The organism is Limnohabitans sp. (genome assembly GCF_044361985.1).
In the GTDB taxonomy this organism is placed as follows: Bacteria; Pseudomonadota; Gammaproteobacteria; order Burkholderiales; family Burkholderiaceae_C; genus Limnohabitans_A.
The window spans coordinates 1-56166 of record NZ_JBIKHV010000008.1 but is presented as its reverse complement, the minus strand read 5'-3'; the positions used below and the strand labels follow the sequence as shown (position 1 = coordinate 56166).

Sequence of the window (56166 nt, the reverse complement as noted above, 5' to 3'; positions counted from 1 at the left end):
GCCCATGACCGGCATCCCCTACAAGAGCATAGGCTCGGCCTTGCAAGACTTTTATGGGGGTCAATTGCAGGTGCTGTTTTTGGAATACCTGCCCGCCATGGCCCACATCGACAACCCCAAGGCCACCGCCATTGGGGTGACGGGTGCCAGCCGGTTCAAGCCCTGGGCCAATATTCCGGCCATTGGTGAAACCTACCCCGGCTATGAACTTGGCTTCTTCCTCGGCTTGGCGGCCCCTGCAAATACCCCTCCCGATGTCGTGCGCAGGCTCGATGGCGCGATCAGTGCGGCCTTGAAGGATGAGGCCTTTTTGGCGCGCCTGGCGCAATTGGGCCTGGAACCTTCCAAGGTATCCAAGGCCGATTACCCTCGCTTTATTCAAAGTGAAATCACGCGCTGGGCCCAGGTCATCAAGGACGCGGGCATCAAGCCTGAGTAATGGCCACCCTCTTTAAAGACCACGAACTGGATTCACCATGCGTTTAGGCTACTTCACCATGCCCTTGCATCCCTTTGAAAGGGACACCACCGAAACTTTGCACGAAGATCGGCAAACCATCATCCTGGCCGACAAGCTCGGCTTTTACGATGCGTTTGTGGGTGAGCATTTGACTGACAAGGCCGAAAACGTGACCAACAGCCTGCTGTTTCTGGCCACCTTGATCCCTGAAACTAAAACCATCAAGCTGGGCAGCGGCACTTCCAATCTGTCGCACTCTCATCCCACGCTTTTGGCCTCGCAAGCGGCCATGTTTGACCACCTGGCCAAGGGGCGTTTCATCTTCGGCATCAGCCCGGGTGCACTGGCCTCGGATGCCGAAGCGCTGGGCATCCTGGACCAAGACCGCAACAAGATGTTTGCAGAAGCCATTGATGTGATTCTGGCCATCTGGGAGCGTGAGCCGCCATACAACATTGACTTTCCGGACAACCGGTTCAAGGTCACCACGCAGGTCACCGCCTTGGCAGAGATCGGGCGTGGCGTGTTGATGAAGCCTTTTCAGAAACCCTTGCCCGAAATCGTGGGCACTGTGGTGGCACCTTTTTCCAAGGGTGTCATCGCCATGGGCAAGCGCAACTTTCACCCCATGTCGGCCAACTTCCTGATGGACCACTGGTTGAACAGCCATTGGGACAATTACTGCGAAGGCAAGACATCGGTCAACCAGCAGGCCAACCCTGCCGACTGGCGGGTTGCCCGCACCATTTTTGTCAGTGACGATGCCGCCACAGCCAACCGCTATGGCCGCGCGGATGCCAACAGCCCCTACCGGTATTACTACCGTCAGATGCTGACCAAGATGATGCTCTCCAAGCGGCATGTCATCTTCAAAAAGCACATGGAAGAAGACGACAGCCACGTCACACTCGACCGCTTGCTGGACGAATTGGTCATCACGGGCACCGCCAGTGAAGTGGCCGACAAGATCCTGGCCTTGCGCGAAAAGGCGGGCCCCTTTGGAGAAATTGTCTACGCCGGCATGGACCTGGTCGATCCCCAACTGGGACGCCGCTCGATGGAGCTGATGGCCAATGAGGTGATGCCCCGCGTGAACCAGGCTTTGGGCCTGGGTTCGGCGATCAATGTGGACGCTCCTTTGGAAACAGTTGCCGCATGAGTCCGCAAGCATTCAGGCAGTTGATGCGCATGCACCCGGCGGCCGCCAACATTGTCGCCACCGGCAAGGCTCCCAACCGCACGGGCATGACGGTTTCGGCCTTCATGTCTTTGGGCGTTGAGCCGCCCACTGTGGTGTGCGCCATCAACCGAAGCGCGCTCAGCTATGCGCACATGTCTGACAACCAAGTGTTCAGCGTGAACACCTTGGCAACGCATCACGTCCAGCTGGCCCTGCTGTTTGCAGGCCAGGGCGCGTTGTTTGGTGACGAGCGTTTTGACCGAGAGCTGTGGGATGAATTTGATTCGGGTTCGCCGTGCCTGCGCGATGCGGTGATGAGTCTGGAGTGCCGGTTGATTCGGCAAGTCGAGGAAAGCTCGCACAGCCTCATGATTGGTGAAGTCATCTCGGGGCGCTGCAACGAACGGGCTGCGCCTTTGCTCTACCGCGATGGCCAATGGGTGACCACCTGTGAAGATTTATCGCCTGCATCCGCAGCACGCAGCACCGCACAGAACGGGGCGGCAGTGCAGGCCTGAGGTGCGGCTCGGGCGTTCAGCTCGGGCGTTCAGGCCGACAGGAGGGGCAGGCCGATCAAGCCTGAAAGCTCCTCCAGCCCCAAGCCCTCGACCGTGTCAATGACCACCAGGCCACGCGGTGTGCAGGCCAGTGTGGCCAGGTCGGTGTAGACCTTTTTCACGCAGCCAATGCCTGTCAGCGGGTAGGTGCAGGCTGCGACCAATTTGCTTTGGCCTTGTTTGGTCAGCAAGTCCATCATCACCCAGGTTTGCTTGGCACCGATGGCCAGGTCCATGGCCCCGCCCACAGCCGGAATCGCGTCGGGCTCACCGGTGTGCCAATTGGCCAGATCACCCGTTGCGCTGACCTGAAACGCACCCAGCACGCAAATGTCCAGATGCCCGCCGCGCATCATGGCAAAGCTGTCGGCGTGGTGAAAAAATGCGCCGCCCGGCAGCAAGGTCACAGGCTGTTTGCCAGCGTTGATCAGGTCGTAATCTTCTTGTCCTTTGGTGGGGGCAGGGCCCATGCCCAGAATGCCGTTTTCACTGTGCAGCAGCACCTCGCGGCTGGCAGGAATGTGGTTGGCTACCAAAGTGGGCTGGCCAATCCCCAGGTTGACCGTGGCGCCTTCCGGAATGTCTTGGGCCACGCGGGCGGCCAACTCGTCTTTGCTGCGTCGGGTGTAGCTCATGCCTTGATGCCTCCGGCCTGCGTGGCCACACGGTCGATCTTGACCACCGCCTGAACAAAAATACCGGGTGTGACTACGCTCTCCGGGTCGAGTTCGCCCAGGGCCACTTGTTCATGCACGGTGGCCACTGTTTTGCGTGCAGCCATGGCCATGATGGGGCCGAAGTTGCGTGCTGCCTTGCGGTAGGTCAGGTTGCCCCAACGGTCACCACGTTCGGCCTTGATCAGCGCCAGATGGGCATGGATGGGGGTTTCGTAAACGTACATGCGGCCATTGATTTCGCGGGTTTCCTTGGCTGTGCCATCGGGATTTTTGGCCAGCTCGGTGCCGTAGCCTGTGGGCGTGAAAAAGCCGCCAATGCCCGCACCTGCCGCGCGAATGCGCTCGGCCAGATTGCCTTGCGGCACCAGCTCCAGTTCGATCTGCCCCGAGCGGTACAAAGCATCGAACACATGGGAGTCGGTTTGTCTTGGAAAGCTGCAGATGATTTTCCGCACCCGACCCGCCTTGAGCAAGGCTGCCAGACCCCGCTCGGCGTTGCCCGCGTTGTTGTTGACCAGCGTCAGGTCTCGGGCGCCTTGCAAGATCAGGCCCTCGATCAGCTCATCCGGAATGCCTGCAGTGCCGAAACCACCGATCATGACGGTGGCACCATCGGGGGTGTCGGCCAAGGCCTCGCTGACCGAAGCCACAAACTTGTTGATCATGTTCCAGGTGCCTAAATTGAATGGGTCAGCATAGCTTGAGGGTCAATCGGTGCCAAGAGAAAAAACCCGGACCACAGGCACATGGGAGACTGCACCAACCCCTCTAAGCATCAGGCGCTTCGGCTTTGAATTGACAGCCTCAGTACCCAGAGGCCAGCGCATTCATTGCGGTTCATTGTCGCCACTGGAAGGTGGGGGCTGATCTCACATGAATGAAGAAAATGGTGCGTTGCAGTTGGGGGCAGCCTTTTTTTCAAATCGATTCATTTCTGCGCTGGCTTCTCAAATGATCGGCCATGCTCAAAGGGTATAACCGTGTAAGCGATAAATTTTTCTAACAGGCGTCCTTCAGGAAATACACATGACACACAAATTGGCCATCGTCGGACTCGGCATCATGGGGCGACGCATGCTCGAAAATGCTTTGCAACACCCCGCTTTTGATGTCTGCGGTGTGTGGGACCCTTCAGCCGTTTCGGTGGCTAAAACGCTTGAAATCATGCCCGATGCACCTGTATCAGCCCATGCCGAGGCAGCGATGTCTGGTGCGGATGTGGTGTACCTGGCTTGCCCGCCTGGACCGCGTAAAACCTATGCTTTGCAAGCTGCGTCTGCCGGGCAAGGGGTGTTCATGGAAAAGCCTTTGGGCACTGACAACGCGCAAAGCCGCGATTTGGTCGCGCAGCTGCGCAAATCCCGCTTGCCGGGTGTTGTGAACTTCACGCAGGCTGCATCAAGAGGATTCGAAGAGCTGCAGCGGGCCATGGATGCCGGTGAAACGGGTGAATTGCTAGGCGTTGACATTGTCGTGAATTACCCCGCCTGGCCACGCTCCTGGCAAAAGGACGCCGATTGGCTGCGCATGCGCGAAGAAGGTGGCTACACCCGCGAAGTGATCTCGCATTTTTTGTTTCTGGCAGGGCGCTTCTTGGGACCACTGAGCTTGCAGTACGCTTCTGTTCGTTACCCTCAAGACCCTGCATTGTGCGAACTTGATATTTTGGGCCGGCTGTCAACGGCAGATGGGCGGCCAGTGACGGTCATGGGTACGACCGGTGGCCAGCAACCTGACCGTCAGGAAGTGACTGTGCGCGGCAGCCTAAGAAGCCACCAATTCAGGGAGTTTTACCAACTCTGGCGTTCAGATGGCGGTCCATGGGAGCAGGCCTTGGACTGGACCACAGAAGACCCTCGAACCAGCGCGTTGCAGCGACAGCTCAGCGAGGTGTCCCAATGGCTTCAAGGCAAGCCACACAAGTTGGCGACGGCAGAGGAGGCGCTTGCGGTGCAGGAGCTGGTCGAAGCCATTTTGGAGAGGCATTCCTAAGTCGGCAAGGGTGCATGCCTGGCTTAGCGTAGATAACCTGGAAGGGACCTCCATGGCGTATACATTGATGGGCAATTGAAGTTCGGCGGTCAGGATAGTTGATATCAAGCATTCTTTGCTGAGGTTCAACTTTGCTCGGCTACGCGTTCAAGTTTCCTGCTTAGGAGCCACGACAGCAAGAGAAAAACAAGCAGCATCACCATGCCAACCCCAGAGAAAGCATCGTTCATGAGCTTCTCCGAGATTTGGCCAAACGCATGGCCAGCAGCAAGAACTGCACCGGACCAAAGTCCAGCCGCGACGAAATTGAATGCCAGGAATGTCGGCCATGGTAGTCGTGACATTCCGTAGGCAAAACCTGCTACGCCACGAATGCCGTGCGGATAGCGATGAAACAGAATTAGCCACAAATAGTAGCGATCCACCAAACGGACCACGATCTGGCTGGTGCGGTGAAGCCTTGGAAATCGCAAAAGCCATTGGATTCCGAAGCGACGTCCGATCCAGAAGCGGATCGCATCACCCAGAAAACTGCCTGCCCAGACGACCGCAATCAGTGTGCCAATATCAAGAGCACCTGAGCTGGCGGCATAGCCTGCAAAAAGCGTGAACAGCATGTTGTGCGAGGCAGCAAATGCGAAGATCAGGCCGTAGGCCTCATGACCGTGCAGGCGCAACAACTCAAGGAACGAAGCAAGGTCAGTTGGGAAGATCAATTTTGAATGACACGTTACAAAAAATTGATCATAGCGCAGCAGTCTATTCCGTCACTTTTACCCATGAAGTCCGTATCGTTCGTGGCCTTGACCCCTTAACTCAGTACCGCCGGTATGTTTGATTGACCGCTCGTCTTCCCCTAATCAGCCCGGCTGGCAAATAGCCCAACGCGCTGTGCAGTGGGTCCCCCTGATGGCCACCAGCCAGCACCGCGACCTTGAAGCGGCTCGTAGTTTCATTTTTTAATGTGTAGAGCTACCTGAAAACAGGGGGCCGTTAGGCTTGATGGCGCGCATTCCATCATCGTATTTGAGATTGATCAATCCTGTTCAGCACTGCAGGGCTAGGATGAATTACGGGTTGGCGTTTTTCTGCGCTCACCCGCAATCATTTTTCAAATAAACACAGGAGTGCTGAAATGAAAAAAATCGTGCCTTGGCTATTTTTAGCGCCCATCAGCTTGACGCTTTACAGCGGTGCTGTTTGGGCACAACAAAAAACGGATTTGGGTAAAAGGGAGTTTGAAGCCAATTGCGCCAGCTGCCACGGCGTCAGCGGCAAGGGTGGAGGCGTGTTGCTTGAGTTCTTAAAGCGCAGCCCACCCGATCTCACTCAGCTGGCCAAAAACAACAAAGGCGTGTTTCCCATAGCGCGACTTTACGATGTCATTGAGGGGGGCAATGTGCCGGTTCACGGTGCTCGAGACATGCCGGTTTGGGGCCGTGAATACCGCATCAAGGATGCCGAATACTACGGTGAAGTTAACTACGACTCGACTGCTCTGGTTCGCGCCCGGATCCTGACCTTACTTGAGTACATCAACCGCCTGCAAGTCCCTTGAGTTGATTCGACCAAGATGAACAGAGTTGGCTCTGCTGGTTTGATAGAAGGCATCGGCTCAACACTGCCCGCTGATCAGCACTGCGGTTGATCCATCCTTGTTGATTCAGTAACACACACAACCAAGTGAAGTTTTGTGGAGTTGTTAAATGGCATGTAGAAACGAAAAATGCGCCCTGAGGCGCATTTTTTCTTGATGGTTGGCGGAAGCGGTGTCTACATTACCGCTTGCATTCATGAGCCTTTTCGAGGAATTTTTCTAGAGTTCCCCCATAAGAGCCCCCATAAGACCTTTGGCACTTTTTGTAAGTTAAACACGTCGAACACTACGAGCGCCATTCACCCAAGAAATTGCTGTCAGTTCCGCGGAGCTGCGCAAGCAGTGAGCATGGGCATATGCGCCCATGTCAAGAGTGCCTGAGTCTCTTCTACCGTCGCGCCTAGCCAGTGCTGATGCAACTCGGGTCCAATGATCACTGGGGTACGTTTTTCATCGCCGGGCTTGTGGTTCAACAATCACCGTCTGCACAGTCCGATTGGTGTATTCCACCGGCTGAAGCTGAGGCGAACTACTGGCGGCAACTAGCCGGAAAGACCGAGACCGAGGTCTCAACTTAAACCAACTGGCCTCCACGAAATCCAGGGCGATTCACTACTTGCTGCGCGGCGTGCCCGTGGTGCGGGCCAATCAGGTCTGGAGCAAGGACATCACCTTCGTGCTTAGGGCGCGGGGCTTTGCCTACCTCGTGGTTGTGATTGACTTGTACTCCCGGCGGGTGCTCAGCTGGCGAATCAGCAACAGCGTCGAAGCCGCGTTTTGCGTGGACTGCCTGAAGGACGCCTTGCGTGAGCACGGCAAGCCTGATGTGTTCAACAGCGACCATCGTGTTTGGCGCCGAAGCGGGCATGGCCCTAGACTGCACCTTCAATAAGGTGATGGCCTGGTGCGACAACGAGTAAGGCTACTCGAACAAGTGCCTGGAGATGGCGCCGGTGGTGAGGCGCTGATTAGACCGCCGCAGTCACCACCACCTCAATTTTCCAGGCCGTGTTGGCCAGCGCCGCCTGTACGGTGGCACGCGGTGGTGTTTGACTGGGCACAACCCAGGCATCCCACACCGCGTTCATCCCGGCAAAGTCATGCAGGTCTGCAATGAAGATCTGTGCCATCAAGATGCGGCCTTTGTGCGAACCAGCCTGTGCCAGCAAGATGTCGATGCCTTCAAGCACCTGGCGGGTCTGCCCTGCGATGTCTTGCGAGGAGTCATGCGCCACCTGGCCGGCCAGGTAGACGGTGCCGTTGTACACGGCGATTTCTGACATGCGAGTTCCGACTTCAAAGCGGTGAATCATGGCGTTAATTTTCAGAAAATAAACCAGGGGCTACGGCACGCTAATCGTTCGATGAGTGAGTCGTCTTTTGTTGATACTGCAAGCAACATCGCGGCCAACAGCGAGACCGAAAGATCGGTCTACCGGGCCCGCATCTATTGCGACATTGTGGGCAAGGCAACACTTGCGCAGTGTCCAAAGTGCTCAGGCATCGGGCCTTTGGATCATGGGCAAGCGCAGGTGTTATCGCTTATTGGGGTTCGAAGTTGATCGACCGGGCAATCGCCTGGTAACGGGCGATCTCATCGCGGTAGACACGGTCCAGGTCTGCCACCGAGGTCGGGTTGACGATCAGGTTGCCGGTGGCCTCGAAAGCCGAGCGGATTTCCGGGTTCTGCAAAGCCTCATAAACCGCCTTGTTGATACGGTTGGCAATCACATCGGGCGTGCTGCGCGGCACCACGATGCTGGCCCAGGAGTCGAATTCGAAGCCTGCCAACTTGGGGTGAGCGGCCATCGCCGCGATCTGTGGGAACTTGGGCAAGGGCGTGCGGTTGGTCAGTCCAAGAACCTTGACCTTCCCGTCCGCAATCATCGAGGGAATGCTGCCAGCGAAGATGGTGAAAGCCAGGTCGACTTGGCCACCCATGAGGTCGGTCATCATGGGGGAGGCACCTTTGTAGGGCACATGCACAAACTTGGCCCCGGTCTGCTGTCCAAATTTCTCAGCCACCAGATGAAACAAGCTGCCGTTGCCGCCATTGCCCACCGACAAGTCCTTGGCGCCCGGCCGGGTGGTCAAGGCCACCAGTTCATCGAGTGTGTTGGCTGGCAGGTCTTTGCGTGCCAACAGCACCAGTGGAGCCTTGACGATCTGACCCACGACCTTGAGGTCTTCGGGCTTGTACTTGACAGCCGCCAGCGTGAGTGGTGCCACGATCAGCTCTAACGGGCTGGCCAGTGAAAAGGTGTAGCCGTCAGCAGCAGCCCCCACGTTCTTCTGAATCCCAATGGCACCGCCCGCACCACCAATGTTGTCAATCACAAGCGGCTGGCCCAGCGCCTTAGCCATCTCGGGCTGCAATTTGCGTGCTACAAAATCTGAAGGGCCGCCAGCCGGCCAGGGCACGATCATGGTGATGGGTTTGACTGGCCAGGCCTGCGCACTGGCCTGCAAGGTGGTCACGCCGAGCACCAAGCCTGCGAGCAATGACCGAAGCAGTGAGGAAATGTTCATGAAGGTCTCCTGGGTTGTTGTGAATGAAAAGGGTGAAACAAATTGGCAGGCGTCAGTGCGCCAGCAAATAATCCAGCGCCGAGAATTTCGCGGCCCGCTCGATCACTTCGCCCGCTGCCAGCATGCGGTCTTCGCGGAATTTGGTGCTGACGATCTGCACACCGACCGGCAAACCGCTCACCACGCCCGTGGGCACCGACAGGCCAGGCAAGCCGAGCGTGGCGGTGCCGAGCATCGGAGCTTGAGCCAGAAAGATCTGTGCGATGCGCTCGGGTGAGCGTTGGTCCTCGTCGATCTTGAACTGCCGCTCCCAGGAGTTGGGCATGAGCAGCACCGGGTAACGCTCGAAAAACACCGCCCAGTCGCGGGCAATGTTGAAGCGCCGGGTCATGGCCTCCAGATATTGGTCCCGATCCCAAACGGGCGAGACCGCCATGTAATGACCCAGGGCCTTGCGCAGCGCATCGTCACCGTTCTCGCGCATGAAGGCATCACCTGCACGGCGCATGTCGTTCATGACCATGTGCATCTGCATGGCCGACACCTCGGCGAAATGCGGGGGTTCCACTTCTTCCACGGTGTAGCCTGCCACTTCGAGCCAACGTGCCGCCTGGTCCACTGCCGCAGAGGCGGTAGGGTCAACCGCCGAATGTGTCCAGCTGCGAAACACCGCCACGCGGGTGGGTTGCTTGGCATCGGCAAATTCAAGAGGCGCGGGCACCCATTGTGGGTCCAGTGGTGTGCCTTGCGACATCACTTGCAGGGCCAGCCGGGCATCGACCACAGTGCGGGTGAGCGGGCCTTGCACCGACATCTGCTGGTTGCTGATGATGCGGTTGGGTGCGCTGGCCTTGTACGACGGTACGCGGCCCACGGTGGTGCGCAGGCCGACCACGCCACAGGCCCAGGCCGGGTAGCGGATCGAGCCGCCGTAGTCGTTGCCGTGCGCGATCGCGCCCATGCCCAAGGCGGTGGCAGCCGCCGCGCCACCGCTTGAACCGCCGGGGGTCACGCCCACATCAAACGGGTTGAGCGTGCGGCCATGGAATGCGTTGTCGGTGAACCAGCGCAAGGAAAATGCGGGCGCGTTGTTGCGTCCCACGATGATCGCGCCTGCCTCGCGCATGGACTGCACCAGGGGTGAGTCGCTGCTGGCGATGTTGTCCTTGAATGCGGCCACAGCGTCGGTGGTGGCTTCGCCTTGCACATCGATGTTGACCTTGATGGTGACCGGCACGCCGTGCAGCGGCCCGAGCGCATCGCCTCGGGCTTGCGCGGCATCGGCGGCGTCAGCGGCTTGCAGGGCTTTGTCGGGCTTGACGCTGGCCAGGGCGTTGACCTTCGGGTTGGCCACGGCGATGCGGCCCAACACGCTTTCGGTGGCGGCGCGTGCTGTGGTTTCGCGGCGGGCGATGCGCCCAGCCAGTTCGGTGGCGCTGAGTTGCCAGAGTTCGGTGGTCATGGTGTTCAGTCTTTCAGGTAGCGTTGGGTCAGCAAGGCCCAGAAGGCTGCGCCCACGGGCAAGATGTCGTCGTTGAAGTCGTAGCCCGGGTTGTGCACCATGCAGGCGTGGGCGACCGCGCTATCACCCATGCCTTCGCCTGCACCGTTGCCGATCATGAAATAACTGCCCAGGCAGTGCTCCAGCATGAAAGCAAAGTCTTCGCTGCCCGTGAGCGGTCGGCCATGACGGGTCACGCGTTCGGCCCCCAGCAGCTCAGTGCCGACCTGGCGTGCCAGCTCGGTCTCTGCGGGCGTGTTCACCAGCACAGGGTAGTCGCGCTTGTAGTCGATGTGTGCTTGCACGCCCAGGCTTTGGGCCTGCGCTGTGACCAGGTGGGTGATGCGCGTTTGCAGCAGGTCGCGCACCTCGCGGTCGAGCGAGCGCACGCTCAATTCGAGCCGAGCGCTGGCGGGGATCACGTTGTTGGCTTTGCCCGCCACCAGCGAACCCACGGTGATCACGGCAGTGTGCTGCGGGTCCACATTGCGTGAGACGATGGTTTGCAGCGTCATGATGATGGCCGCCGCTGCCACGATGGGGTCTTGTGCGAGGTGCGGCATGGCGCCATGCCCGCCCACCCCGGTCAGGGTGATGGTCACGTCGTCGCTGGACGCCATGGCTGGGCCATCGATGAACACCAGCTGCCCTGCAGGAACGCCAGGCATGTTGTGCGCAGCAAAAATGGCATCGCAGGGAAAGCGCTCAAACAGGCCCTCTTCAATCATGATCTTCGCGCCGCCGGGGTTCTCTTCGGCGGGCTGAAAAATCAGGTTCAGCGTGCCCGAAAATTCGACCTCTTGCGCGATGTACTGGGCCGCTGCCATCAGCATGGCGGTGTGCCCGTCGTGGCCGCAGGCGTGCATCACGCCCGCGTGCACGCTGCAGTGCGCCAAGTCATTGGCTTCGTGGATGGGCAAGGCGTCCATGTCTGCCCGCAGGCCCAGGCGCTTGCTGCCCTTGCCGCGCTGCAGCTGGGCCACCAGCCCGGTGGTGGCCAGGCCCCGCGTGACGCGGTAACCCCAGCTTTCCAACTGCTCGGCCAGCACCTGCGAGGTTCGGAACTCTTTCAGGCCCAGCTCGGGGTGGCGATGCAAATCACGGCGCAGCGCCACAAAGGGCGCGGCCCGCGTTTGCAAGGCATGCAGCACACTCATTGGGCTTCGAGCTTGATGGACTTGGCAATGCCTTGGTAGAGCTTGACTTCCTCGGCATAGACCTGATCGGTCTGGTCCAGACGCAAAGCTTCACCCACTTCCTGGCCCATGGCGGTCATGGTGTTGCGGAAATCGGCGTCAAACATGACCTTGGTCAGCGCCCGGTGCAAGGCCTCGACGACGGGCTCGGGTGTGCCTTTTTTCACGTAGTAGCCACTGCCAATCGTGTAGTGAAAGCCTTTGAGCTCTTTGGCCTGGTCCACCGAGGGCACCTCTGGAATCAGGCGCTGCGGCTGGGGCGACAGGGCGGCGATGAATTTGGTTTTGCCTTCTTTGGCCATGTGCACATGGGGCGCACCATAGGGCGTGATGAACAGGTCAATCTGACCACCGAGCAAGTCTTGCAGGATGGGGCCGCCGCCTTTGTAGGGCACATGCAGCATTTCAGCGCCGAGCTTTTTGGCCATTTCCTCTCCCAGCAAATGGTAGAAACTGCCGATGCCCACGCTGGCGTAGTTGACCGGTTTGCCAGCTTTGGAGCGTTTGATGATCTCGGCCACCATCTCTTGCGGATTGTTGGCCGGAAAATTCTTGCTGGCCACAATGGCCATGGGGGCCATGGCCATGCGCTGGATCAGGCGAAAGTCGTCGGGCTTGTGCTTGACGGCCTTCATGGCCAAGGGAGCGAGGATGAGTTCGTTGGGCGAGCCCTGGAAGAGGTAGTAGCCGTCTGCGGGCGCATTGAGCACCTTTTGCGCCGCGATGGCCCCGCCTGCGCCGCCCAGGTTTTCGATGATGACGGGTTGCTTGAGCTCGGCTGCCAAGGGCACGTTGATCTTGCGCGCGATGATGTCTGACAGGCCACCTGCCGGGTAGGGCACCATCAAGTTGAGGGGCTTGTTGGGAAAGCTTTGCGCTTGCACAGGGGCCTGAACGGCCATGGCCGCGCCCAGCAACAGGCCCAGGGTGTTGATCAGTTTCATGGCGTTCTCCATCGTCAAAAATATGGCCTCATGCTAGTCCCGCCAAGAGACAACTGAAAGACTGTCAATTTTCTTCATGACAACCTGAGGTTGTCATTGCTTTAAACTGCACCCCATGAAACTGCACCAACTCCAGGCTTTGGTGGCCGCAGTCGAGCACGGCAGCATCCGCGCCGCCGCCCGAGAACTGCACCTGACCCAGGCGGCCCTGACCAAGTCCTTGCGCCAACTGGAAGAGGAGGCGGGTGTGGCCCTGCTGGTGCGCAAATCGCGAGGGGTTGGGCTGACCGAGGCAGGTTTGCGCTTGCACGCCCGGGCCCTGCTGGTGATGCGCCAGTTGGCGCTGGCGCAAGACGAGTTGCAGCAAGCGCAGGGCGACGAGGCAGGCACGGTGCGGGTGGCAATCACGCCGTACCTGATGCTCACCGTGCTGGGTGAGGCGTTTTTGTGGTTTCGCAAGCGCTACCCGCACATCGAGTTGCGCCTGATCGAAGGCCTGGTGGCCCGTGTTTTGCCGGGCTTGCGCGATGGCACCGTGGACTTTGCCATCGTGGCTGACAGCGGCGATGTCACCCCCCAGGAGTTCCAGTGCACCCGGCTTCAAAAAGACCAGCAAAAACTGGTGGTGCGGGCAGGCCACCCGGTGCTGCGCCAGCCCACAGCGGCCAAGCTGGCCGCGCTGGAGTGGGTCATGCCAGGCCCATTTTCACAAGGGTTGGACGAGGGCTTGCTGGCCATGTTCGCGCAGGCGGGCGTGTCACCACCTCAGCAGATCACGCGCTGCGACGCGATGGCCGCCATGGCCTTGATTCGGCAAACCGATGCCATGAGCGTGATGCCCGCTCCCTTGCTGGCCCAGCCCGAGGGGCATGGTTTGGTGGAGTTGTCGCTGCGCAGCATGCGCCCGCCCGACATCGAGCTGGTCTTGTTGTCCCCACCCGAGGTGCCGCTCACCCCTGCGGCGGCTTATCTGGCGCGGTGCTTGACTGATGCGATCGCGTCGCGAAGCCCAAGCTGAATGCGACTTCAACCATGCAGGCCTCGCGCCAAGACTTCAGGCCGTAGCCACAAGGCGTGGCTGCCTGTGTAGGGGAACGGCTTGGAGGGGACTGTCGAGCAAGGTGCCAAACAGGTTTTTCGGGTTGGCCATTTGCGGGATCAGGTTCAGGCGCTCGCCCAAGCCCCATGCCAGCGCTTCGGTGTGCATGAAACGCAGGGCTGAAAAGTCCTCCAGTGCGAAGCCCACCGAGTCAAACACGGTGATTTGAGCGTCGCTGTCGCGGCCTGTACGGCTGCCATGCAGCACTTCCCACAACTCTGTCACGGCAAAGTCGGCAGACATTTGCTGGATGTCGCCTTCGATGCGGGTTTGGGGAGTGAACTCGACAAATACCTTGGCCGCTTGCAGCACATCGGCGTCCAGCTCTGTCTTGCCCGGGCAGTCGCCGCCCACGGCGTTGATGTGCATGCCCGGTGCCAGCATGTCGGCCGTGACGATGGTGGCGCAGGCCTTATCAGCGGTGACGGTGGTCACGATGTCGGCGCCTTGCACGGCTTGGGCTGTGCTGGCGCAGACCTGCAGCGTCAGGCCGCTGCCACTCAGGTTGGCCACCAGCTTGGCGGTGGCTTGTGGGTCGATGTCGAACAAACGCAGGGTGTCGATGCCCAGCAGGTGTTGAAAGGCGATGGCCTGGAACTCGCTTTGCGCGCCGTTGCCAATTAGCGCCATCACGCGGCTGCCTGGCCGGGCCAAGGTCTGGGCCGCCAGCGCCGAGGTGGTGGCGGTGCGCAGGGCAGTGGTCAGCGTCAATTCGCTCAGCAGCGTGGGGGCGCCTGTGGCCACATCGGCCAGCACGCCAAAGGCCATCACGGTGGACAGGCCGATGACGGTGTTTTGGGGGTGCCCATTGACGTATTTGAAGCTGTAGGTGGTGCCGTCTGAAATTGGCATCAACTCGATCACGCCGTGGGGCGAGTGGTGGGCCACGCGGGCCGTTTTGTCAAAGTCCGGCCAGCGCAAAAAGTCGGCACGGATGTGCTCAGCGATGCCAGAGATACAGTTTTTCAGGCCTTTGCGGCGCACCAGGGCCACGGCAGCGGGGGCGCTCAGGTACAGGGGCATGGTCGAAAAAGAGGCCTTGGAGGGGGTGTTTTGGGGGTGTTTCATGGTCGTGCTGCTCAGGTCTTTTGCCCTTGGTGGGTCGATGCGAGAAGTTTCAAGGCCCAGCGTGGCAATGTAAATCGCCAAAAATATGCTGTAAAAGTCATATATTTGGCAAAATGATCGATCCGAGTGACAATATGCAGCATGGATGACATTGACCAACGCCTCATCAGCCTCTTGCGGCAAAACGCTCGCATGAACATTGCCGGCCTAGCGCACAAGCTGGGGGTGTCGCGCGGCACCGTGAACAACCGCTTGCGCAAACTCGAGGACAGCCAGGTCATCGTGGGCTACACCATCAAGCTGCGGCCCGAGGCTGAGCCCGAGCGCATCAAGGCCTGGATGGGCGTGCTGATCGAGGGCAACACCACGCGCCAAGTGATTGCCAGCTTGTTGGGCGAGCCCAGTGTGGTGGCGCTGCACGACACCAATGGCCGCTGGGATTTGTTGGCCGAAATCGAGGCTTCGTCGATGAAAGAGTTGTCCGATGTGCTGGAGCGTATCCGGCTCATCAGCGGTATCCGCAGTACCGAGACCAACATCCATCTGGCCACTTATCGCTGAGCGTCCATGCACACCCTTGGACAACTGCGCAGCGGCGCTTTGACAGGCACGCACCCACACCAGTCACTGGATAATCAAACACCACGCCAGCAGGTGGTGGAAACGGCGGGTAATAAACCCCGTTCACAACGCACGAACAATGAATCCAACCGACTCAGGTGAAGATAATTCTCATCTGTGGCCAGTTATGGGGTAGCAATAAAACGAAGGATCCACTGCGGTCTAACGTCAAATGCCTCCAGGGATGTACACCCCCTATCCCCCTGGAGGTGGTTAGGTGGTTAAGGTGGTTAATTTCCAGCCCCTGCAAAACATGGCATTGCCCGAAGTGTTTTTAGTGCACACCGTTGCACATCGTCGCAACAGACAGCAATGCTGCAAAAGTTTGTTGTCTCACGCTGTATCACTAACGATGTTGACCGTGACGACAGCTTTTTTATCTCACAAGATATCTACAGCGCGCAGGTCGTGTCATTGCGTCTCAACATTAGCATCGGGATACCCCAAAATTGTCCTCAAGGGAAAACACTGATTTCAATCACTGCGGCACGGCTCAAGATCAACTGTCATTTGAATCCTTCAGATGCAGGGAGTAGCCCATGTACCAACGCATCCTTCTCGCCTACGATGGCTCCCCCACGGGGCAGAAAGCCCTGCTTAGTTTTCAAGACCTCAGCCAATGGCGGCAAGCAAAGCTGACATTGTTAACTGTCGTGCCCACGTTAGAAATGGCGACGGGGGCGGTGGAAATGGGCTATATGAGTCAACCCTTTTCAGCCACGCACGAAGACGAGACTCACCAGCTGTTGGATACCGGTGTCCAGGTCCTCTCAGACTTGGGGTTTCATGCAGATGGCGTACTGCTGAAAGGTGAAACCATCCGCGAGATCACCCGCTACGCACAAGAGCAACAAGCTGATCTGATCGTCGTTGGCCACAAGCATGAGAAGAGCCTGCTACGCAGGTGGTGGAGTGGCTCCACAGCGAAATCCCTGGTCGAGGAATCGCCTTGCAACGTGCTCATCGTAATTACACCTTCTTGATTTGGTCGCACATTCCATTGATGTCATCCAGAGACCAGCTTGGTTCTATGATTGGCTAGCTGCTGGCTTGTAGCGTTAATCCAGCTAAAGACTGTCAGCATTTTTCTCGCACCATTTTCTGAAGCTTTTACCGATTTAATTTGACTTCAGATCAGCCCGTTCCTTTACGAAATGAAACGGGTCAGGTGGGTCCTGTGCCCAGGGTCGAATCGTTTCGCAAACAAGAAAATATTTTTGTTGCAATCCATCACATTCGGCCTCAATACGACTTACCGCATCACGTTGGATCGGCGTCAACCCCCGGCTGTACCACGCGGAGATTTTTTTAGTTCCAAAAAAGTGGACTAAAAGGTGGACTGATTCAGACTTAAAAAAACCCTAAGTAAATCAATTACTTAGGGTTCTTAACTGGCGGAAGCGGTGTCCTCCATAATTATCGTAAATTGAACCTCTTTGAAATCTTAAACCGTTGATTTCATTGGATTATTTGATTTCTAGTTTGCAGAGCCGTACAGGTTCATCTACACTGGTCCACCTCAAAAAGGTGGACTGAAAGGTGGACTCCCATGTATGGCGGATTAAATGAACTCCGGTGCAAAGCGCTCCTCAAAACGCCCGGTAAATACGGTGACGGCAATAACTTGTGGTTCGTTGTCGGACCCAACCACCGCGCCAAATGGGTGCTGCGTTACACGGTGCACAGCAAGCGCCGTGAGATGGGCTTGGGCCCCTACCCACAGGTCTCCCTCAAAGAGGCCCGCCTGCAAGCCATGACACGCTTGAGTGAGGTCCAGCAAGGTGCTGACCCCATCAATGAGCGTGAGGTCAAACTCACGATCAACAAGATGCCCACCTTTGGCGAATGTGCCAAGCGCTACATCGACAACCGACGCGAGGGTTGGCGCAACGCCAAACACGCGCAGCAGTGGGCCAACACGATCGATCAGTACTGCAAGCCCATCCTCAACAAGCCCGTGGACCAGGTGAGCCAGGATGATGTGCTGGCAATTTTGTTGCCTATCTGGGCAGAGAAAAATGAAACAGCTTCCCGACTGCGCGGCCGCGTCGAAAAAGTCCTGGGCTATGCCACAGCCGCCAAACACCGCACCCAAGCCAACCCCGCCGTCTTCGCCGGTTCCTTGGAGTACCTGCTGCCCAAGGTCAAACGCACGGTCAGGCACCACCCCTCACTGCCTTGGCGACAACTGCCAGCCTTTTGGGCTGAGCTTCGCGTTCAAAACGGTGTGGCCAAAGCGGCCCTGGCGTTTTTGATCTTCACAGCAGCGCGCAGCGGTGAGGTGCGGGGCATGACCTGGGGCGAAGTGAACTTTGATGAAGCCACCTGGACGGTGCCAGGAGAGCGGATGAAGCTGGGTAAAACCCACATCGTGCCGTTGAGCACCACCGCCTTGGCGGTTTTAAAGACCTTGCAACAAGGAGAGCCCCAGGACTATGTATTCACCACTTGGGGCCGCTCGCCCCTGTCAGACATGACCTTGGCGGCGGTGATCAAACGCATGAATGAGCGGGCTGTGCCTGAGGCCCGATACCTTGATGCCGATGGCCGCGCAATCAGTCCACATGGATTTCGTTCGAGCTTTCGCGTGTGGGCCGCTGAGGAGCCCAACCATCCCAAGGATGTGGCCGAGTTCGCCCTGGCGCATAAGCTGCCCGACCCGGTGGAGGCCGCCTACCAACGCAGCACCTTGTTCGAGGCCCGCAAAAGCCTGATGCAAAGCTGGGATGACTGGGTCACAAAGGGCGAGTAAAAGCTGCCGGTTATGTCTAAGCAATACCCGCCCTAGGATCTATGGGGCGGTTATCCATGACCCATTGGTCATCCCTCCACTCCCTTGCCGCCCCTGGGTTGTGTGTGCTATTTAACGACGTAATTTGTACAGACTTGGCACAAGTTCTTTGGATCGGTTACCATTTACATTCCTGATAACGAATCAGAGTCGCGGCATGCCTCTTGGCAGGCCGCGGCGTCATCAAAACAAACTCCCCTGCTGCTACAGCCCCTGATCGAATGATCCGGGGCTTTTTTGTTTTTGGACCCCCCATGAATACATTTTCATTGGCCGCCATGTTCGGCCAGGCTTGGCTGTGGCCGCTGGTTTTACAGGCCGTGGCTCTTAAGGCCTTGAGCGGCCCCGTGAATGAAATCGTGCGCTGTCCCATCTGTCGGATAACCTCGCGCAGCCCTTGCGGCCGCGGCCCACCAAAACATTCAGCACCACCGATGCGCCGGTTTGGAACACGCTTTCCAACGGGCCCACCCCGGGGCCCACCACAGGGTTAAAACACCTGCCACAGCACACCTCAAGACATTGGCCGCCCAGTCGGTGTGCAGCCGCTGTAACCACCGGGCAAGCCCCAACGTTTTGCAGCACCTCCCCGCATTCCTCACCTGCAGGAATGACTAGGGAATCCCCCCTTAGTTTCTTCATCAATTCAACCCAACAGCTGACTGTCTGGGTAGCAACTGCTATGCGCAGAAAGATTCACCATGTCCATGTTACGAATGCCAGCCGTCAAGGCTGAAACGGGTCACCGTAGCCACGCCAGCATCTACAACGCCATCCGAGAAGGGCTCTTTACCAAGCCTGTGCGCATCGGAGCCCGCGCTGTGGGTTGGCCATCCAGCGAGGTGCAAGCGATCGTGTCGGCTCGGATCGCCGGTAAATCGCCCATCCAAATCCGAGCCCTGGTGAGCCATCTCGAGTCAGCCCGCCAAAGGCTGTTATGAGTCACCCCAAGCCTTCAACCCAGGCTCCGGCCATCCACGAAACCCCCTCCTCCAATATTTCTGAAAGTCTTTTTATGAACACCCCTATCAACAGCCCCGCCCACACCACCCCCGCTGACGCATCCACCCACGAGGAAGCCAAGCAGATCCTTGCCGAGCAAGCCGAAGACGCCCTCATGGCCAAGCTGCGCATTTCGCAAAGCTATGCCGATGCGATCGTCGGCGTGAAGAAACCCTTGCTCACAGTGGCCGTGCGCAAGCCCAACAAGAACGAGTTCTTTCGGGTCCACCCCAGCCATTTCTTGGACTGCTGCCTGATCGAAGACAAGACTGAGCGCGAGAATTTCTTCGTGCTGCCCGAGGTCGTGCCGATTGTCTCGTCGTTTGTTGAAGGGGTGCGGCTGCACTTTTGTGTCACGCGCCAGGATGTGGTGTTTCTTTGGCCCGTCAAGCTGCCCCGCGAGGACCGGCGCGGAGATGCTTGGCGCAAGTCCGCGGCCGATTGCGCCTCCCTAGCCCAAGACCGCTGGGTGCGGATAACGGCGGACATGAACTTGGGGGCCTACCAGCCCTATGTGGCCATGGCCGATCTGGGTGATCCCAAGTGGCCCGAGGAATCTTGGAGCAAGGTGTTTCAGTTGGCCACGCGCGATCGCATGATCGAGAGCGAGCAACACCCGCTGATTCGCCGTTTGCTGGGCCAAGAATGAGTGCGGTGCACTTGACCACTACCTTGCCCGCTGCCTTGCCAGCGGTCTTGGACCGCTTCCCGCAAGTCTGGTGCGTGGACTTCGAGTTCATGGCCAGGCCCGGGGAGCGGCCCGAGCCCGTGTGCTGCGTGGCGCTGGAGCTGCGCAGCGGCCGGGAGATTCGGCTGTGGGGGCCGGCGCTCAACACGCCACTGAGCACGCCGCTGCCCATCTCGCCGGATGACCTGTACGTGGCCTATTACGCCTCGGCCGAGATGGGTTGCCACCTGGCCCTGAACTGGCCGATGCCCGCGAACGTGCTGGACCTCTTTGCCGAGTTCCGCACCTTTGGCAACGGCCGCGATGAGCAGCTGGGGCTCAAGGGCGCCTCGTTGCTGGCCGCTCTGGCCCACTTCGGTTTGTCCCATCTGGACCCGGACGTGAAGTCGCACTGGCGCGAACGCATCATCGCGGGTCCCCCCTACGACGCCAGCGACCAAGTGGGCATCCTGGACTATTGCGCAAGCGACGTGTATGCCTTGCAAGGCCTGCTGCCCAAGCTGGTGGCCCAGCTCGCTGTCCGAGCGCACTGGCTGGAGCACGCCTTGCTGCGCGGGCGCTACATGCGCGCCGTGGCCCGGATGGAACACACCGGCATCCCGGTGGACAAACCATTGTTCGAGCGGCTGTCGGCCCATTGGGACCAGATCAAGCTGGCACTGATCGACGGCATCCGCCAGGAATACCCGTTCTACGAGGGCACCACGCTCAAGCACGCCAAGTTCGCCGCTTGGCTGCAGCACAAGGGCATCCCCTGGCCGCGCACGGAATCAGGCCACCTGATGCTGACGGAGGACGTGTTCAGAAAGCAGGCCCTGGCCCATCCCATCCTTGGGCCGGTGCGCGAAGTGCAAAACAACTTGGCCAAGCTGCGCATTACCGACATGGCCATTGGCGCCGACGGTCGCAACCGCACCTTGCTCTCGCCGTTTCGCGCCCGCACTGGACGCAACCAACCGGCGGCCTCCAAGTTCATCTTCGCGCCCTCGGTGTGGCTGCGCCGCATGATCCAGCCCGCCCCGGGCCGCGCCTTGGCCTACATCGACTTTGGCAGCCAAGAGATCGGCATTGCCGCAGCGCTGTCGGGGGATGCGGCCATGCTCCAGGCCTACCAATCGGGCGATCCGTACCTGGGCTTTGCCATCGCGGCGGGCTTGGCACCACCGCATGCCACCAAGGCCAGTCACAAACCCATCCGCGATGCCTGCAAGAGCCTGGTCTTGGGCACCTTGTTTGGCATGCAAGCGCGCACCTTGGCAGAAAACATGGGCACCAGCTTGGCCCATGCGCGCTCTTTACTGAACGCGCACCACCGCACCTATGCCGTGTTCTGGGCCTGGATTCGGCGCGTAGGTGACCACGCCATGCTGCTCAACCACATCGACACCTGCTTTGGTTGGCGCTTGCATGTGACGGGCAACACCCGGCCCACCGCGCTGTTGAACCATCCGATGCAATCGCATGGCGCTGAGATGCTGCGCCTGGCTTGTTGTTACCTGACCGAAGCTGGCATTGAAGTTTGTGCCCCGGTGCATGACGCGGTGCTGATTGAAGCGGCCGAGGACGAGATCGAGGCGAAGGTGGTGCAAGCGCGTGCCCTGATGGGGCGCGCCTCAAGGGTCGTATTGGGTGGTTTTGAGGTGCGCACCGACGCCGACATCATTCGCCACCCCGAGCGCTATGACGACCCGCGGGTTGGCGACATGTGGGATCGGGTGTTGGAACTGCTGGAAGGGCTCGAAAGCCGCTCGCCGAACCCTGCCGAAACGTGTCGGACAAATAACGACGAACCCATCGCAAATGCGTGACAAAAAAGGTCGAAGTCCTCCACAAACAGGTAGGCCCGTATCTATTCCCTTTTCCCTTTATTCCCTTATTCCCTGTCTATTAACCAAGTAAGAAAGAAAGGAGTTCAGTCATGACACCCTTGCAGACACATCACCCAGCAGAAGTTCAATCGGAGATGGCGTTCGATACCACCACCTTGCAACAACTCAAAGCCCAACGGGGGATACGCCAGGACAAGTTGTACGTCTTTCGATTGGACAGCGCACAAGTACAACGGGCCCGTGAGCTGAACTTGCCTGACAGTGCCTTGATCGCTTTAGCCGCAATTGAAGCGGCGGCATATGGGGTGCGGCGCAACGACTGGATCACCTTGCCCCCACGCACAATCGATGCCTTTGCGCGGGGCTTTCGGTGGTGGCATCGCGCCACCAGCAAACTGGAAAAAGTGGGCCTGATTGAATGCCAACGACACACTGGCAAGTTGCCGCGCTATCGGCTCAAAAAAGCAGGGGCAGGAGCGCCTCAAAAGGCTCGCCGCACCATCCCCATCAAGAGCGCAAATGAACGCAAGCAAGGCCCGATCTAAGGCCTTGGTGAGCCTTTCTTTTTACGCAGACTTGCTGCAAAGAATCATCGATTTGCCAATGAGATGGCGTGCGACAAAGTCGGAGGCCGAAAGGGGGGGTAGGGGGTGTACATCCCTGGAGGCATTTGGCATCAGACCGACGTTTTACCTTCATTTTATTGCTAACCCATGATCCTTTATTTGGTTATATTTCATAACTAAAATTATTCGTGTTCGTGTTCGTGTTCGTGTTCGTGTTCGTGTTCGCGCGATGCGCGTATTGCAGCTTGTTGGTAAATGTCCTGAAGGTGAGCCAAGAACCGCCCCTGAGGCATAAGTGAGCAAGGCGGCTTTAGGCTGGCTACCGTCGCTCGCGGCAAGTCGACTGACCGGCAGCATCCGACCCCATGCAGACATTGGCACGAGCGCTTTTAATGCTGGCTTCTGGCAGAGTACAGCCGTTCAAGACAGCCTCCAGGCCTTGAGCGGCCAGTTGACAGCACCCTTTGAATGTCGGCACTCTTCAAAAACTGGTGAGAAGTTGTCACTTCCATATTTACGCACCTCACAGACTACAAACTCACTTAACAGATTTGTAGCCCGTCCGCATTCCTGGAGTCATGGCGCCGAATCGGGGCCATTCAAGAAGCACCCCTTGGGATCGGAGTAATTGCTGAAACTCTTGCAAATGTGCGCTCTGGACACGTACCGCTCGGGCTGGGATGGCTTTGCCAAGTGCAAACGCAGCCAACGATCCAGCAGCTTCTCCAATGCTCCACTCGGTAGCGTGCTCGCGATAGGCCCCGTTGGTGATGCGCGTCGTTCCGATGTTCTTGCATGCGGGCAACAGGTTGTCCACACGCTGCGGTAGCAGCGCCCCCAGGGGAATCTGAAATGGATATGAATCGATGTCGACCGTGTTCCTGCCTCGCGTGCTGGGATGCAGGTCGATGCGATAAGCCCCAATACCCACGCTGTCGTGAAAGTACTCAGCAGTATTCTGTCCAGGTCTTGCCGACACGCCGATGTGCTGCTCCAGCACGGTGAATTCTGCAAGGATGCGTCGCCCCTCACGCCAATAAACCTGTTGGGCCAGGCCATCTTGAGTGCCAAGCACATCACCGCGCAAACGCAGGCCGGGATAGCCCTGTCCGCCATCATGCCGAGGTGCTTCGGTTTGCATCCAGTAAAAAAAACCCAGACTGAATTGGCGAGCTTCGTGCAAGGCCTGCTTTTCTTCTTCTGGCAAGACACCAATGAAGGGGCGTTCCCAATAATCCATTTGTGGCCAGTTGGCCAAAGTGATATCGCTGGCATAAACACCGGGCTGAAAATTCCCCCGCCAGGCAATGCGCCGGGCGTGCCACAAGTCGTACAGGCCAGACGCATCGGTTGGCCCCACAAACAAGGGACGCACACGCGGCTGGTGAGTCACAAAATCCGACACAGTCCAGCTGTATTGCGCATTCGGCCAGCAGTCGAGTTGCAGGGTACGGTTGCCGTCATAGCCTTCGGGCTTATCTATGACATGGTGCTCACCCGGGTGGTACGCCATTGCGAAGCACCAGGTCGCGGCCTGCTGATCCCATGGGTCTGCATTGACAAGGGCGTGTGGCTCCTGTGTCTGCGATTGAGCTTCTGCGCCAAACACATGTTCAACTTTGGCCAGATCCAGCAGCGAACCGGTTTCCGTGGCATCAATGAAAAGGGATGCCTCCAGAACGAGGTTGTCGCCGGTGGAGAGATCTTGCATATGCACCGCTGTGATCCGGTCTCCCTTTGTTTCAGCGCGCATCAGACGATGGCGGCGAAGTAGGCGCAATTGACCCGTGAACGCCCATGGCGCAAGCAATTCATTGATCACGCGCGCAGCAACCCAGGGTTCATGACACAAAGTGCTGACATTACCTGAGCCGGGGTTGAGGCAGAACGCACGTGCTGCCGTAGGTGTCAGGGGCAGGTTTTGGCGGTAGTAATCGCGAATGGCACGGCGCAGGTGTGCATAACTTTGCGATGCGACCAGAGATTCGATCCAAGGGTATTCGTCGGGGGGGACGGCCTGAGCAGTCAGTTGACCACCGAGCCATTCAAGTTCTTCGGTTAGAACCACGGACTGACCCAGCCGCAATGCTGCCAGCGCAGCCGAAACACCACCAAGGCCGCCGCCAACAATCACCAACTGCGCTTTGGGCGTGCGTGATGTGGTCATGCTCAATCAACTTTAATGCCCATGCGGCGAATGGCTTCGCCATACCGTTGAGTGTCGGTTTCAATTAACTTTTGGAAGTCCTCGGAGGTACCGCCCCCTGTCTCAAGACCCAAACTGGCGAGTTTTTCACGCATGTCGGGTAACCCCAACAGCGTGTTGATTTCCCGATTCAATCGGCTGACGGTTGCAGTTGGCGTGCCTGCAGGAGCCATGAGACCAAACCAGCCAATGACCTCGAAATTACGGATGCCTTGTTCGATGGCGGTGGGGACCTCCGGCAAAGCAGGGCTGCGTATGCGTGAGGTGACGGCCAGTGCTTTGAGCTTGCCGGACTGGATGTGCGGTAATGCGCTGGTGGGAATTTCAAAGCCCACCTGAACTTCGCCTGACAGCAATGCGGTCAAAGCGGGGCCAGATCCTTTGTAGGGCACTTGGACCATATCCACGGAGGCGTCTTTCTTAAGGAATTCTGCGGCCAATGCGGTTGTGGTCGCTCCTCCTCCTCCTGCTGCATAGTTGAGTGTGCCGGGTGCTTTACGAGCGGCGCCCAGCATTTCGCCGAGTGATTTCCAAGGCTGAGCACTGGGGGCAACGATCACGATGGGTGTAGCTGCGATCTTGGCAACTGCGGAAAAGGACTTGACCGGGTCATAACGCAGGGTGCTGTAAAGCGCGCCGCTACCAGCATGACCCGATGTCACAAACAACAAGGTGTGACCGTCCGCAGGCGCGGTTGCCACAGCAGCACTGGCGATGGTCGCACCAGCACCGGGCTTGTTCTCGATCACGACCGGTTGCCCTAAGGCAGCAGACAATTTTTGTCCAACCGCACGGGCCAGAATGTCTGCTGACCCCCCGGGTGCGAAACCAACGACAAGCGTCACTTGTTTGCTTGGCCAAACGGCCGACTGCGCACTCACTATCGAGGTAAAGGCACTGAGAAATGCGGCGACGACTATGCGCCGTGAGGTGGGCTTCTTTGTGCTGAACATGGGAGGTCTCCTGTTAATAGGACCTGCCGAGGTCCGATGGACACCATCCTAGGCATGCCTTTTAATGCAATCAAATACCAAAATGTGTCTTGTGAATAACATTAAGTTATTGACTGGATAATATTAAACATGAACTTGCGACAAATTGAAGTGTTCCGCGCAGTGATGAATACGGGGACGACCACCGAGGCTGCACGATTGCTGCATGTGTCGCAGCCTGGCATTAGTAGACTGGTGCGGCACCTTGAAGTGCAACTGGATGTGGCACTGTTTGAACGCCGCAGTGGAAGGTTGGTGCCCACGGCAGAGGCACGCGAGCTGCATATAGAAATTGAGAAGGTTTACCGCGGCGTTTTGCATGTGCGAGATGTCGCAGCTCATCTGCGTTACGGCACCCACTCAACCCTGCGTGTGCTCTCCAGTGCCAACACGGCTTTGGAGCTGGTGCCGCGCAGCATGGCCATGCTGATCAACCAATACCCGACCGCTCGCGTGCTGTTCGAGTCACTTCCGACGCGCGAATTCGTCAAACTGTTGGTTTCGGAAGAGGCCGATGTGGCCATTTCCAGCGCCCCTTTGGATCATCCGTCACTGGAGGTCGAGGAAATCGGACGCTGGCTACTTTTGTGTGCACTCCCTACCGATAATGCATTGGTGACCCAGAAAAAACCCAAATTGGCAAAAGCGCTGGCGGGGCGGCTTGTGGCCTACAGCGCAGAAGCGCCACAAAGTGCAGTGATCAATCACTGGCTTCAGTCTCACAATGTGACACGCAACGTGGCAGCCGAAGTGCGTTCTGGGTTGGCAGCTTGCGCGGTGGCTGCCACGGGCGTGGCAGTGGCATTTGTGGATGACCTTTCTGCACGCGCACACAAGGCGGATGGCCTTGTATTTGCGAGCATTGAAGATGCACCTAGTTTTCCTATTTATCTGGTTAAAAACCGCCATCGTCCATTGCCTCGCCTCGGAGAGGCTTTCAGCGAGATTGTTCGAGAGCAACTCAAGCAACTTCAGTCAACCGCTGTTCCGAAAGCAGGATTTTCATTGCTGCAATGATGTGCCTCTTCAAGTTTTAATGCGCCTCCAAGACTCGAGAGCAGTCACAATTTGGTCTAGCTCGATAGTCCACTCTTGGCCGGTTGATGTCACTCAGCACGTCTGACCAGGTGCCCGCTTCCGCTGCAAACCGGCCCTTTTGGGGGGGGTATTTGGTGTCGGCGATAAACTGCTTCCGTGTGCACCAATTTCACGCCAACTAAAAGTGCTAAGTGGGTCAAAGAGGCGCTGGGCGTAGACTTACCAGTGAGTTTTCCTGCTGAGTCTTACTCGGTCTTCTCGGCACCTTTAGTGGTGAAAAGTCATCAGTCAGATCGCGTTGCCTTTGGTCTAGTGCGGTTTTGGCTGGTTCCTTCGTGGGCCAACGATGTTAAAACTCACTCAGTCCCATCAAATACCGAGGGAGCCTTGTGTTTACGATATGCAACAGCCTAACTTTTAAGCAGCACCCCCAGGTGGTCAATATTGGATCTGCGCCAACACTTTGAAGACAGGCTCCGCTTGTGAGCCGCGAATTGTAAATTAAGCCAGTTCGACCGCAGCCTTCAGTTGGCTTGGAGTCTTTATCACGCCGAGAGCCTAAAGTCCCACCTTGGCCTTGAACTCCGGCGAATGAACTCCGCGTTTTTTGCTTCAGTCATGAGTAACCCGTTTCTTTGGGCAGTGTCCCAATTAAAAACCTGTTCCAAATTCGGGGGCCACTTCAGTGCTCACAACTAAGTAAGGTGGCTTCTCAAAATCATTGTTTCATGTGCCGTGTAACCGGTTAAATCTCATGCCGATGGGTATTCACATATGAATCAAAGCGTTCATAGGTATGATTGAGCTTGGATTCAATTGAACATATGCGATGGGGTTGATGTGGCGAAAAATTTGCTTGAGGTTGAAACACTATCGGCTGACGTTGAGCGGCGCAGTTATGCCGCGCCGGCCTTGGAAAAAGGGCTGGACATTCTCGAGATGCTATGCCGTCATGAGAGGCCGATGACTCAAAAGGAGTTGGCTAAAAGTTTGGATCGCAGTGTGGGTGAAATTTACCGAATGGTGGCGTGCCTGGTCGACCGTAATTACGTCGCGCAAGTTGATGACAGTTCCTACACCATCACGACCAAGTTGTTTGAATTGGCTCACATAAGCCCGCCCACTCATCGTTTGCTGTTTGAAGCTTTACCAGTCATGCAAAGATTGGCCAAGGAACTGGATCAGTCTTGTCACCTCACGGTTTATTCGCAAGGGAAACAAGTTGTGCTTGCCAAGGTGGATGCTCCCAGCGGAATGGGTTTCAGCGTGCGAGCAGGTTCTGAGTTGGATGTGCTCATTTCTGCTTCAGGACGGGTCTTGTTGGCGTTTCAAAACGCTGAAACGACCAGGCTCTGGCTTGAGGAGTCTATTCAACGTAGGCCGGAACAATCAGATCAGCAGATCACGACAATTCTTGAGGCCATTAAAAAGATTGGTTTTGAATCTGTTCCAAGCGTACAGGTTCGCGGGCTTTATGCGGTCAGTTTTCCCATATTGGACACGCAGGGCAGAGCCCTGGCCGCGTTGACGGTTCCGTATGCTGAGCGAATTGATCAAAACCAGCGGAAGTCCATACCGGAGGTCACAGCAGCTCTTGGGTCTGCGGCAAAGGCTATTTCGGGCAAGGTCGGTGGCTCTATCAGAGGTGCAGCTTTAAGTTGATTAAAAATGCATGCTCTTGTACTTTTCAATCGACACGCGCGCCAGATTGTTTGACGATGCGAGCCCATTTTGTGAGCTCTGTCTTGGTGAAGGCCGCAAAATCTTCTGCTGAATTTCCAACAGGTTCAGCACCCAATGCTAAAAATCGTTCACGAACATCGGGCAGCCGAGTGATTTGCCCTATCTCTGATGACAGTCTTTGCACGATCTGAGTTGGTGTCGATTTAGGTGCCCAAACCCCATACCAAGTGCTGAAGTTGAATCCCTGGAGGCCACTTTCAGCGATGGTTGGAATGGCTGGCAGGCTTGAAGACCTGCGCTGTGTTGTGACAGCAATCGCTTTCAGCGCCCCTGACTTGATGAATGGTTGACTTGAGGGCAACGAGTCAAACATCATCTGAACTTGTCCACCGAGCAAGTCAGTGAGAGCCGGTGAGCTCCCTTTGTAGGGAACATGCTGCATGTTTTCAATACCTGCAGCAAGCTTAAAAGCTTCGCCTGCAAGGTGTGGTGCTGTTGCATTGCCAGATGATGCGAAATTGACGGGTGTCTTAGACACCTTCACCCATGCAATGAGCTCCTTGACGGTTTGGACGGGTGTTTTCGGATTCACCACAAGTACAAGTGGTACGTCCGCAAGGTTGCTAAGCGGAGCGAAATCCGCGATGGCGTCGTACCGCGATTTTTCATACAGGCTGGGGTTGATCACATGGAGTGATGCGTTAACCAGAAGGGTGTAGCCATCAGGTGGCGATTTTGCAACCATGTCTGCACCAATCATTCCGCTTGCTCCAGGCTTGTTATCAACAACAACACTTTGCCCGAGGCGTTCGGAGAGCTTTTGTGCAACGATGCGCCCGAGAATGTCTGTTGGGCCACCTGGTGGAAATGGAATGATGACCTTGATGGGGCGGGATGGGAAGTCTTGAGCCCATGAAGGAAAGGCGTTGAGTGCGAGGCCACTCCCCAGGATTTGAAGCACATTTCGACGGTTTGTCATTTTCATTGGTTTCAGAATTAGTTGTTGGAGGAGATGACAGCACCAGATGAAACCAGTTCATCGATTTGGCTTGGGCTCAAGCCCATTTCACTCAGAATTTTTATCGATTCCCAGCCTTTGGGCTGCGATGGAGTGCGCAGATCGAGGAAGTTATCGTTGACCTTGATGGATGCGCGTATCGCTGCAGTTTTTCCTTCTGTTGGATGGTCCTCATGTTTGATGAGGCCGACAGCCTTTAGATGCTTGTCATGCTGCAGCGTTTCCAGGGTGTGGCAAGGTTGGGCCGCGATGTCCGCTTTTTGCAGCAGTTCAAGCCATTCATCAGTTGACTTGTCTGTCAATGGGGTACCCCTTACCTCAAACCATTCTTTGACATATTTCGCACGAGCCGAAACGGAGTTGAAGCGAGCATCGTCCAGTAAGTTGTCGCGCCCGGTGACTTGTAAAAATGCACGAACTTGTGAGTCGGTATTGACCGTAAACGAGATCCAGCCATTGGCAGTCTGAACGGGCTTGTTGTGCGGGCTGAGCAGTCGACGATCTCCAACGGGTCCGACTGGAGGATCAAAGCTTTGTTGCGCAAGATGCTCCTGAAGTACAAAAGCCGCCATGGTTTCAAACATCGGCACTTCCAGTGTGCAACCTTTGCCTGTTGATTGATATTCAACAATTGCAGCAAGAATGGACCCCGCAGCGATTTCACCAGCGACATGATCACAGATCAACATAGGAACGTAATTGGGGGCACCATCCCTTTCCAGAAACAAACCTGCCATCCCCGTGACACCTTGCACAACACTGTCGTAGGTTGGCAAACCCGCATAGGGCCCATCTGTTCCATAGCCTGTGATCAGGCAATAAATCTTTTCAGGAAATCTCGCCCGAATTGTTTCGGCGTCAATGCCCAATTTTTGCAAGGCCTGTGGACGCATGTTTGCAACGATGACATCGACTGATTCGATCAATCGATCCATGACGTCACGTGCACCAGGTTTTTTAAGATCAAGGCATACATTGCGTTTTCCTCGATTCAGATGCAGGTAGGCGCCCGAGTGTTGGCCCGTTGGCGATTGCCCGCCTAGACCGCGCATCAGATCGCCTTCAGGGTTTTCAACCTTGATGATTTCAGCCCCGTACTGTCCCAAACGCCAGGTGCACACCGGGCCCACCACAACGCTGGTTAAATCAAGTATGCGGATACCTTGCAGTGGTTTAAAGCTCATGGGTGTCAACCTCCATATCAATGGCTAGCGTGAAACGATGGTCATAGGCCTGTAGTTGCCACTTGGACTCAATTTGATTGGCAACCATGGTGATCGGGCTTCCACAAAACAATGGCGCGACGTGACGAACCTTGATGTTCTGTGGCGTTATTCCTATTTCATGACGCAGAAATTCGGTCAGCATCAAAGTGGCCAGACCGCCATTGACCACCAAATCCGGGAATCCTTCTACATTCCTTGCGTGAGAACGGTCAACGTGAATCTTGTGAGAGTTAAAACCTAAGGCCGAATACTGAAACAGCAATGTTTCGTCTGGAACAACTGTTTTTGAATATTGACCCGTCAAATCTTCGGGATGTCTTGATACGCCCACGGACCCGCCCCCCTTGCTTGCGGGCAGCAGCAAGTAGGTCTGGGTTTCAAGCAACAGGGGTAAATCATTGGCCGCCAAGTTCAATTCATGATCAATCGTGGCGATAGCTATGGGGCCTGATGCATTGGCCTTATGAGTGAGATTGCGAATGGAACTTTTCCGAGTCACTTGGGCACCTATCGGGATATCTGCTTTGTAGACAACCGATCTGCCACCCAGCAACAACCTGGGCAGTCCCAGATCAGGCATGGCCACACCCAGACCCGGAAACCCGTCTGCGCGAAGTTGCGATCTTCTTGTGTCTGCTGCCATCAAGATGAATTGCCAGCCCCGAGGCAGCGGCGATCCCTCTTCATACGCATCAGGATCAAGGTCCAACATTGCTGCAACTCTGCGAACTGCTGAAACGCTGCAAATCTCTGAACGGATTGCCACCTCGTTGGACGGTGTATCTGTCAACAGGTCAATCGAATTTGAATTCATCAGCGAATAATATCATTCATCAATGAGTGTGAAAAGTGAAGAAAAGGACAAATTTAACCAAAAAAATCAGGGATAACCCCGATAATAATTCATGAGCGCATCCTTTACTTCATATGTGAATTTAGATATCGTATGCCTCAGAGCTTGAGGGGAGCCATCACACTCCCCGCCTGCGTTCATCCCTTGTGGCATCAGCCACACGGAAATTTCTTAACTTCAACACAGGAATCGCAATGAATTTCAAGTTTCATCACATGAATATTTGTACTGATAACCTGCCCCGCTTGACCACGTTCTATAAAACGTTGTTCAGCTTGGGCGCAATTACCGATGCCGAGCACACCGTGATCAGTCGTGAGCGTGAGGACAGGGCTTACACAGGTAAGGTGGACTTCCTGACTGATGGCGACATTGAGTTCCATTGGTCAGAAAGAGATCTTGAGACCGGATTCAAGATGAAGAAGTTTGTGAACCCCATGGGGCATGGCCACTTCTGTTTTCGCACCGATGACATCAAAGGCTTCATGCGTCGCTGTGATGAGTTGAAAATTCGCTATTCCGACTACGGATGCTGGGCTATCCCCGGTTGGCACCAAGTGTTCTTGTATGACCCGGACGGTCATTGCATCGAAGTTCATCAACCCAATGTTTTTGCTTGATTCAGTAACAAATCACTTTAGGAGACAAAGATGTCATTTAATTTCAAAACCAGCCAAAAGCCACAAGATTCCAGCCGTCGTGAAATTTTGATGGGTATGGCTGGCGTGGCTGCAACAACACTGGTGCCTGGTGCCGTCCTGGCGCAGGGGGCGGGCAAGATCACTATGAAAATCGCGATCACATTGCCAGAGAGTCATCCCACACCAGTCGCATTGAAGGCCGCCTGTGCTGAAATTTTGAAGGAATCAAACGGCCGTCTGAGCATTGATGTTTACACAAACGGGCAGTTAGGTAGCGACACCGACACGCTTTCGCAGGTTCGCTCGGGCGCCATTGATTTTGTCTGCACCGCTGGCTCTATCTACGGCAACCTGGTTCCTGTGGCAGCCATCAATTCCATTGCCTTTGCGTTCCCAGACTATGCAACTGTTTGGAAGGCGATGGATGGTGATCTTGGTGGCCACATGCGCGCCGCTTTCGATAAATTCAATTTGGTCCAAGTCGGCAAAGTGTTTGACCACGGATTCCGTCAAATCACCCACTCCACCAAGCCGATTACATCGCCTAAAGACCTTGTAGGCATGAAGATTCGCGTGCCAGCGACACCGCTGTGGACATCCATGTTCAAAGGATTGGATGCCTCACCAGCCACAGTCCCAATTGGCGAGCTTTACACCGCACTTCAAACCAAAGTGGTGGATGGTCAAGAAAATGCGCTGCCAACCATCGATGCCGTCAAGCTCTACGAAGTTCAGAAGTACTGCTCTTACACATCACACATGTGGGAATACTTCTCACTGGTCGGTAACAAAAGAAGCTGGAATGCGTTACCAGATGATTTGAGGGCATTGGTCACTCGAGTCTTTGAATCGCAAGCGCTCAAGCAGCGCACTGCACACGATACGCTGAACGCCAGCCTGGAAACCAAACTCAAAGGCCAAGGTATGCAGTTCAACCGACTGGATACCAAGCCTTTCCGCGATTTGTTGCAAAAGTCAGGCTATTACGTTGAATGGCAAAAGAAATTTGGCCCAGAGGCATGGGCATTGCTTGAGAAGTACAGCGGCAAGCTGGCTTGAGTATCAAGGGCCATCAACTGGCCCTTTTGCGCTTACGTTTGCAGGCATGTCGATATTTTTCGATGTGCCTGCTGACCCGTTTAAGCCTATTGCTTATTAAGAATGTATGAGACCCCTATGACCAGCCCTGACGCCATCACCGCATTGTTAGCGCAAGAGCATTCTGCAGCGCCTGCAGAGACAGCGTTCAATCGCATTCTTTCAAAATGGATGATGCCCTTGGAAGCACTTTGCGCCGCCCTGATGGTCAGTATCGTTGCTATGCTTTTCAGCGGCGTCATTGCACGCTATGTATTTTCTCGACCCGTTGGGTGGATCGATGAGGCTGTTTCGATCGCCTTCATTTGGGTTGCGATGCTGGGGGCGGTCATTGCCATGCATCGCAATGAACACCTCAGATTGTCGATGTTCGTTGATAAGCTATCCGAAAATTTGCGAGGGCTGGTACATGCTTTTGCCCTTGCCGCAATAGGTGCATTTTTGATCGGTCTCATTGGCCCTGCTATTGAGCACGTTGAAAGCGAATGGGTTGTTAACTCTCCATCTCTTGAGATCCCCAGTGGCATCCGGGTTACTGCGATTGCTGCAGGGATGATTTTGATGCTGACGGTCATCGGTGCGTATGCGTTAAAAACGGTTTCGAAAAAACATCTTTCAATTGCAATAGTAGGCGTTGGATTGTTTGTTTTTCTTTGCTCTAAAATTTCTCCGCAAATTGCACAGTTGGGATTGATCAATATCCTGATCTTCTTGTGCGGTCTGGTGGCACTTTGTTTGGTCTCTGGCGTTCCCATTGCCTTTTGCTTTGGCATTGGTGTGATGACGTATTTGGCGTTCAGTAGCAATATTCCATTGGTCGTGATTGTTGGTCGCATTGATGAGGGGATGGGCAATATTGTTTTGGTCTCTGTTCCGATTTTTGTTCTATTGGGCTGTGTGCTCGATGCGACTGGAATGGGTAAAGCCATTGTCGATCTTCTGGCATCGATGATTGGTCACGTCAAGGCTGGCATGTCATATGTTCTTTTGGCATCGCTTTTCATCGTGTCTGGAATTTCAGGCTCCAAGGTTTCAGACATGGCGACGGTTGCCCCTGCACTTTTTCCTGAAATGCGCAGACGAGGAAATAAGCGATCTGAAATGGTCGCACTGTTAGCTACCGGTGCCGCCATGGCGGACACAGTTCCCCCAAGCATCGTCTTGATTGTTTTGGGTTCGGTCGCTGGTGTCTCAATCGCTGGCTTGTTTGAAAGTGGATTTTTTGTAGCCATGGTTCTTCTTTTGGCGTTGCTTGTACTGGCAAGATGGAAGGCGCGCAATGAGGACACAAGCCAAATCAAGCGGCCAAGTATGAAAATCATTGGCCGACTGGCTTTGATCGCTGCGCCTGCGTTGGTGTTGCCATTTTTGATTCGCAGTGCCGTTGGGGGTGGCGTTGCAACCGCCACCGAAGTTTCCACCATTGCAGTGTTGTACGCGATGATGATTGGTCAGGTGCTTTATGGCGGTATTGGCTGGAAGCGGCTGTATGCCATGCTTGTCGAAACAGCCGCCCTCAGCGGTGCCATCCTTCTAATCCTGGGTACGGCCTCTGCCATGGCATGGGCTATTACGCAAAGCGGGATCGTGCAACAACTGTCCTTGTTTTTGACCACATTACCAGGCGGTTGGATGGCCTTTATGGCGGTGACTATCATCGTATTTTTGATACTGGGCTGTCTTCTTGAAGGACTTCCAGCCGTGTTGCTGCTGGCGCCAATCATGTTCCCAATTGCTAAGAAGCTTGGGATCAACGAAATTCACTATTCGATGGTTGTCGTCTGTGCAATGAACGTTGGCCTGATGATGCCGCCGATTGGCGTTGGCTTTTACATTGCATGCCGTATTGGAGACGCGAAACCAGATGATGTCATTGTCGCGATTTGGCCTTACATCGCGGCTTTACTGGTTGGTGTCATCGTGATCGCTGCAATACCTTCCCTGTCCACATTCATGCTTTGATCTGACATCCAAGGTCACTGCACATGAATGTCTTTATCACTGGCGCGACTGGATACATCGGAGGATCAGTCGCCATCGCAATGATCAAAAATGGACACAAGGTCCGTGGATTGACGAGAAGCTTTTCAAGCGCTCAGCAGCTCATGACTTTAGGTATTGAACCCGTTATGGGTGAGCTTGAAGACGCGGAACTGCTTGTTCAAGAAGCTTGCAAAGCAGATGCAGTTTTCAATACCGCAAATGCTGATCACTTGGGTGCTGTTGAAGCGTTGATCGCAGGGCTAAAAGGAACTGGAAGGGTGCTGATTCACACCAGTGGAACAAGCATCATCGGCGACGATGCCCGTGGTGATTTTTGTTCGGATGCCATTTATTCGGAAAATTCGACCTTGGTGATTGACCCCAGGAAGCAGGCGCGTCGGGACATTGATCTGCGAGTCATTGAGGCTTCCAAGCTGGATATCAGGTCTGCTGTCGTAGCTCCCAGCTTGATTTATGGATATGGAAAAGGGATCAACAAACAAAGCATACAAATTCCATTTCTTTCAAAGAACGCTTCTGACAATGGTGCCGTTCAAATTGTCGGAAAAGGGTTGAACACTTGGTCCAATGTTCATATCGACGACCTGGTTGATTTGTATTTGTTGGTGGCAGAGAAATGCAAGGGTGGTTCGCTGTATTTCGCCGAAAACGGTGAAGCCTCCTTTATTGAAATTGCCAAGTCAATATCAAAACGTCTTGGCATTCATGCAATAGAGCATCTCGACCCTGAGTTCGCAGTGGAGAAGTGGGGCATGGCCAGAGCACTGTTCTCATTTGGCAGCAATAGCCGAGTCCGTTCTGTACGTGCTCGCGAAGATTTGGGCTGGAATCCGAAAAATCATTCGGCACAGCAATGGATTTTGAATGAAATGAAGATCTACCCCTAAGCAGATTTTCGAAAAAGGAACGTATTGATATGCTGTTAAAAAATAAGGTTTGCATCGTTGCTGGAGCAGCATCCTTGCGAAGTATCGGCTATGCAACGGCTGAGCTTTTTGTAGAGCACGGGGCAAAAGTGGTTGTAACCGATGTGAACATGAATGCAGTTGTACTTGCATCAATCAAAGAATCAATCGAGAAGAAGCTTGAACGTACCGCATTGATAGATGGGATTCAATGCGATATCAGCAACCGTCAAGACTGCGATGCCTTGGTTGCGAAAGTAGTGTCTATTCATGGTCACCTCGATTGCCTGATAAATTCAGCTGGCATTGTTAAATCCAAGCCCATTCTGGATATCTCTGAAAGTGAGCTGGATCTCATGCTCGATATCAATCTCAAGGGTGCATTTTTTCTTTGTCAAAGTGCCTTGAGAGTTTTTGAATTGCAGCGCTCAGGCAACATCGTTAACGTGGCTTCACTCGCAGCACAACGAGGTGGTGGCTTGGTTGGAGGGTCGCATTACGCTGCGTCCAAGGGTGGCATGCTGAGTTTGACGAAAAGTATTGCGCGTGAGTTCGGCGCCTTAGGTATTCGTGCCAACTCTATTTGCCCAGCCATGATTGACACGCCCATGCTGGATGGGCTCTCTGAAGAGCGGCTTAAGGCAATCATTGATGCGATTCCCCTCAAGCGCATTGGATCTACGCGTGAGATGGCCGGGGCTTGTCTTTACCTCGCTTCAGATTTGTCGGGGTTTGTGACGGGCGCGACGCTTGACGTCAACGGCGGAACCCATATTCATTGATTTTCAAAAAATTCTGGGGTCAACGATGATTCTTGAGGTTGCTGACATTCGAGTCAAGTCTGGTCTAAACGATTCTTTTGAGAAAAGTGTTCAATTAGCACTCGACACAATTTTTCCTAAGGCGAAAGGTTTTCTTCATCATGAATTTCGCCGTTGCATAGAAACACCTGATCGGTATTTGCTTCTCCTGACGTGGGCTACGCTTGAGAATCACACCGTGGATTTTCGCGAATCTTCGCTTTATACAGAGTGGCGATCTCTGGTGGGCGACTTCTTTGCTCAACCACCGATTGTTGAGCATTTTTTAGAGTTGGTTGATTGTTAATGACTGTCTCAGTAGTGTCCTAACGTTGTCACATTCCAGAAACATCTTGTCTGCCTGATGCTTGAATTAGTGTCAGGTCTTTAATCGAGTTGCAGATTCAATGGTTTGATAATTCGCTCCCACCGGCGGGTGTGGTCATCAATCAGTCCGCCAAACTGAGCTGCTGAAAGTTGGGGGGCTGTTGCCCCATTGGCGATCAGGCGTTCCTTGATCTCTGGTGAATTGAGTAAATCATTGACCAGTTTGTTCAGCCTTTCCACCACAGTTGTTGGTGTACCCGAAGGTGCCACCAAGCCATACCAAGAATAGGCGACCATATCGGGTAGACCTGATTCCTTGAAGGTTGGCAAGGAGGGCAAAAGCGGAGACCGGGTATCAGATGAAATTCCCAGACCTTTAAGTGAGCCGTTTTGAATGCGGGGGATAGCGGTCGCAATGGCGTCAAAGTTGAGTTGAACATGTCCAGCCAGAAGATCATTGGTTGCAGGCCCAGCCCCCTTATAGGGAACATCTGGAATATCCACCCCCGTCATGCGTCGATACATTTCGTCCACAAAATGAGTCGATGATCCTGTACCCAACATGGCAAAGTTCAGTTTGCCTGGGTTGGCGCGCGCAAGGCTCACCAGTTCTGTAGAGTCTTTGGCTTGAACCGAAGGATGCGCGACCAATACGAATGGGGTCAGCCCGGTCAATGCCACGGGCCTTAAATCGGCGGGTTTGAACGGCATTTTTTTGAACACCAACGGATTGGTGCTCAGAGTACTGGTTGTGGCCATCAGCAAGGTATAGCCATCGGCAGGAGACTTAGCGACAATTTCTGCACCCAACATGGTGGACGCACCAGGCTTATTTTCAACGATGATGGGTTGTCCAAGTTTCTCTGACATACCCGTTGCCAGCATTCGAGCCAATATATCGGTGAATCCGCCAGCAGCATAAGGTACTACGATGCGCAGAGCCTTTTCAGGCCAAGCCGCCTTCGCTGAAGCAGGTAAGCAGGCTGCAGCCAATATTTGCAAGCAATTGCGTCGACTGATCATTGAGCGTCTCCTAATTGAGCCATGAGTAATTTGGACAACCCGGATTTTTTAGATCCTGTATTCAGAATGTCATCCTTGATTTCAACAAACAACTCAGTCGATCTTCAGCCCAGCCACTTTGGCCAAGCCTTGCCAAGTTTCCACATCTTTCTTTACAGTAGCTGCAAATTGGTCTGCCGTCTTGATCGGCGGTTTCGGCATGTTGTTACTGGCAAATTTTTGGATGACTTCATCAGTTGCCAATATGCGATTGATTTCCTGGTTCATCCGGTTGATCAAACTTTGTGGCGTACCCGCAGATGTAAACACGCCATACCATCCATCGGTATCAAACTTGAAACCCTGCTCTGACAAAGTGGGCAGATCGGGCAGTGCGGGGCCCCTTGAAGAACCGGTACATCCCAGTCCAACCAAACGACCGGACCGGATATGCGGCACAGGTGATGCAATGTCGACAAAGCCAACACTGATGTTGTTTGCAAGCAGGTCTGTCAGTGCAGGCAAGACCCCTTTATACGGAATATGCGGCATGAAAATTTGGTAATGGGCCTTGATGCTTTCCATGGCCAGTTGACCGCTGGATCCATTTCCCCAGGATGCGTAGTTCAGTTTTCCAGGGTTGGCTTTTGCATACCGCACCATATCGTCCAAGTTTTTGAAGCCCGTGGAAGGATTAGCGACCAGCAGAAAACCCGAAAGTCCGATTTGTGCCACGGGCGCAAGGTCCTTGACCGTGTCGTAGGGCATTTTGGGTTGAAGAATCGGGTTAATGGCAATGGACGATGAGGGCGAGAAGAGGAAGGTGTAACCATCCGGTTGTGCTTTGGCAACGGCATCATTGCCAATGATGCCGTTGGCACCGGCTTTGTTTTCAATGACGATGGACTGCTTGAGAGCTTCTTGCAAGGGGCCGGCCAACATTCTTGCAAAGATATCACCACCAACCCCGGCGGGACCTGGTACCACTATTTTTATAGGTCGGTTCGGCCAGTTGATGACATTGGCCGCGGTATGGACCTGTGCTCGGCTGTCCATTGCAAACAGCGCTGTGCTGGCCAACAATGCGCGACGCGAGATGGAAGAATTTTTCATGCTTGTCTCCTTTGGGTGTGTTAAAAAATCAATATCAATTCAAGGTTTCGAAAACTTGAGCACCTAACGCTGTGCCGTGCACGGATAAATGGGCACCCAACTGAATGGATTGCAAAGTTTGGGCACTGCTCAATCCGATCTCAATGCCCTTACGGATGTGTTCTCTGAGCGCTTTCGGATTGAAGGCTGTAAAACAAGCATGCAACGCGATCTGCACGAGGCAACGTTCTGCTGGACTCAGGCCTTCCGTTGAGAACCCATCGGACATTAATGAATGCGTGAGCTCTGCATAACTCGGATCATTCCAAGCCAGCCAGTCAAAAGCACTTTCGCCTGAGACATTTTTGACATCTTGTGTCTGGGATATTTCTTCTGCAAGAATTTCGATTCCTTGCAGGGTGCACTCAATGCCCTGCCCAGCCACCAAGTGCAGTACATCAAAAATATCCTGTCGGCTTGCACCGACTTTGAGCGCTTTTTCCATATGAACCCGAAGCCCGGCTTCGAACAAATGGCTGGATGAAGCATCCAAACCCACATAAATCAATTCGATCATGCGTTCACTCAACGGGCCGGTTCGTGCAGGGTGTCCGGCATAGCGCGCGTAATTCTGAAGAAAGTTGGGTCTTTCGCGCAGCAATGTATCGTTCCAGGGTCGCCAGTAGCCCCGCTCTCGTTCAAACTCATTCCTGATCTGGTCACGCATAAGGTCTTGTTCGCTCATCTTCGCACCCCGTGGTTATTTTGAGAAAGGCACAGTGTTTGCCCAGTGACATACTGAGCTTTTGTGCCTGCCAAAAAATGTAATAGTGGCAAAAAATGTAATGGCGTGATATTTTCAGCAACTTCGATGGCGTTGATCCGTAGTCCTTTTGCGCCCCATTCAACAGCAAGCGTTGAAACCAACATTTTTGCTGATGCCAAATCTCCTGCATGCATCCACTGGACCGATCGGGAGGGTAAAAGAAGTGTCAGACTTGCTGGGCCCACATGACTTCGAAAGAAATTGATCGCGGCAATTTGAACCGCCTTGAGTATCTGCCCGGTTTTTGCAAGAAGTACAGAGCCGTCGATGACGCCTTCGTAAAAAGAATCAGATGATGTCCGCGATTCCGCTTCAAGGTCGTGCCTAACTTCTGCCCATCCATCGGAGGCGAGGGATACGGTTTTCAATCTTGGTAGCGACTCGGAAGGTGACAATGTATATTCCGCCAAGGCCAGTTTCTGACTACCGCCGTAAACCGACGAGCCACCACAGACCATGAGGTTCTCACCAGAAAATTGCGGTGGAGCTTGAGTCGCTAAAAAATAAACGGCTTCAGCTATTTCTGTGGGTTCCGCCATGCGGCCAAGCGGAACTTTGGCCAGCGCATCTGGGCCATGGAGTTTTCCACTCTCAACTAATTTTTGCACCAGTTCAGTACGCACAAAACCTGGTGCCAGCGATGTGACCGTCCAATCCGGTTTTGCAGCGGCCAAGGCGCGAGTTTGTTCCAGCAGGCCAGCTTTGCTAGGGCTGTAGAGGCCACGATTTGGAATGGCCCGTAAAGCGGCGCCAGATGTGAGGTTGACAATTCGGGCCCCCGGACGGAGGCGACTCTCGCAGGCGTCAACCATGCGTGCCGGTGCTGCCAGATTTAGGGCAACCAACTGAGAGGGGATTTCTCCGTCAAGCGGGTCCAAAGCACTGGCACCTGAATGTGACATGCCTGCGTTGTTGACCAAGGCGTCCAGATCGGGCATGTCCTCAAGAACAGTAAGGATTTCCGATTCATGGGTTAGGTCAATCTGAATGATGAGATGCCCATTGGCCTTACTTGATTCCAGTTCGGATTGCAACTGCTGAAGAGGGCCCAGGGCTCGATCAAGCAAGACGCAACGCCAATTTCTCTGAGCAAATAGCACCGCCGTTGCCCGCCCAATGCCTGAGGCCGCACCCGTGATCAGCACGGTGCCATTTGGTTTGAGGCAGGAGAGGCCAAGCATGGACATGTGCTTGTCAAATGTTGGTAAAGGTCACGCCGCCATCCAGCACCAAGGCTTGCGCGGTCATGAAAGCGGCGTCATCACTTACCAAAAAACAAATGCCCCGCGCGATGTCTTCAACGGTTCCCAGTCTGCCCAACGGGGTCCGAGCAACACGAAGTGCGTCACGGGTTGCATCGCGGTTACGCAGTGTGCCTTCGGTCGGCACAGCAGAGGGGCACACGGCATTGACGCGGATACGACGATGACCCAATTCAGCAGCGGCTGCGCGCGTTAAACCAAGCACACCGGCCTTGATGCCCGAATAGACCAAGGAGTTGAGTGTTGAGCGAAGAGCTGCCGTGGATGCGATATTCACAATAACGCCGCCACGTTGGGGGTCCATGACTGCAGCCGCTGCCTGAATCCCCCAAATGACCGAATTGAAGCCGACATCCAGCATCCTGTCCAAGGTTTCAGATTGAATATCGGGTATGGCCTGATAGCGTACCCATGCTGCGTTGTTAACCAGTACATCGAAACGGCCCCGGAATTCATATGTCTGTTGCACTGCGGCCGTAATGCCTTCACGACTGGCGATGTTTTGCACAACGCCAAAAGCCTGACCACCCGCTTCTGTGATTTCGTTCACCACAGGGTCCACAAACTCCGCCTTCAGGTCGTTCACGACCACTATGGCCCCGCGAGTGGCCAGTAAGCGCGCTGTTGCTCTGCCTATGCCGTTACCAGCGCCCGTGACCAGCGCCACACGGTCTTTCATATCCAGTTGCATGTCATTGACTCCCTATTGATTCCATGAACCGACGACCGATGTCTTGTGTCAATGCGCTGCCATCCCATGCTGCATCTATCTTTCGAACTTCGCGAAGTGCATGGTGCAGTGGAATGTCCCATGTGAAACCCATACCACCATGCAATTGGATTGACTTTTCGATGATGAAAGTCGCGTATTTCAAGTTTGTGGACAAGACCGGAAACGGGTCTCTGGTGGCTCCCCATTCATTCTCATTCAGTGCTCGGGCAATTGAAGTGCCGGCAGCCTCGTGGTAGAGCTTCATGCGCGATAACCAATGCCGAATCGCTTGTTTGGAAGACAGAGGCCGCTCAAATTGAACCCGTGTCGAGGTATGTTCCACCGCTGCGTTCAAAGCATATTCTGCTGCCCCATGCACCGTGGCCGCCATCAACAGAGCGCCATCGCGCCATAGGGCTTCTGTGGTGTTTTGATCAAGATACGAAACAACCGGACACTGAGTCACATTCAGCCATACTTGTGGGTTTTCAGGGTCCAGATTGCGGTCTGATTGCCGGGGGGCATCCAATACATCCAGCAAAACCGCCCCGGCCTGGTGGCGGACTAGAAGCCAGCGAGCATCTTGCACCCGGCGGGCGTGACCGATCCAGGTGTCCTCTGTGGAGCCTTGCCAAGCAATGGTGGCCAACTGCAATCCCAGTGCCAGGGACGATGCGATCTCACTGCCCGCAAAACAGCGCGCCAAAAGTATCTGTTCAGCCAAAGCGAAGCGCAGTCTTAGCCGACCGGCCGCCTGTGCAAGGGGAATTGCAAAACGCAGATCAAGCCCCAGTCCATTTGATTTCTCGCTCGTGCAAACCCCCAGCAATCCAGCCTCAGCCAGGGTGCTGCTCACCTGCCCGGCCTCGCCCTTTATCGCGTCTTGAATGGCAGCTTCTGCCGCTTCAGCAAACTCTTCAGGCCGAAGCCCGTCTTCTTGGTGGCTCATGTGCTTATTCCCTGGGCAGTCGCAAAATGCGTTGTGCGATCAAATCAAGCTGGATTTCCGAGGTGCCAGCGTAGATTGTTTCGGCGCGTGAGAAAAGGTAAGCATGGGTGAACTCTTGCTTGGCGCGTTGTGCCAGTTCACTGGAAGTGGGCGTTACTTGGCCGATGATGCTTTGAGCCAGTCCTGCGAAAGCTTGGTGGCACTCTGACCAGTAAAGTTTGGTCAGTGATCCAAGTGCTCCTATTTCGGCGCCTTGTAGCAGCCGTTCCACGGTGCGCTCGACCAGACCCTTAAGTCCATCAATTTCACCCAATACGTCGCCAATTCGCCGTTGGAAATAGCCATCCTCTAGAAGTTTTGACAGCTTGGAGTCTGAACGACAAGCACGCACCAGGAAACGAAGCTCTGATTCAAAACGCCAGGCCCGGTACATCCGATTCGTGGCACGCTCAATCGAAAGCACTCGAACGGCCGCATTCCAGCCTTCATCAGGAGCCCCTAGGCGGGCATAGTCTGGGACCAACACGTCGTCGAAAAATACTTCGGTAAATGACTCTTTACCATCAATTGACCTGATGGGGACAACGCGAATCCCCGGGGTGTTCATGGGCACTGCAAACATGAGCATGCCCCGGTGTTTGTCGGCAATCGTGCCAGTGCGCGTCAACAAAAGGCAGTAGTGGGCCTTGGCTGCACCACTGGTCCAGATCTTTTGACCGTTAATTCGCCAGTGGTCGCCCTCCGGGATGGCCCGGGTTCTGAGTCGTGCCAAGTCCGATCCGGCGTCTGGCTCTGAAAAGCCTTGGCACCAGTAGTTGTCCATATTAAGAATAGCAGGAAGAAAATTCGTTTTTTGTTCTTCGGTCCCTACGGTCATGATGATGGGGCCGGCAAGTTCCTTACCGATGGAGCTCACACTCTCGGGCATGAGCAATGCACCTATTTCTTTGTTCACAGCCAAGTGCTCTTTCAAGCTCAGGCCATGCCCGCCATATTCTTTGGGCCAGGTCATGCCCGCCAAGCCAGCCTTGTACATTTCAGATTCCCACTGACGAGACTCTTCAAGGGTTGGCGATCGATAGTCCAGGGTGTCTGCCCGCATGTGCAACGGTAAATGATCGGCTAACCATTTTTTTGCGTAGCTGCGATAGTTTTCCCGTTCAGCGGTCTGGTTTAAATCAATGATCATAGGAAGTCTCAGAGTCCTTTACGGACTTTTTTCATGCATAGGAATCATCAAGGCATCAAGTACGGCGACCCCTTCACCTCGTGGGCGAACAAGGATCGGATTGAGGTCGATTTCTGCAACCTGATCGCTGTACCGGCAGGCGAATTCTGACAATTTGGCCACCAGGCTCGCCGCTGCTTGCTGGTCCATTGGTGTCTGCCCGCGTACACCGTCAAGTAGGGGAAATAGCCGCAATGAGCGAATCATTTTTAAAGCTTCTTGCTCTGAAACGGGAGCCACCTGCACGCAAACATCGTGCAGTACCTCCGCATAAATACCCCCCATACCGATCATGACTACAGGGCCGAAAACCGGATCGCGTGAGATGCCAGCGATGAGTTCTATTCCACCTTGCAGCATGGGGGCGACCAGGATGCCTTCGACCCTTGCCGTTGGGGCATGCTGACTTACGTTGGACAAAATGCGACCGTAAGCTGCACGCACCGCTTCAGTATGGGACAGATTCAGTGCAACCCCACCTGCTTCGGTTTTGTGAGGAAGGTCTTTGGAAACCACTTTGAGAACCACCGGAAAACCCATAGCCTGTGCGGCTTCCACCGCCTCGTCCAAAGAACTGACTTGTCGCTCAACGGGTATGTCAAAGCCAGCTTCCGCCAATACCTTTTTAGCGCCGTATTCATTTTGAAACGCGATGGGTGGCAATGAATCCTGCTTGACGACCGTTGGACTTTCATAAGGCACAGTCGAGGCCAGTAGCTCTGACAATTTGACAAGACCCGCCATACCTCGCGCTGCAGCATCAATGGTTGAAAAAACAGGGATTCCGAGTTGACGAATCTGCTTCAATGCATCGTCTGGACCTCGACTGATCACAATCAAAACACGCTGCGGATAGCGCAAGCGCAAGGCCGTCATGGCTTCGATATAAATACCCCGTAGCCGGCTGCTGTAGAGAGCCAGAGACTGGAACAAAATGGTGACTCGCGCCCCGGAGTCTTCGTGAAGTGAAGACAGGACTTCAAGCAAGGTTTCGGGTTTGCTTGAAATTTGTGCGGAAGAATCAAGCGGGTTATTGGTGATTGCAGAAGGAAGAACTGCGTGAATTCTGTCCTGTGTGGCTTGGGACAGAGGAGGTAAGTCGATACCCGCCGAGCTCATGGCGTCAGCCATCATGATACAAAACCCGCCTGAGGCGGCAATCAAATTCGCCTCAGCGGTTCGTGGAAGTCGATCAGGAAGAAGTTGTTCTGCTGCAAGACCTATTTCCACCAGATCTTCGTGGGAGCCCACACGAAGCGCACCATGGCGACGAAACACCGCATCTATCACGTCATCCGATCCAGCCAGAGCGCCTGTGTGAGAGGCTGCAGCTGCTTGACCCAGTTCAGTGGCACCAATTTTCAAAACGAAAACCGGTGTTTTGTTTTTGCGCGCTATATCCAGTGCCCGGCGTAACCTGTTGCCATCGCGGCAAGTCTCCATACAGCACAAAATGACGCGCGTATGAGGATCGCAGGCCAATGCTGCAATGCCATCGGCCAAGTCCACATCGGCCTCATTGCCGGTGGTCAGCATTGCGCTGATACCCACACCGCGTTGGACGAGAATCTGCAAGGTATAGCTGCCAATGTTGCCGGATTGGGAAACGATGCCAATGCCTCCCGGCATGGGCATATGGTCTTCAAGTGCTACCGAAAATGAACCAATCACTTTGTTGGCAACACCCAGACTCCCCAGACAGTTCGGACCCAATAACCGCATGCCATGTGAGCGTGCGATGTCCGTCATTTCAGCCTGCCATTGCATGCCGGTTGGCCCCGCCTCAGAAAATCCAGAGGACAGCACCACCACAGCTTTGACGCCGCGTGTGGCGCAGTCACGCAGGGCTTTCACGGCGTGTTGTGCTGGCACAGCGATGACCGCCAGCTCAGGAGCTTCCGGGGTATCGGCAAGGCATGTATAGGCCTTCAGACCTTGAATTTCTCCACCCTTTGGGTTGATGGGGTAAATGCTGCCTGAATAGCCATATTTGCGCAGAAGATGAATTGGTCGTCCGCCGATTTTGGAGATTTCAGAGGAGGCACCGATGACGGCCATGCTGCGTGCATGGAAAAAGACATCCATACCCTCGCCAGGCGCACGATGAATTGGCTCGGACATGGCTCAGCGGCCTTTGAATTGAGGGGCTCTTTTTTCGATAAAGGCCAAACGTGCCTCACGGGCATCTTCTGTCTTGGACAGCGCCATGGTGAATTCCTGCTCGAAACGGTAGGCATCACGTTGCGGCATGACATCAACCATATTGGCCGCGCGCTTAGCGTAAATCAGTGCCAATGGAGCTTTTGAGGCGATTTCATAGGCCAACTCCATGGTCACCGGCAACAGTTGTTCGATGGGAAGTACATCCTCAATGACGTTGCGGCGTAGCAAATCTGCTGCTGTGAGCCTTTGCCCGGTGAAGAACATGCGTCGGGCAGTCGATCGCCCAAACAAGGTGCGCAGCATGGATGCGCCCCCGGCCAGGCCGACATTGATTTCGGGCATCCCGAAAGTGGCATTTTCCGAGGCGTAAAGAATGTCACAAGAGGCCGCCAAACCCAAACCAGCGCCAAGTGCTGCGCCATTGACTGCGGCAATCACTGGCTTGGCGCATTCCCGGATGGCATTCCCCGTTTCACGGGTGATGCGGTTGTGTTCCAGGAAATCGCCTGGAATATCGTTGTTCGGTCTGTCCTTCAGGTCGGCCCCTGCACAAAAAACACTGCCGTTGCCTGTGAGTACGGCGCACATAATGTCCTCACGGGCAGATATTTCATCAAATACAGCGACGAGTTGATATCGCATTTCCCTATTAAGGGCGTTCACGGGAGGCCGATCCAGCGTGACCAATGCGACTTTGTTATTGACGTCCATCCGTACGCATTTTTCGCTCATGCGACACCTCCGTTTGTGTTGGAAATTGGAAGATCGAAATCCTGGAGGATGTCCAGGCTGAGTGCGGCGGTTTTCACCATGGGATTAATTGTCAAAATATGTCTCCTGTTGCCAGATTTTCGGGCTGCTGTGTTGAGTAGTTTGGATGAATTTTAGGGAGGATGCTGCTCACAATTCCAGCTGAATACTTGAGACTGTTCTGCATAAAAATATGCAGTCCAGTGGGTCGAGGCCACTAAGATTAAATGCATGATCCAAGAGCATATTTTTTAAAACCATGACACGCCCTGACCACCAGGAAAACGCGCAATTTCTGATCCCCGATGAAATTCACTGCTTCAGTCATGAGAAATCTGCGTTGGGTGAGTGCCCACTTTGGGATGTGCGAACCGAGTCGGTTTGGTGGCTAGATTGCCGACGAGGTGTGATCCATAAAAAGCATACGCGCACGGGATCGCATGTTCAGTTGGAATTGCCTGCACCCCTCGGCAGTGTGGCCTTCAACATGGATGGGCGACTGGTTGTTGCGCTCAAAGAGGAGATTGCTCTGCTTGACCCTGAAACCGGCCAGATTCAGCGTCTTGGGCGTCTTGATGAGCAGCACCCCAACTTAAGGTTTAACGATGGTGCAGCGCTTCCGGATGGCCGATTTTTGGTCGGCACAATGCACACCTTCCGTCTACCTGGGGAGAAGGCGTTGGGTGGCTTGTACATGGTGGAGACCGATGGGCATATGAGCTGTATTGACCGAGGTCTTGGGGTCGTAAATGGTCCGGTTGCGCACCCATTTACAGGAGTGATCCATGTCGCAGACAGTGAAGCCCGTCAAATTTATAGGTACACCCATACTGATGAGGAGCACTGGGGACGACAAATATTTGTGGATACGCAAGCACTTGAGTCTTCACCAGATGGTTGTTGTTTCGATGCCAAGGGAGGACTCTGGACTGCCCTGGTTCGCAAGGGACAATTGGCGCGTTTTGATGACCATGGGCAACTAACCCATTTAGTGCGCGTACCGCTGACCCATCCTACTGCGCTCTGCTTTGGCGGCGATGAGATGACAGACCTCTTCGTTACATCGATCAGTGACAGTGGTCGTTTGCGAGCAGATGGTCCATGGGATGGTCATGTGCTGCGCTTGCGCGGATTGGGATTTCAGGGTGTCGAACGTCCTATTTGCCGAATTCAGCCTTCATTGGGTTGACGCACCAGACGGGAGAGGTCGTTTTCCAGGATATCAAAGCGGTTTCCCTCCCCGGACAATTGGGCCGCGACGAAATCCATAAATAGTTGAATCTTGGCTGGAATCAGGGAAGTGTCGGAAATCGTGGCGTACATCCCGGCTTCCATGCTGGTGTTGTTTGCTTGATACTCAGGCAGCACATGAACCAAGGTTCCGCGCGCCAGATCGCGATGAACAATGTAGTCATCCAGTAGGGCGATGCCTTCTCCAAGTCGGGCCAATTCCAGTAATGCGAGCCCATTGTTGGTGAGTTGATGGGGCGTGAAAGTTTGTTCCTCAAAATGGTCTGCCTTTCGGAAATTCCAGGTGTATGAAACGCCGGGAAGCATATAGGCCAGACAGTTGTGTTTAAGGAGGTCCAAGGGCACTTCAGGGGCTGGATGCGATAACAAATATTCTGGCGAAGCCACCAGATACCGCTCAATTTTGAACAAGATGCGTCTTTTGACGCCGGCTTCCACTGGGGGGGTAATCCGGAAATCCATGTCAATGAGCCCTTGCCGAAGGTCGGCGGGGGTCTCGGACAGTGTCAGCTCGATCTTGATGTCCGGGTATTGACTTCTAAATCGGGAAATCAACAAGGGCAGCACCCGAACCCCGAACATCGTGCGGGAATGCACGCGCAGGGTTCCTTTAGGCGCTTGTCTTATGGCCGTTATGTTCGTGTGTGCCTCGTGGATGCTGCTCAGGATGCTTTCCAGGTGCCGAGCGTATTCCATACCGGATTCCGTGAGCATGATTTGGCGGGTGGAGCGCAGCAGAAGTTTGACTTTCAGTGTCTCTTCTATATCTGCAATCATGCGTGAAACAGCAGTTGCTGAAATTCCGAAATGACGAGCGGTTTCAGAAAAACTTTTGGTGTGGGATACAGAAAGAAATAACTCCATAGCACGCAGGCGATCCATAAATCCTCACTTTTTTGCAGAACAGTTTGTCGATTTCTGTGCATTCTCAAGCAGGCATTGCACTTCTAAAATTTGCAACATTGAGAAGATTCATTTTAAAGGAGACAGTCATGGAATTTGGTGTTTTTCTTCTGGCTCAGCAACGTGGTTATCACCAGACTTCACAGCAGGTGATTCATAACTCCATCGAACAGACAGTGATGGCTGAGCAGGCCGGGTTCGGTTCAGCTTGGTATGCCGAGCACCATTTCAACAATTACTCCCTGTCCCCCTCTCCGCTCATGACCATTGCGCATGTGGCGGCAAAAACCAAGAAAATTCGGCTTGGGACTGCGGTGTGCATTTTGCCGCTGTACCATCCGGCACGTCTGCTGGCTGAAATTGGTTTCGTCGACACTGTCTCTAATGGGCGGCTCGATTTGGGCGTGGGCTCAGGCTATCAAGAATTTGAGTTCGAGCGGTTTGGCGTCAACATTGCCGATTCTGGGGCCATATTCAATGAATTCTTGGACGTTCTGCCTATGGGGTTGTCCCAGAAGACATTCGAGTACCACGGTAAATATCTTGATATTCCGCCAAGTTCCATCGCAGTACGCTGCATTCAGCAGCCAGCACCACCTATTTGGATCACTTCGGGCAACCCCGTGACCTTGGGACGGGGCGTCCGCGAGAACCACAATTTGTTTGTAACGGCCTTGCTGGGGGGCAATGAGGCCATGACGAGTCTTCGCGCGCGATTGGACAAAGTGGCTGAGGACAATGGCAAAAATCTCGATAACGATGTGAATTTTGGCTTGTTGCGTTGCGCTTATGCCTCCGATAAAAAAGCCGAAGTTGATTCATATTTGGATAATGCGCGCTTCCAACGACGCATATCCGAGAGCCTGAAGTTCCGCCGTGCGCAGACCGAAGATGGCTATATGGTGCAAGAGGTTCCTTCTTCGACAGAGTTGAGTTTTGACGAAATGCGACATAACTTGCCCGTGGGATCCGTCAACCAGGTCATCGACAAAATGCTGCAGGAAATCAGTATTCTCAAGCCCAAGACCATTGCGATTCAGACACAGCTTGGGGATTTTGATCAAAAGACCATGCTCAAGCAAATCGAGCTCTGGGGAGCAAAGATCATTCCTGCTATCCGTAAGGAATTGGCTGAGCTGACGGTGGCCGCTTGAGGCAGCCAGGATGAGAATTCATCTTTCCAATGCGGGTTACGTTCGGCTCAACGAATCATCTGACTTTCGGCGTCTGGATGTTTTGGTAGACCCGCAATCCACTGAAATGCTGGAAAAGTCCATATGCAGCCTCGGTTATCGTGAAGATGAGCAACACATACGCGTAGCGCCATCTGTGCTGCGTTTCATGTCGGGAATGGGCGGGCACGCCGATTGGGAAGAGGGCTTTGCTCGCATGATGGCTCATGCAGTTCACCATGGTTGGGTGAATGAACAGGGCGATATTCGGGTTCATTTGGTGAAAGAATCAATCGATACATTGGTCTCTGTTGCCGATTTCAAGGAAGCCATGCGGGCGTTGCCCTCAGGCATCTGTGCCGTCACAACCGGCCAAGGTCACGATATTGCTGGCATGATTGTTTCTAGTCTGACCTCGGTTTCTGCCGAGCCGCCCATGATTTGTTTTTTTGCACATCAAACCTCTTCGTTCATTGATCCTTTGCTACAAAGCGGTGGTTTTGTAGCCAATGTTCTTGGGGAAGAGCATCACGACGTGATGTCAAATTTCTTGCGATCACCCCAAGGGCCAACTCGATTTTCAATAGGGAGTTGGACACAGGGAGCGTATCAGCGGCCAGTCTTGTCGGATGCGATGGCCAGTCTGGAGTGCGATATTGTTTGGACTCAAGCACTGGGGACACATCACCTGATCGTTGGCAAGGTGCGCAAAACAGCCTGCTCTAAAGCAACACCCGTTGTTCATTTCAATGCAGCAACACACCGCATTGCTGCTGTGGTTTGAAAAAGTCAGAAGATACTTCTCGTGCAGGCGCCTTTTTTATGGAAAAAATCATGCTTGAAACGATACTTTGAGGTTTCGTCATGAGTACAAAAAAGACATTCGATGGTGGTGCACTAAAAGGCTGTGTGGCGGTCGTGACAGGTGCATCAGGCGGTATTGGCAATGCCATCGTCAATCGTCTTTATGCGATGGGTGCAGTTGTGGTGGAGGCCGATATCGCTTTTACGGATGAAACACTGCAACCTGAGCGACGCTTGAAAATTGAATGTGATATTGCCAAACCAGAATCCGTGCAAGCCATGGCGGATTTTGTCCGTGGACATTTTGGCAGGTGCGACGTTCTGGTCAATAACGCTGCTATCAGCGCGGCTCCCGTTGCATTAGAAAATTTTCCTATAGAACTTTGGGATCAGATGTTGACCATCAACCTTCGCGGCGCATTGCTGTGTGCTCAGGCCATGGTCCCTATGATGTTCCAACGGGGCAACGGAAGCATCATCAACATCGCTTCAATTGCTGCGCAGGTAGCTACCCGAGTAGGTGCCTACGGCACTGCAAAAGCAGGCGTAATAGGACTCACGCATCAAATGGCCGTTGAGTGGGGCCCACGTGGCATTCGCACAAATTCAGTCAGTCCCGGAATGATACGAACGCCCTTGTCCGAAGCGCATTACCGGGATGAAAACGTGCATAACCAGCGAGTGGCAAAAATCCCCTTGCGCAAGATTGGGCAGCCTGATGACGTTGCAGGCGCTGTCGCTTTTTTTGCCAGTGATGCTTCGAGTTATATCAATGGTCAGGATCTGGTGGTTGATGGTGGTTTTCTCAAGGCCACTCTTGCCAACACTTACTGATTCGTGTGCTCAGGCCATGTCCAGTCTGGATGCATTGTCTGCACTCAACTATTTGAGTTAACTGAATCTCTTGCTCAAGAATCAACCTAGATGATCCGAAACCCTGAAAATTTTCAACAATTCCTGGCTTCGATCAGGAATTTTGTCCGTGCCGAGTGCCTTCCCCTAGAAGAGATGGTGGATCGAAACGACGAGATTCCCGAAGAACTCGTTGACCGGATGCGCGTTATGGGATTGTTTGGGCACAGCATCCCTGAAATTTATGGTGGTGCGGGCCTGACAACAGAGGAGTTGGCCATGGTGAACATAGAGGTTTCACAGGTGGCTACTGCATTTCGTGCACGTTTTGGGGGAAACACAGGCATCGCATCAGAGTCGCTGATCGTGGATGGTACGCCCGAGCAAAAAGAACGATGGCTTCCGCTGCTTGCCAGCGGGCGAGTGACGGGTTGTTTTGCACTGACAGAACATGAAGCTGGGTCGGATGCGACAGCGTTAAAAACCATGGCGCTCAGAACGGGTGATGACTTCATCATCACAGGGAAAAAATGCTACATCACCAATGCCCCGATTGCCGATCTTGTTACCGTCTTTGCGCGCACAGATCCTTACAGCACGGGTGCAAATGGCATTTCCGCTTTCTTGATTGAACGAGGGACAGCAGGTTTAAGCACGCCTCCTGCTTACCGCAAACTAGGTCAACATGGCTCCCCGGTTGGCGAGGTGCTACTAGAGCAAGTGCGTGTACCCGCCAGCGCGATCATCGGTGGTGTTGAAGGGCAGGGTTTCCGAACGGCAATGAAGACACTTAACAAGCAGCGGATCAATCTGGCGGGCTTATGTGTCGGACCGGCCCTCCGTTTGGTGTCAGAAATGGTCAACCGTGCCCGGACCCGGGAACAGTTTGGGAAGTCGATTGGAGAGTTCCAACTTGTTCAACAAATGATTGCCGAAAGCAATACCGAGGTTCATGCTGCCCGCGCCCTCGTTCTGGAAACTGCCAGAAAGCGGGATGCAGGGGGCGATGTCACGATGGAAGCCTCAATGTGCAAACTGTTTGCGTCGGAGGTTTGCGGCAAAGTGGCTGACCGGGCTCTTCAGGTGTTTGGAGGTGGCGGTTACATTGCAGACAACGTGGCGGAACGCTTTTATCGGGACGTCAGACTCTTTAGACTTTACGAAGGAACGTCCCAGATTCATCTGATCAACATTGCCAAGCGCACCTTGGCTGCTGCTGATGCTGGTAGGGCTTTATGAGCTATTCAACCGTCAATTCATGTAGCCATTGGAGCGGTGATGTCCATATCCAATAACGAAAATTCACCTTTGCCATTAAGTGGATTGAGGGTCATCGAGTTTGGACAATTTATTGCGGTACCCGCTGCGGCACAGGTGCTTGCTGATCTGGGGGCGGATGTCATCAAGATCGAGGCGCCGTCCGGTGATCCTGCTCGCCATTCGGGTTGGACCAGTGATTTGGCCGGCCCCATGTTCACCGCCTACAACCGGGGGAAGCGTTCGGTTGTTCTGGATCTTCGTTCAGAGCTTGGGCGTGACAATGCGCTAAAACTTGCTCTCAGCGCGGATGTTGTTTTGCAAAATGCACGGCCTGCCTCTATGGAAAAACAAGGACTGGGTTCAGCCCGACTGCTGGCGCTTGCCCCTCGGCTTGTGTATGGACAGGTGAGTGGGTTTGGGCGAAGTGGTCTGGCGAGTACTCGCCCGGGGCTGGACATTGCTGCACAAGCTGAAAGCGGGATGATGAGCCTTAACGGAGAGTCGGGTCGCGATCCGCTTCGGGTTGGGTTTACGGTGGTAGATACTCTTGCGAGCCAAACACTCACAAATGGGGTATTGGCCGCGCTTCTCCGCAGGGTGCGCACGGGCAAGGGCGGTTTAGTTGATGTATCGCTCATTGATGTGGCCGTTGCATCCATTTCCAATGCCTGGGCAGAATACCGTTTAAGCGATGTGATGCCGTTACGCAAGGGCAATGGGCAACCCAGTATGGCTCCTGCGGCTGATGTTTTAAACACACAAGATGGTCAGGTGGTTCTTTCGGCCTATACACAAGACCACTTTTCCAAATTGTGCCAAGTGATCGGGAAGCCCGAGTTGATCATGGACCCCAGATTTTCTAACAACCAGGCACGCGTGAAGCACCGTGTTGAACTGTTGCAGATATTGGGAGACTTGTTGAAAAAGATGCCCTCAGAGACATTTTGCGAATTACTTAACCAGGGCGGTGTCGTAGCTGGCGTTGTTCGAAACATGGCCCAAGTCAAACCTGGTCAAGCGGGCGTGTCAGACGATCTTTTTGTCGAAGTCGTCTCCGGTCAACGGAAGGCCGTATTCATTCCCGGTCTGCCCATGAACCTCGATGGATTTTGCCGAGTTCCAGGCCGCCTACCTGATTTGGGTGAACACACGGATGAAGTTCTTTCTGAGTTGCAGTCATAGCCTGCTGACGGCATCTTGAGTTCAACCGGTCGACGCAACACCAATCTGATTGAATGTTGGTTTCGAAGGAGCTCAATATGGCGCAAATGGGTAGGCCGGGACTTTCTGCAAAGCAGAATAAAGATCTGTAGTCGAGATGGAAAGATGGCCAATCTTTAACGGAGATCGGCCGAGCCCTTGGAAAGCACCCCGAATCAATTCATGGCGTGCTGTCGACAAACGGTGGAATCGTGCCCCGCACTAGGACCAGATGCGCGCATAGCTTGACACTTGAGCAACGAGAAGAGATCTCAAGAGGCTTGATGGCTGGAGACTCTATGCGCCAATTGGCTAAGCAACTCGGTCTCTCTCCTTCTACTGTCAGCCGTGAGATCGCCCGCAATGGCGGCAGGTGCGCCTATCGCGCAGCCATCTCAGATGCGCGCGCATGGGAGCGAACCCTGCGCCCAAAGCAATGTGTTCTGGCTGGAAATAGCAGTCTGCGGGAGATCGTTGCACAAAAGCTGCAAGAAGATTGGTCGCCGCAGCAAATCGCAGGATGGTTGAAGCGCACGTATCAAAATGACAGTGCTATGCAGTTATCCCATGAAACGATCTACCGAAGCCTATTCATTCAGGCTCGAGGGATTCTGAATAAAGCGTTGATCTCTCACCTACGAAGCCGGTGCATGATGCGACGCGGAAAGCACTCAACAACTGCAGGGCAACCACGTGGGCAGATCGTTGATGCGGTCTCAATTAGCGAGCGTCCTGCTGAGGTCGAGGACCGAGCAATTCCCGGACACTGGGAAGGTGACTTGACCACTGGCTCAAAAAATAGTCATATTGCAACGCTAGTCGAAAGGCATTCCCGATATGTCATGTTGGTGCATGTCGCCGGGAAAGACACGAGTAGTGTGGTGAGCGCTTTAGTCCGGCAGGTCAAGACATTGCCCGAGGGCTTAATGTCGACCTTAACTTGGGATTGCGGCACTGAACTAGCACAACACAAGCGATTTAGCGTAGCCACAGACGTTAGCGTCTACTTCTGTGATCCTCGCAGCCCATGGCAGCGCGGTACGAACGAAAACACGAATGGATTGCTGCGCCAATACTTTCCAAAAGGAACCGATCTCTCGCAATTCAATCAGCTCCAACTTGATGAAATTGCTTTGAAATTAAATACTCGACCGCGTAAGACATTGAACTTTGAAACGCCGAGAGCTAGACTTGCAGCAAGTGTTGCGTCGACCGGTTGAACTCAAGGTCAAGGTAATCGGCCTATGACTGCATCTTTTGACCCGTGCCTCCCAAAATGACGTGCGGTTGTATGCGTTACCGTTGGCGTCTTGGACTTTGTGATCAAGTTGCATCTGGCTATGTTCAACCCGCAAAATTTCCAAATGTTTGTTGGGGGCAAAAGCCCCAAATTTTGAAGATCTTAAAACCGCCAGCTGTTCCACGCGGCGATTTTTTTAGCCCATCCAAAAGGTGGACTAAAAGGTGGACTGAGTGAGGCTAAAAAAGAAAACCCTAAGTAAATCAATCACTTAGGGTTCTTAACTGGCGGAAGCGGTGAGATTCGAACTCACGGACCCTTACGAGTCGCCGGTTTTCAAGACCGGTGCAATCGACCACTCTGCCACGCTTCCTTGCGGCCAGATTGTAACGATTTAAAGCCGCGCTTTACC

The 56166-nt window shown here is 54.5% G+C and carries 51 protein-coding genes, 1 tRNA gene and 2 pseudogenes (1 of these 54 only partly in view); 29 read left to right on the top strand and 25 right to left on the bottom strand.

Annotated elements, in window-relative coordinates; all coding sequences use genetic code 11:
• The 3 genes in view from ACIQ3A_RS03155 to ACIQ3A_RS03145 are tightly spaced (at most 37 nt apart) and all read left to right on the top strand, a layout consistent with a single transcriptional unit that may run on beyond the window.
• Nucleotides 1-439, top strand: the 3' portion of a protein-coding gene (locus ACIQ3A_RS03155; protein WP_396430310.1) for a Bug family tripartite tricarboxylate transporter substrate binding protein. It extends 530 nt beyond the left edge of the window; 439 of the gene's 969 nt are visible here — the last part of the coding sequence; its start codon lies beyond the left edge, outside the window; the stop codon is at nt 437-439.
• 37 nt (nt 440-476) lie between these two features.
• Nucleotides 477-1619 (top strand): LLM class flavin-dependent oxidoreductase, encoded by a 1143-nt coding sequence (locus ACIQ3A_RS03150; protein ID WP_396430309.1) that lies wholly within the window; start codon nt 477-479, stop codon nt 1617-1619.
• Nucleotides 1616-2158, top strand: coding sequence for a flavin reductase family protein (locus ACIQ3A_RS03145; RefSeq protein WP_396430307.1), 543 nt, complete (start codon nt 1616-1618; stop codon nt 2156-2158). The genes ACIQ3A_RS03150 and ACIQ3A_RS03145 overlap by 4 nt, the downstream gene beginning before the upstream one ends.
• A 29-nt stretch (nt 2159-2187) precedes the next feature.
• Here ACIQ3A_RS03145 and ACIQ3A_RS03140 read toward each other — a convergent pair whose 3' ends face one another.
• Together ACIQ3A_RS03140 and ACIQ3A_RS03135 are read right to left on the bottom strand one after the other, a co-directional pair.
• Nucleotides 2188-2832, bottom strand: a complete 645-nt coding sequence (locus tag ACIQ3A_RS03140; protein WP_396430306.1) for a 3-oxoacid CoA-transferase subunit B — start codon at nt 2830-2832, stop codon at nt 2188-2190.
• The gene (locus ACIQ3A_RS03135; RefSeq protein ID WP_396430305.1) at nt 2829-3539 is read right to left on the bottom strand and encodes a 3-oxoacid CoA-transferase subunit A; all 711 of its coding nucleotides are present in this window, start codon (nt 3537-3539) and stop codon (nt 2829-2831) included. The genes ACIQ3A_RS03140 and ACIQ3A_RS03135 overlap by 4 nt, the downstream gene beginning before the upstream one ends.
• A 361-nt stretch (nt 3540-3900) precedes the next feature.
• Between ACIQ3A_RS03135 and ACIQ3A_RS03130 the strand changes: the two genes are divergently transcribed.
• Nucleotides 3901-4866 carry a Gfo/Idh/MocA family protein gene (locus ACIQ3A_RS03130; protein ID WP_396430304.1) on the top strand — a complete coding sequence of 322 codons (966 nt, stop codon included), beginning with the start codon at nt 3901-3903 and terminating at the stop codon, nt 4864-4866.
• A 125-nt stretch (nt 4867-4991) separates the two neighbouring features.
• Here ACIQ3A_RS03130 and ACIQ3A_RS03125 read toward each other — a convergent pair whose 3' ends face one another.
• Nucleotides 4992-5582 (bottom strand): DedA family protein, encoded by a 591-nt coding sequence (locus ACIQ3A_RS03125; protein ID WP_396430303.1) that lies wholly within the window; start codon nt 5580-5582, stop codon nt 4992-4994.
• A gap of 419 nt (nt 5583-6001) precedes the next feature.
• On the opposite strand from ACIQ3A_RS03125, the gene ACIQ3A_RS03120 reads away from it, so the two are divergent.
• Together ACIQ3A_RS03120 and ACIQ3A_RS03115 are read left to right on the top strand one after the other, a co-directional pair.
• The gene (locus ACIQ3A_RS03120; protein ID WP_396430302.1) at nt 6002-6424 is read left to right on the top strand and encodes a c-type cytochrome; all 423 of its coding nucleotides are present in this window, start codon (nt 6002-6004) and stop codon (nt 6422-6424) included.
• A gap of 652 nt (nt 6425-7076) precedes the next feature.
• A pseudogene (locus tag ACIQ3A_RS03115) lies at nt 7077-7304 on the top strand (DDE-type integrase/transposase/recombinase); the annotation flags it as partial.
• A 127-nt stretch (nt 7305-7431) separates the two neighbouring features.
• On the opposite strand, the gene ACIQ3A_RS03110 reads toward ACIQ3A_RS03115, so the two are convergent.
• From ACIQ3A_RS03110 to ACIQ3A_RS03090, 5 genes are all read right to left on the bottom strand, one after another.
• Complete coding sequence (locus ACIQ3A_RS03110; protein ID WP_396430301.1) at nt 7432-7776, bottom strand: RidA family protein; 345 nt, start codon at nt 7774-7776, stop codon at nt 7432-7434.
• 229 nt (nt 7777-8005) lie between these two features.
• Nucleotides 8006-8992, bottom strand: a complete 987-nt coding sequence (locus tag ACIQ3A_RS03105) for a Bug family tripartite tricarboxylate transporter substrate binding protein (RefSeq protein WP_396430300.1) — start codon at nt 8990-8992, stop codon at nt 8006-8008.
• A 52-nt stretch (nt 8993-9044) separates the two neighbouring features.
• Entirely contained in the window at nt 9045-10454 is a 1410-nt protein-coding gene (locus ACIQ3A_RS03100; protein WP_396430299.1) for an amidase, read from the bottom strand.
• Nucleotides 10455-10459: 5 nt separating this feature from the next.
• Nucleotides 10460-11650 (bottom strand): M20 aminoacylase family protein, encoded by a 1191-nt coding sequence (locus ACIQ3A_RS03095; protein WP_396430298.1) that lies wholly within the window; start codon nt 11648-11650, stop codon nt 10460-10462.
• Entirely contained in the window at nt 11647-12633 is a 987-nt protein-coding gene (locus tag ACIQ3A_RS03090) for a Bug family tripartite tricarboxylate transporter substrate binding protein (RefSeq protein WP_396430297.1), read from the bottom strand. The genes ACIQ3A_RS03095 and ACIQ3A_RS03090 overlap by 4 nt, the downstream gene beginning before the upstream one ends.
• A gap of 115 nt (nt 12634-12748) precedes the next feature.
• Between ACIQ3A_RS03090 and ACIQ3A_RS03085 the strand changes: the two genes are divergently transcribed.
• Nucleotides 12749-13651 (top strand): LysR substrate-binding domain-containing protein, encoded by a 903-nt coding sequence (locus ACIQ3A_RS03085; protein ID WP_396430296.1) that lies wholly within the window; start codon nt 12749-12751, stop codon nt 13649-13651.
• A 36-nt stretch (nt 13652-13687) separates the two neighbouring features.
• Here ACIQ3A_RS03085 and ACIQ3A_RS03080 read toward each other — a convergent pair whose 3' ends face one another.
• Nucleotides 13688-14800, bottom strand: coding sequence for an ornithine cyclodeaminase (locus tag ACIQ3A_RS03080; protein ID WP_396430295.1), 1113 nt, complete (start codon nt 14798-14800; stop codon nt 13688-13690).
• 141 nt (nt 14801-14941) lie between these two features.
• On the opposite strand from ACIQ3A_RS03080, the gene ACIQ3A_RS03075 reads away from it, so the two are divergent.
• The 7 genes from ACIQ3A_RS03075 to ACIQ3A_RS03045 all read left to right on the top strand — a co-directional run bounded on the left by ACIQ3A_RS03075 (nt 14942) and on the right by ACIQ3A_RS03045 (nt 22276).
• Complete coding sequence (locus ACIQ3A_RS03075) at nt 14942-15361, top strand: Lrp/AsnC family transcriptional regulator (protein WP_396430294.1); 420 nt, start codon at nt 14942-14944, stop codon at nt 15359-15361.
• Between the two features lie 599 nt (nt 15362-15960).
• Nucleotides 15961-16404 (top strand): universal stress protein, encoded by a 444-nt coding sequence (locus ACIQ3A_RS03070; RefSeq protein ID WP_396430293.1) that lies wholly within the window; start codon nt 15961-15963, stop codon nt 16402-16404.
• Nucleotides 16405-16970: 566 nt separating this feature from the next.
• Entirely contained in the window at nt 16971-18173 is a 1203-nt protein-coding gene (locus ACIQ3A_RS03065) for a tyrosine-type recombinase/integrase (RefSeq protein WP_396430292.1), read from the top strand.
• 740 nt (nt 18174-18913) lie between these two features.
• Nucleotides 18914-19153 carry a helix-turn-helix transcriptional regulator gene (locus ACIQ3A_RS03060; protein ID WP_396430291.1) on the top strand — a complete coding sequence of 80 codons (240 nt, stop codon included), beginning with the start codon at nt 18914-18916 and terminating at the stop codon, nt 19151-19153.
• A gap of 74 nt (nt 19154-19227) precedes the next feature.
• Entirely contained in the window at nt 19228-19863 is a 636-nt protein-coding gene (locus ACIQ3A_RS03055) for a hypothetical protein (RefSeq protein ID WP_396430290.1), read from the top strand.
• Nucleotides 19864-19874: 11 nt separating this feature from the next.
• Complete coding sequence (locus ACIQ3A_RS03050) at nt 19875-21710, top strand: DNA polymerase (RefSeq protein WP_396430289.1); 1836 nt, start codon at nt 19875-19877, stop codon at nt 21708-21710.
• A 110-nt stretch (nt 21711-21820) separates the two neighbouring features.
• On the top strand, nt 21821-22276 hold the full coding sequence (locus ACIQ3A_RS03045) for a hypothetical protein (RefSeq protein WP_396430288.1): 456 nt from the start codon (nt 21821-21823) through the stop codon (nt 22274-22276).
• Nucleotides 22277-22835: 559 nt separating this feature from the next.
• On the opposite strand, the gene ACIQ3A_RS03040 is transcribed toward ACIQ3A_RS03045, so the two are convergent.
• Together ACIQ3A_RS03040 and ACIQ3A_RS03035 are read right to left on the bottom strand one after the other, a co-directional pair.
• Nucleotides 22836-24464 carry an FAD-dependent oxidoreductase gene (locus ACIQ3A_RS03040; protein WP_396430287.1) on the bottom strand — a complete coding sequence of 543 codons (1629 nt, stop codon included), beginning with the start codon at nt 24462-24464 and terminating at the stop codon, nt 22836-22838.
• Nucleotides 24465-24466: 2 nt separating this feature from the next.
• Nucleotides 24467-25456, bottom strand: coding sequence for a tripartite tricarboxylate transporter substrate binding protein (locus tag ACIQ3A_RS03035; protein WP_396430286.1), 990 nt, complete (start codon nt 25454-25456; stop codon nt 24467-24469).
• A gap of 129 nt (nt 25457-25585) precedes the next feature.
• Here ACIQ3A_RS03035 and ACIQ3A_RS03030 point away from each other — a divergent pair, with 129 nt between their 5' ends.
• On the top strand, nt 25586-26512 hold the full coding sequence (locus ACIQ3A_RS03030) for a LysR family transcriptional regulator (RefSeq protein ID WP_396430285.1): 927 nt from the start codon (nt 25586-25588) through the stop codon (nt 26510-26512).
• Nucleotides 26513-27373: 861 nt separating this feature from the next.
• Entirely contained in the window at nt 27374-28195 is an 822-nt protein-coding gene (locus tag ACIQ3A_RS03025) for an IclR family transcriptional regulator (protein ID WP_396430284.1), read from the top strand.
• 25 nt (nt 28196-28220) lie between these two features.
• Here the strand turns inward: ACIQ3A_RS03025 and ACIQ3A_RS03020 are convergent, their stop codons facing one another.
• From ACIQ3A_RS03020 to ACIQ3A_RS03010, 3 genes are read right to left on the bottom strand one after another with little or no spacing between them, the layout of a single operon-like run.
• A complete protein-coding gene (locus tag ACIQ3A_RS03020; protein WP_396430283.1) occupies nt 28221-29201 on the bottom strand; it encodes a Bug family tripartite tricarboxylate transporter substrate binding protein in 981 nt (326 codons plus the stop codon).
• A gap of 11 nt (nt 29202-29212) precedes the next feature.
• Nucleotides 29213-30418 (bottom strand): CaiB/BaiF CoA transferase family protein, encoded by a 1206-nt coding sequence (locus ACIQ3A_RS03015; RefSeq protein WP_396430282.1) that lies wholly within the window; start codon nt 30416-30418, stop codon nt 29213-29215.
• On the bottom strand, nt 30408-31274 hold the full coding sequence (locus ACIQ3A_RS03010) for a hypothetical protein (RefSeq protein WP_396430281.1): 867 nt from the start codon (nt 31272-31274) through the stop codon (nt 30408-30410). Before ACIQ3A_RS03010 ends, ACIQ3A_RS03015 begins: the two co-directional genes overlap by 11 nt.
• A 233-nt stretch (nt 31275-31507) precedes the next feature.
• Between ACIQ3A_RS03010 and ACIQ3A_RS03005 the strand changes: the two genes are divergently transcribed.
• The 6 genes from ACIQ3A_RS03005 to ACIQ3A_RS02980 all read left to right on the top strand — a co-directional run bounded on the left by ACIQ3A_RS03005 (nt 31508) and on the right by ACIQ3A_RS02980 (nt 37068).
• The gene (locus tag ACIQ3A_RS03005; RefSeq protein ID WP_396430280.1) at nt 31508-31933 is read left to right on the top strand and encodes a VOC family protein; all 426 of its coding nucleotides are present in this window, start codon (nt 31508-31510) and stop codon (nt 31931-31933) included.
• Between the two features lie 30 nt (nt 31934-31963).
• On the top strand, nt 31964-33013 hold the full coding sequence (locus ACIQ3A_RS03000; RefSeq protein ID WP_396430279.1) for a TRAP transporter substrate-binding protein: 1050 nt from the start codon (nt 31964-31966) through the stop codon (nt 33011-33013).
• Nucleotides 33014-33130: 117 nt separating this feature from the next.
• The gene (locus ACIQ3A_RS02995) at nt 33131-35014 is read left to right on the top strand and encodes a TRAP transporter large permease subunit (protein WP_396430278.1); all 1884 of its coding nucleotides are present in this window, start codon (nt 33131-33133) and stop codon (nt 35012-35014) included.
• Nucleotides 35015-35037: 23 nt separating this feature from the next.
• Nucleotides 35038-35943, top strand: a complete 906-nt coding sequence (locus ACIQ3A_RS02990) for an NAD-dependent epimerase/dehydratase family protein (RefSeq protein ID WP_396430277.1) — start codon at nt 35038-35040, stop codon at nt 35941-35943.
• Nucleotides 35944-35972: 29 nt separating this feature from the next.
• The gene (locus ACIQ3A_RS02985) at nt 35973-36743 is read left to right on the top strand and encodes an SDR family NAD(P)-dependent oxidoreductase (protein ID WP_396430276.1); all 771 of its coding nucleotides are present in this window, start codon (nt 35973-35975) and stop codon (nt 36741-36743) included.
• 25 nt (nt 36744-36768) lie between these two features.
• Nucleotides 36769-37068 carry an antibiotic biosynthesis monooxygenase family protein gene (locus ACIQ3A_RS02980; RefSeq protein WP_396430275.1) on the top strand — a complete coding sequence of 100 codons (300 nt, stop codon included), beginning with the start codon at nt 36769-36771 and terminating at the stop codon, nt 37066-37068.
• Between the two features lie 80 nt (nt 37069-37148).
• Here the strand turns inward: ACIQ3A_RS02980 and ACIQ3A_RS02975 are convergent, their stop codons facing one another.
• The 9 genes from ACIQ3A_RS02975 to ACIQ3A_RS02935 all read right to left on the bottom strand — a co-directional run bounded on the left by ACIQ3A_RS02975 (nt 37149) and on the right by ACIQ3A_RS02935 (nt 47054).
• Nucleotides 37149-38111, bottom strand: coding sequence for a Bug family tripartite tricarboxylate transporter substrate binding protein (locus ACIQ3A_RS02975; protein ID WP_396430274.1), 963 nt, complete (start codon nt 38109-38111; stop codon nt 37149-37151).
• A 93-nt stretch (nt 38112-38204) separates the two neighbouring features.
• Entirely contained in the window at nt 38205-39203 is a 999-nt protein-coding gene (locus ACIQ3A_RS02970) for a Bug family tripartite tricarboxylate transporter substrate binding protein (RefSeq protein WP_396430273.1), read from the bottom strand.
• 34 nt (nt 39204-39237) lie between these two features.
• A complete protein-coding gene (locus ACIQ3A_RS02965; protein WP_396430272.1) occupies nt 39238-39927 on the bottom strand; it encodes a carboxymuconolactone decarboxylase family protein in 690 nt (229 codons plus the stop codon).
• Nucleotides 39924-41195: an SDR family oxidoreductase gene (locus ACIQ3A_RS02960; RefSeq protein WP_396430271.1), complete on the bottom strand. Its 1272-nt coding sequence runs from the start codon at nt 41193-41195 to the stop codon at nt 39924-39926. The genes ACIQ3A_RS02965 and ACIQ3A_RS02960 overlap by 4 nt, the downstream gene beginning before the upstream one ends.
• A 7-nt stretch (nt 41196-41202) precedes the next feature.
• Nucleotides 41203-41961: an SDR family NAD(P)-dependent oxidoreductase gene (locus ACIQ3A_RS02955; RefSeq protein ID WP_396430270.1), complete on the bottom strand. Its 759-nt coding sequence runs from the start codon at nt 41959-41961 to the stop codon at nt 41203-41205.
• A gap of 1 nt (nt 41962) precedes the next feature.
• Complete coding sequence (locus ACIQ3A_RS02950) at nt 41963-42931, bottom strand: acyl-CoA dehydrogenase family protein (protein WP_396430269.1); 969 nt, start codon at nt 42929-42931, stop codon at nt 41963-41965.
• Between the two features lie 4 nt (nt 42932-42935).
• Nucleotides 42936-44120 (bottom strand): acyl-CoA dehydrogenase family protein, encoded by a 1185-nt coding sequence (locus ACIQ3A_RS02945; protein ID WP_396430268.1) that lies wholly within the window; start codon nt 44118-44120, stop codon nt 42936-42938.
• 18 nt (nt 44121-44138) lie between these two features.
• Complete coding sequence (locus tag ACIQ3A_RS02940; RefSeq protein ID WP_396430267.1) at nt 44139-46280, bottom strand: acetate--CoA ligase family protein; 2142 nt, start codon at nt 46278-46280, stop codon at nt 44139-44141.
• 3 nt (nt 46281-46283) lie between these two features.
• Nucleotides 46284-47054 (bottom strand): enoyl-CoA hydratase/isomerase family protein, encoded by a 771-nt coding sequence (locus tag ACIQ3A_RS02935; RefSeq protein WP_396430266.1) that lies wholly within the window; start codon nt 47052-47054, stop codon nt 46284-46286.
• A gap of 277 nt (nt 47055-47331) precedes the next feature.
• Between ACIQ3A_RS02935 and ACIQ3A_RS02930 the strand changes: the two genes are divergently transcribed.
• The gene (locus tag ACIQ3A_RS02930; RefSeq protein ID WP_396430265.1) at nt 47332-48261 is read left to right on the top strand and encodes an SMP-30/gluconolactonase/LRE family protein; all 930 of its coding nucleotides are present in this window, start codon (nt 47332-47334) and stop codon (nt 48259-48261) included.
• Here the strand turns inward: ACIQ3A_RS02930 and ACIQ3A_RS02925 are convergent.
• Nucleotides 48243-49205, bottom strand: a complete 963-nt coding sequence (locus ACIQ3A_RS02925; RefSeq protein WP_396430264.1) for a LysR substrate-binding domain-containing protein — start codon at nt 49203-49205, stop codon at nt 48243-48245. The genes ACIQ3A_RS02930 and ACIQ3A_RS02925 overlap by 19 nt on opposite strands.
• Before the next feature lie 110 nt (nt 49206-49315).
• Here ACIQ3A_RS02925 and ACIQ3A_RS02920 point away from each other — a divergent pair, with 110 nt between their 5' ends.
• From ACIQ3A_RS02920 to ACIQ3A_RS02895, 6 genes and pseudogenes are all read left to right on the top strand, one after another.
• Nucleotides 49316-50380 carry an LLM class flavin-dependent oxidoreductase gene (locus ACIQ3A_RS02920; protein ID WP_396430263.1) on the top strand — a complete coding sequence of 355 codons (1065 nt, stop codon included), beginning with the start codon at nt 49316-49318 and terminating at the stop codon, nt 50378-50380.
• Nucleotides 50381-50390: 10 nt separating this feature from the next.
• Nucleotides 50391-51182: a flavin reductase family protein gene (locus tag ACIQ3A_RS02915; protein WP_396430262.1), complete on the top strand. Its 792-nt coding sequence runs from the start codon at nt 50391-50393 to the stop codon at nt 51180-51182.
• A gap of 80 nt (nt 51183-51262) precedes the next feature.
• Nucleotides 51263-52036, top strand: coding sequence for an SDR family NAD(P)-dependent oxidoreductase (locus ACIQ3A_RS02910; RefSeq protein WP_396430261.1), 774 nt, complete (start codon nt 51263-51265; stop codon nt 52034-52036).
• 90 nt (nt 52037-52126) lie between these two features.
• Nucleotides 52127-53293: an acyl-CoA dehydrogenase family protein gene (locus ACIQ3A_RS02905; protein ID WP_396430260.1), complete on the top strand. Its 1167-nt coding sequence runs from the start codon at nt 52127-52129 to the stop codon at nt 53291-53293.
• 39 nt (nt 53294-53332) lie between these two features.
• Nucleotides 53333-54496 carry a CaiB/BaiF CoA transferase family protein gene (locus tag ACIQ3A_RS02900; RefSeq protein WP_396430259.1) on the top strand — a complete coding sequence of 388 codons (1164 nt, stop codon included), beginning with the start codon at nt 53333-53335 and terminating at the stop codon, nt 54494-54496.
• 134 nt (nt 54497-54630) lie between these two features.
• A pseudogene (locus tag ACIQ3A_RS02895) lies at nt 54631-55734 on the top strand (IS30 family transposase); the annotation flags it as partial.
• 305 nt (nt 55735-56039) lie between these two features.
• Here the strand turns inward: ACIQ3A_RS02895 and ACIQ3A_RS02890 are convergent.
• Nucleotides 56040-56127: transfer RNA gene (locus tag ACIQ3A_RS02890), tRNA-Ser, on the bottom strand.
• Between the last annotated feature and the right edge of the window lie 39 nt (nt 56128-56166).

What these genes read in the sequence shown, in the direction of transcription:
- ACIQ3A_RS03150 (WP_396430309.1), top strand. Translation starts at nt 477, where the DNA reads ATGCGTTTAGGCTACTTCACCATGCCCTTGCATCCCTTTGAAAGGGAC.
- ACIQ3A_RS03145 (WP_396430307.1), top strand. Translation starts at nt 1,616, where the DNA reads ATGAGTCCGCAAGCATTCAGGCAGTTGATGCGCATGCACCCGGCGGCC.
- ACIQ3A_RS03140 (WP_396430306.1), bottom strand. Translation starts at nt 2,832, where the DNA reads ATGAGCTACACCCGACGCAGCAAAGACGAGTTGGCCGCCCGCGTGGCC.
- ACIQ3A_RS03135 (WP_396430305.1), bottom strand. Translation starts at nt 3,539, where the DNA reads ATGATCAACAAGTTTGTGGCTTCGGTCAGCGAGGCCTTGGCCGACACC.
- ACIQ3A_RS03130 (WP_396430304.1), top strand. Translation starts at nt 3,901, where the DNA reads ATGACACACAAATTGGCCATCGTCGGACTCGGCATCATGGGGCGACGC.
- ACIQ3A_RS03120 (WP_396430302.1), top strand. Translation starts at nt 6,002, where the DNA reads ATGAAAAAAATCGTGCCTTGGCTATTTTTAGCGCCCATCAGCTTGACG.
- ACIQ3A_RS03110 (WP_396430301.1), bottom strand. Translation starts at nt 7,776, where the DNA reads ATGATTCACCGCTTTGAAGTCGGAACTCGCATGTCAGAAATCGCCGTG.
- ACIQ3A_RS03105 (WP_396430300.1), bottom strand. Translation starts at nt 8,992, where the DNA reads ATGAACATTTCCTCACTGCTTCGGTCATTGCTCGCAGGCTTGGTGCTC.
- ACIQ3A_RS03100 (WP_396430299.1), bottom strand. Translation starts at nt 10,454, where the DNA reads ATGACCACCGAACTCTGGCAACTCAGCGCCACCGAACTGGCTGGGCGC.
- ACIQ3A_RS03095 (WP_396430298.1), bottom strand. Translation starts at nt 11,650, where the DNA reads ATGAGTGTGCTGCATGCCTTGCAAACGCGGGCCGCGCCCTTTGTGGCG.
- ACIQ3A_RS03090 (WP_396430297.1), bottom strand. Translation starts at nt 12,633, where the DNA reads ATGAAACTGATCAACACCCTGGGCCTGTTGCTGGGCGCGGCCATGGCC.
- ACIQ3A_RS03085 (WP_396430296.1), top strand. Translation starts at nt 12,749, where the DNA reads ATGAAACTGCACCAACTCCAGGCTTTGGTGGCCGCAGTCGAGCACGGC.
- ACIQ3A_RS03080 (WP_396430295.1), bottom strand. Translation starts at nt 14,800, where the DNA reads ATGAAACACCCCCAAAACACCCCCTCCAAGGCCTCTTTTTCGACCATG.
- ACIQ3A_RS03075 (WP_396430294.1), top strand. Translation starts at nt 14,942, where the DNA reads ATGGATGACATTGACCAACGCCTCATCAGCCTCTTGCGGCAAAACGCT.
- ACIQ3A_RS03070 (WP_396430293.1), top strand. Translation starts at nt 15,961, where the DNA reads ATGTACCAACGCATCCTTCTCGCCTACGATGGCTCCCCCACGGGGCAG.
- ACIQ3A_RS03065 (WP_396430292.1), top strand. Translation starts at nt 16,971, where the DNA reads ATGTATGGCGGATTAAATGAACTCCGGTGCAAAGCGCTCCTCAAAACG.
- ACIQ3A_RS03060 (WP_396430291.1), top strand. Translation starts at nt 18,914, where the DNA reads ATGTCCATGTTACGAATGCCAGCCGTCAAGGCTGAAACGGGTCACCGT.
- ACIQ3A_RS03055 (WP_396430290.1), top strand. Translation starts at nt 19,228, where the DNA reads ATGAACACCCCTATCAACAGCCCCGCCCACACCACCCCCGCTGACGCA.
- ACIQ3A_RS03045 (WP_396430288.1), top strand. Translation starts at nt 21,821, where the DNA reads ATGACACCCTTGCAGACACATCACCCAGCAGAAGTTCAATCGGAGATG.
- ACIQ3A_RS03040 (WP_396430287.1), bottom strand. Translation starts at nt 24,464, where the DNA reads ATGACCACATCACGCACGCCCAAAGCGCAGTTGGTGATTGTTGGCGGC.
- ACIQ3A_RS03035 (WP_396430286.1), bottom strand. Translation starts at nt 25,456, where the DNA reads ATGTTCAGCACAAAGAAGCCCACCTCACGGCGCATAGTCGTCGCCGCA.
- ACIQ3A_RS03030 (WP_396430285.1), top strand. Translation starts at nt 25,586, where the DNA reads ATGAACTTGCGACAAATTGAAGTGTTCCGCGCAGTGATGAATACGGGG.
- ACIQ3A_RS03020 (WP_396430283.1), bottom strand. Translation starts at nt 29,201, where the DNA reads ATGAAAATGACAAACCGTCGAAATGTGCTTCAAATCCTGGGGAGTGGC.
- ACIQ3A_RS03015 (WP_396430282.1), bottom strand. Translation starts at nt 30,418, where the DNA reads ATGAGCTTTAAACCACTGCAAGGTATCCGCATACTTGATTTAACCAGC.
- ACIQ3A_RS03010 (WP_396430281.1), bottom strand. Translation starts at nt 31,274, where the DNA reads ATGAATTCAAATTCGATTGACCTGTTGACAGATACACCGTCCAACGAG.
- ACIQ3A_RS03005 (WP_396430280.1), top strand. Translation starts at nt 31,508, where the DNA reads ATGAATTTCAAGTTTCATCACATGAATATTTGTACTGATAACCTGCCC.
- ACIQ3A_RS03000 (WP_396430279.1), top strand. Translation starts at nt 31,964, where the DNA reads ATGTCATTTAATTTCAAAACCAGCCAAAAGCCACAAGATTCCAGCCGT.
- ACIQ3A_RS02995 (WP_396430278.1), top strand. Translation starts at nt 33,131, where the DNA reads ATGACCAGCCCTGACGCCATCACCGCATTGTTAGCGCAAGAGCATTCT.
- ACIQ3A_RS02990 (WP_396430277.1), top strand. Translation starts at nt 35,038, where the DNA reads ATGAATGTCTTTATCACTGGCGCGACTGGATACATCGGAGGATCAGTC.
- ACIQ3A_RS02985 (WP_396430276.1), top strand. Translation starts at nt 35,973, where the DNA reads ATGCTGTTAAAAAATAAGGTTTGCATCGTTGCTGGAGCAGCATCCTTG.
- ACIQ3A_RS02980 (WP_396430275.1), top strand. Translation starts at nt 36,769, where the DNA reads ATGATTCTTGAGGTTGCTGACATTCGAGTCAAGTCTGGTCTAAACGAT.
- ACIQ3A_RS02975 (WP_396430274.1), bottom strand. Translation starts at nt 38,111, where the DNA reads ATGATCAGTCGACGCAATTGCTTGCAAATATTGGCTGCAGCCTGCTTA.
- ACIQ3A_RS02970 (WP_396430273.1), bottom strand. Translation starts at nt 39,203, where the DNA reads ATGAAAAATTCTTCCATCTCGCGTCGCGCATTGTTGGCCAGCACAGCG.
- ACIQ3A_RS02965 (WP_396430272.1), bottom strand. Translation starts at nt 39,927, where the DNA reads ATGAGCGAACAAGACCTTATGCGTGACCAGATCAGGAATGAGTTTGAA.
- ACIQ3A_RS02960 (WP_396430271.1), bottom strand. Translation starts at nt 41,195, where the DNA reads ATGTCCATGCTTGGCCTCTCCTGCCTCAAACCAAATGGCACCGTGCTG.
- ACIQ3A_RS02955 (WP_396430270.1), bottom strand. Translation starts at nt 41,961, where the DNA reads ATGCAACTGGATATGAAAGACCGTGTGGCGCTGGTCACGGGCGCTGGT.
- ACIQ3A_RS02950 (WP_396430269.1), bottom strand. Translation starts at nt 42,931, where the DNA reads ATGAGCCACCAAGAAGACGGGCTTCGGCCTGAAGAGTTTGCTGAAGCG.
- ACIQ3A_RS02945 (WP_396430268.1), bottom strand. Translation starts at nt 44,120, where the DNA reads ATGATCATTGATTTAAACCAGACCGCTGAACGGGAAAACTATCGCAGC.
- ACIQ3A_RS02940 (WP_396430267.1), bottom strand. Translation starts at nt 46,280, where the DNA reads ATGTCCGAGCCAATTCATCGTGCGCCTGGCGAGGGTATGGATGTCTTT.
- ACIQ3A_RS02935 (WP_396430266.1), bottom strand. Translation starts at nt 47,054, where the DNA reads ATGAGCGAAAAATGCGTACGGATGGACGTCAATAACAAAGTCGCATTG.
- ACIQ3A_RS02930 (WP_396430265.1), top strand. Translation starts at nt 47,332, where the DNA reads ATGACACGCCCTGACCACCAGGAAAACGCGCAATTTCTGATCCCCGAT.
- ACIQ3A_RS02925 (WP_396430264.1), bottom strand. Translation starts at nt 49,205, where the DNA reads ATGGATCGCCTGCGTGCTATGGAGTTATTTCTTTCTGTATCCCACACC.
- ACIQ3A_RS02920 (WP_396430263.1), top strand. Translation starts at nt 49,316, where the DNA reads ATGGAATTTGGTGTTTTTCTTCTGGCTCAGCAACGTGGTTATCACCAG.
- ACIQ3A_RS02915 (WP_396430262.1), top strand. Translation starts at nt 50,391, where the DNA reads ATGAGAATTCATCTTTCCAATGCGGGTTACGTTCGGCTCAACGAATCA.
- ACIQ3A_RS02910 (WP_396430261.1), top strand. Translation starts at nt 51,263, where the DNA reads ATGAGTACAAAAAAGACATTCGATGGTGGTGCACTAAAAGGCTGTGTG.
- ACIQ3A_RS02905 (WP_396430260.1), top strand. Translation starts at nt 52,127, where the DNA reads ATGATCCGAAACCCTGAAAATTTTCAACAATTCCTGGCTTCGATCAGG.
- ACIQ3A_RS02900 (WP_396430259.1), top strand. Translation starts at nt 53,333, where the DNA reads ATGTCCATATCCAATAACGAAAATTCACCTTTGCCATTAAGTGGATTG.